General features: G+C 61.6%; 46 protein-coding genes (2 of these 46 running past the window's edge). 24 read left to right on the top strand and 22 right to left on the bottom strand.

All coding sequences use genetic code 11. The features are described from left to right. Together ACP7CJ_RS19410 and ACP7CJ_RS19405 are read right to left on the bottom strand one after the other, a co-directional pair. On the bottom strand, positions 1 to 878 hold the 5' portion of the coding sequence (locus tag ACP7CJ_RS19410; protein ID WP_276197452.1) for a glycoside hydrolase family 68 protein. 373 nt of this gene lie to the left of the window's left edge; 878 of the gene's 1,251 nt are visible here — the first part of the coding sequence; the start codon lies at positions 876 to 878; its stop codon lies off the left edge, out of view. A gap of 250 nt (positions 879 to 1,128) precedes the next feature. After that, on the bottom strand, positions 1,129 to 2,067 hold the full coding sequence (locus ACP7CJ_RS19405) for a pectate lyase (RefSeq protein WP_276197451.1): 939 nt from the start codon (positions 2,065 to 2,067) through the stop codon (positions 1,129 to 1,131). A gap of 620 nt (positions 2,068 to 2,687) precedes the next feature. Here ACP7CJ_RS19405 and ACP7CJ_RS19400 point away from each other — a divergent pair. From ACP7CJ_RS19400 to ACP7CJ_RS19390, 3 genes are read left to right on the top strand one after another with little or no spacing between them, the layout of a single operon-like run. Then, on the top strand, positions 2,688 to 3,704 hold the full coding sequence (locus tag ACP7CJ_RS19400) for an iron ABC transporter substrate-binding protein (protein WP_276197450.1): 1,017 nt from the start codon (positions 2,688 to 2,690) through the stop codon (positions 3,702 to 3,704). 3 nt (positions 3,705 to 3,707) lie between these two features. Beyond that, on the top strand, positions 3,708 to 5,297 hold the full coding sequence (locus ACP7CJ_RS19395; protein WP_426101211.1) for an ABC transporter permease: 1,590 nt from the start codon (positions 3,708 to 3,710) through the stop codon (positions 5,295 to 5,297). Next, positions 5,294 to 6,361 carry an ABC transporter ATP-binding protein gene (locus tag ACP7CJ_RS19390; protein WP_426101131.1) on the top strand — a complete coding sequence of 356 codons (1,068 nt, stop codon included), beginning with the start codon at positions 5,294 to 5,296 and terminating at the stop codon, positions 6,359 to 6,361. Before ACP7CJ_RS19395 ends, ACP7CJ_RS19390 begins: the two co-directional genes overlap by 4 nt. A gap of 146 nt (positions 6,362 to 6,507) precedes the next feature. Here ACP7CJ_RS19390 and ACP7CJ_RS19385 read toward each other — a convergent pair whose 3' ends face one another. Beyond that, positions 6,508 to 8,007 (bottom strand): CoA-acylating methylmalonate-semialdehyde dehydrogenase, encoded by a 1,500-nt coding sequence (locus ACP7CJ_RS19385; RefSeq protein WP_426101129.1) that lies wholly within the window; start codon positions 8,005 to 8,007, stop codon positions 6,508 to 6,510. 110 nt (positions 8,008 to 8,117) lie between these two features. Between ACP7CJ_RS19385 and ACP7CJ_RS19380 the strand changes: the two genes are divergently transcribed. Then, positions 8,118 to 9,056, top strand: coding sequence for a LysR family transcriptional regulator (locus tag ACP7CJ_RS19380; RefSeq protein WP_426101127.1), 939 nt, complete (start codon positions 8,118 to 8,120; stop codon positions 9,054 to 9,056). A gap of 19 nt (positions 9,057 to 9,075) precedes the next feature. Here the strand turns inward: ACP7CJ_RS19380 and ACP7CJ_RS19375 are convergent, their stop codons facing one another. Continuing rightward, positions 9,076 to 10,587 carry a trypsin-like serine peptidase gene (locus ACP7CJ_RS19375; RefSeq protein ID WP_426101125.1) on the bottom strand — a complete coding sequence of 504 codons (1,512 nt, stop codon included), beginning with the start codon at positions 10,585 to 10,587 and terminating at the stop codon, positions 9,076 to 9,078. A gap of 259 nt (positions 10,588 to 10,846) precedes the next feature. On the opposite strand from ACP7CJ_RS19375, the gene ACP7CJ_RS19370 reads away from it, so the two are divergent. From ACP7CJ_RS19370 to ACP7CJ_RS19360, 3 genes are all read left to right on the top strand, one after another. Then, positions 10,847 to 13,246, top strand: coding sequence for a DUF3772 domain-containing protein (locus ACP7CJ_RS19370; RefSeq protein ID WP_426101123.1), 2,400 nt, complete (start codon positions 10,847 to 10,849; stop codon positions 13,244 to 13,246). Between the two features lie 320 nt (positions 13,247 to 13,566). Further along, the gene (locus ACP7CJ_RS19365) at positions 13,567 to 14,628 is read left to right on the top strand and encodes a Rieske 2Fe-2S domain-containing protein (RefSeq protein ID WP_426101121.1); all 1,062 of its coding nucleotides are present in this window, start codon (positions 13,567 to 13,569) and stop codon (positions 14,626 to 14,628) included. Positions 14,629 to 14,657: 29 nt separating this feature from the next. Next, on the top strand, positions 14,658 to 15,608 hold the full coding sequence (locus ACP7CJ_RS19360; RefSeq protein WP_426101119.1) for a PDR/VanB family oxidoreductase: 951 nt from the start codon (positions 14,658 to 14,660) through the stop codon (positions 15,606 to 15,608). A gap of 6 nt (positions 15,609 to 15,614) precedes the next feature. On the opposite strand, the gene ACP7CJ_RS19355 is transcribed toward ACP7CJ_RS19360, so the two are convergent. Continuing rightward, positions 15,615 to 16,328, bottom strand: a complete 714-nt coding sequence (locus ACP7CJ_RS19355; RefSeq protein WP_247406362.1) for a GntR family transcriptional regulator — start codon at positions 16,326 to 16,328, stop codon at positions 15,615 to 15,617. Positions 16,329 to 16,466: 138 nt separating this feature from the next. Between ACP7CJ_RS19355 and ACP7CJ_RS19350 the strand changes: the two genes are divergently transcribed. From ACP7CJ_RS19350 to ACP7CJ_RS19335, 4 genes are all read left to right on the top strand, one after another. Then, positions 16,467 to 17,126: a helix-turn-helix transcriptional regulator gene (locus tag ACP7CJ_RS19350; RefSeq protein ID WP_276197442.1), complete on the top strand. Its 660-nt coding sequence runs from the start codon at positions 16,467 to 16,469 to the stop codon at positions 17,124 to 17,126. Between the two features lie 80 nt (positions 17,127 to 17,206). Beyond that, the gene (locus tag ACP7CJ_RS19345) at positions 17,207 to 18,028 is read left to right on the top strand and encodes a molybdenum cofactor biosynthesis F family protein (protein ID WP_426101117.1); all 822 of its coding nucleotides are present in this window, start codon (positions 17,207 to 17,209) and stop codon (positions 18,026 to 18,028) included. Then, positions 18,021 to 18,821, top strand: coding sequence for an SDR family NAD(P)-dependent oxidoreductase (locus ACP7CJ_RS19340; protein ID WP_276197440.1), 801 nt, complete (start codon positions 18,021 to 18,023; stop codon positions 18,819 to 18,821). The genes ACP7CJ_RS19345 and ACP7CJ_RS19340 overlap by 8 nt, the downstream gene beginning before the upstream one ends. Then, a complete protein-coding gene (locus tag ACP7CJ_RS19335; RefSeq protein WP_276197439.1) occupies positions 18,814 to 19,581 on the top strand; it encodes an SDR family oxidoreductase in 768 nt (255 codons plus the stop codon). The genes ACP7CJ_RS19340 and ACP7CJ_RS19335 overlap by 8 nt, the downstream gene beginning before the upstream one ends. Positions 19,582 to 19,638: 57 nt before the next feature. On the opposite strand, the gene ACP7CJ_RS19330 is transcribed toward ACP7CJ_RS19335, so the two are convergent. The 10 genes from ACP7CJ_RS19330 to ACP7CJ_RS19285 all read right to left on the bottom strand — a co-directional run bounded on the left by ACP7CJ_RS19330 (position 19,639) and on the right by ACP7CJ_RS19285 (position 33,076). Further along, positions 19,639 to 20,547 (bottom strand): methyl-accepting chemotaxis protein, encoded by a 909-nt coding sequence (locus ACP7CJ_RS19330; RefSeq protein ID WP_426101115.1) that lies wholly within the window; start codon positions 20,545 to 20,547, stop codon positions 19,639 to 19,641. A 158-nt stretch (positions 20,548 to 20,705) separates the two neighbouring features. Continuing rightward, entirely contained in the window at positions 20,706 to 22,178 is a 1,473-nt protein-coding gene (locus tag ACP7CJ_RS19325) for an amidase (protein WP_426101113.1), read from the bottom strand. A gap of 18 nt (positions 22,179 to 22,196) precedes the next feature. Continuing rightward, on the bottom strand, positions 22,197 to 23,441 hold the full coding sequence (locus ACP7CJ_RS19320; RefSeq protein WP_276197436.1) for an MFS transporter: 1,245 nt from the start codon (positions 23,439 to 23,441) through the stop codon (positions 22,197 to 22,199). 9 nt (positions 23,442 to 23,450) lie between these two features. Further along, positions 23,451 to 24,383, bottom strand: coding sequence for a SphA family protein (locus ACP7CJ_RS19315; protein WP_426101111.1), 933 nt, complete (start codon positions 24,381 to 24,383; stop codon positions 23,451 to 23,453). 70 nt (positions 24,384 to 24,453) lie between these two features. Further along, positions 24,454 to 25,437 (bottom strand): helix-turn-helix domain-containing protein, encoded by a 984-nt coding sequence (locus ACP7CJ_RS19310; protein ID WP_276197434.1) that lies wholly within the window; start codon positions 25,435 to 25,437, stop codon positions 24,454 to 24,456. 204 nt (positions 25,438 to 25,641) lie between these two features. Further along, positions 25,642 to 27,396, bottom strand: coding sequence for an acyl-CoA dehydrogenase family protein (locus ACP7CJ_RS19305; protein ID WP_426101109.1), 1,755 nt, complete (start codon positions 27,394 to 27,396; stop codon positions 25,642 to 25,644). A 42-nt stretch (positions 27,397 to 27,438) separates the two neighbouring features. Then, positions 27,439 to 28,680, bottom strand: a complete 1,242-nt coding sequence (locus ACP7CJ_RS19300; RefSeq protein ID WP_426101107.1) for a thiolase family protein — start codon at positions 28,678 to 28,680, stop codon at positions 27,439 to 27,441. Further along, entirely contained in the window at positions 28,677 to 30,560 is a 1,884-nt protein-coding gene (locus tag ACP7CJ_RS19295; protein WP_426101105.1) for a feruloyl-CoA synthase, read from the bottom strand. Before ACP7CJ_RS19295 ends, ACP7CJ_RS19300 begins: the two co-directional genes overlap by 4 nt. 127 nt (positions 30,561 to 30,687) lie before the next feature. Continuing rightward, positions 30,688 to 32,136, bottom strand: coding sequence for an aldehyde dehydrogenase (locus tag ACP7CJ_RS19290; protein ID WP_426101103.1), 1,449 nt, complete (start codon positions 32,134 to 32,136; stop codon positions 30,688 to 30,690). 109 nt (positions 32,137 to 32,245) lie between these two features. Continuing rightward, entirely contained in the window at positions 32,246 to 33,076 is an 831-nt protein-coding gene (locus tag ACP7CJ_RS19285; RefSeq protein ID WP_046483783.1) for a p-hydroxycinnamoyl CoA hydratase/lyase, read from the bottom strand. Between the two features lie 213 nt (positions 33,077 to 33,289). On the opposite strand from ACP7CJ_RS19285, the gene ACP7CJ_RS19280 reads away from it, so the two are divergent. Then, the gene (locus ACP7CJ_RS19280) at positions 33,290 to 33,778 is read left to right on the top strand and encodes a MarR family winged helix-turn-helix transcriptional regulator (RefSeq protein ID WP_426101101.1); all 489 of its coding nucleotides are present in this window, start codon (positions 33,290 to 33,292) and stop codon (positions 33,776 to 33,778) included. A 5-nt stretch (positions 33,779 to 33,783) separates the two neighbouring features. On the opposite strand, the gene ACP7CJ_RS19275 is transcribed toward ACP7CJ_RS19280, so the two are convergent. Then, the gene (locus ACP7CJ_RS19275) at positions 33,784 to 35,109 is read right to left on the bottom strand and encodes an OprD family porin (RefSeq protein WP_426101099.1); all 1,326 of its coding nucleotides are present in this window, start codon (positions 35,107 to 35,109) and stop codon (positions 33,784 to 33,786) included. 310 nt (positions 35,110 to 35,419) lie between these two features. Between ACP7CJ_RS19275 and mhpT the strand changes: the two genes are divergently transcribed. Next, positions 35,420 to 36,649, top strand: coding sequence for a 3-(3-hydroxy-phenyl)propionate transporter MhpT (gene mhpT, locus ACP7CJ_RS19270; RefSeq protein ID WP_426101097.1), 1,230 nt, complete (start codon positions 35,420 to 35,422; stop codon positions 36,647 to 36,649). On the opposite strand, the gene ACP7CJ_RS19265 is transcribed toward mhpT, so the two are convergent. The 3 genes from ACP7CJ_RS19265 to ACP7CJ_RS19255 form a co-directional block, all read right to left on the bottom strand. Beyond that, complete coding sequence (locus ACP7CJ_RS19265) at positions 36,646 to 37,593, bottom strand: SphA family protein (protein ID WP_426101095.1); 948 nt, start codon at positions 37,591 to 37,593, stop codon at positions 36,646 to 36,648. The two genes, mhpT and ACP7CJ_RS19265, sit on opposite strands and share 4 nt — an antisense overlap. 81 nt (positions 37,594 to 37,674) lie before the next feature. Next, positions 37,675 to 38,442 carry a coniferyl-alcohol dehydrogenase gene (locus ACP7CJ_RS19260; RefSeq protein WP_426101093.1) on the bottom strand — a complete coding sequence of 256 codons (768 nt, stop codon included), beginning with the start codon at positions 38,440 to 38,442 and terminating at the stop codon, positions 37,675 to 37,677. Between the two features lie 57 nt (positions 38,443 to 38,499). Then, positions 38,500 to 39,975 carry a benzaldehyde dehydrogenase gene (locus ACP7CJ_RS19255; protein WP_426101091.1) on the bottom strand — a complete coding sequence of 492 codons (1,476 nt, stop codon included), beginning with the start codon at positions 39,973 to 39,975 and terminating at the stop codon, positions 38,500 to 38,502. Between the two features lie 271 nt (positions 39,976 to 40,246). Between ACP7CJ_RS19255 and ACP7CJ_RS19250 the strand changes: the two genes are divergently transcribed. Both ACP7CJ_RS19250 and ACP7CJ_RS19245 read left to right on the top strand, forming a co-directional pair. After that, positions 40,247 to 42,019, top strand: coding sequence for a sigma 54-interacting transcriptional regulator (locus tag ACP7CJ_RS19250; RefSeq protein WP_426101089.1), 1,773 nt, complete (start codon positions 40,247 to 40,249; stop codon positions 42,017 to 42,019). Between the two features lie 95 nt (positions 42,020 to 42,114). Next, the gene (locus ACP7CJ_RS19245; protein ID WP_426101087.1) at positions 42,115 to 42,726 is read left to right on the top strand and encodes a TetR/AcrR family transcriptional regulator; all 612 of its coding nucleotides are present in this window, start codon (positions 42,115 to 42,117) and stop codon (positions 42,724 to 42,726) included. Between the two features lie 46 nt (positions 42,727 to 42,772). On the opposite strand, the gene ACP7CJ_RS19240 is transcribed toward ACP7CJ_RS19245, so the two are convergent. The 3 genes from ACP7CJ_RS19240 to ACP7CJ_RS19230 all read right to left on the bottom strand — a co-directional run bounded on the left by ACP7CJ_RS19240 (position 42,773) and on the right by ACP7CJ_RS19230 (position 46,633). After that, a complete protein-coding gene (locus ACP7CJ_RS19240) occupies positions 42,773 to 43,876 on the bottom strand; it encodes a polyamine ABC transporter substrate-binding protein (protein WP_426101085.1) in 1,104 nt (367 codons plus the stop codon). Positions 43,877 to 43,916: 40 nt separating this feature from the next. Next, a complete protein-coding gene (locus ACP7CJ_RS19235; protein ID WP_426101083.1) occupies positions 43,917 to 45,254 on the bottom strand; it encodes an alginate export family protein in 1,338 nt (445 codons plus the stop codon). 116 nt (positions 45,255 to 45,370) lie between these two features. Next, complete coding sequence (locus tag ACP7CJ_RS19230) at positions 45,371 to 46,633, bottom strand: serine hydrolase domain-containing protein (protein ID WP_426101081.1); 1,263 nt, start codon at positions 46,631 to 46,633, stop codon at positions 45,371 to 45,373. 325 nt (positions 46,634 to 46,958) lie between these two features. Between ACP7CJ_RS19230 and ACP7CJ_RS19225 the strand changes: the two genes are divergently transcribed. The 9 genes from ACP7CJ_RS19225 to ACP7CJ_RS19185 form a co-directional block, all read left to right on the top strand. After that, a complete protein-coding gene (locus ACP7CJ_RS19225; RefSeq protein WP_276197426.1) occupies positions 46,959 to 47,951 on the top strand; it encodes a SphA family protein in 993 nt (330 codons plus the stop codon). A 15-nt stretch (positions 47,952 to 47,966) separates the two neighbouring features. Beyond that, positions 47,967 to 49,148: an MFS transporter gene (locus ACP7CJ_RS19220; protein ID WP_426101079.1), complete on the top strand. Its 1,182-nt coding sequence runs from the start codon at positions 47,967 to 47,969 to the stop codon at positions 49,146 to 49,148. 45 nt (positions 49,149 to 49,193) lie between these two features. Continuing rightward, entirely contained in the window at positions 49,194 to 50,639 is a 1,446-nt protein-coding gene (locus ACP7CJ_RS19215; RefSeq protein WP_426101077.1) for a carotenoid oxygenase family protein, read from the top strand. A gap of 229 nt (positions 50,640 to 50,868) precedes the next feature. Further along, positions 50,869 to 51,720: a fumarylacetoacetate hydrolase family protein gene (locus tag ACP7CJ_RS19210; RefSeq protein WP_426101075.1), complete on the top strand. Its 852-nt coding sequence runs from the start codon at positions 50,869 to 50,871 to the stop codon at positions 51,718 to 51,720. 3 nt (positions 51,721 to 51,723) lie between these two features. After that, positions 51,724 to 52,536 carry an IclR family transcriptional regulator gene (locus ACP7CJ_RS19205; RefSeq protein ID WP_426101073.1) on the top strand — a complete coding sequence of 271 codons (813 nt, stop codon included), beginning with the start codon at positions 51,724 to 51,726 and terminating at the stop codon, positions 52,534 to 52,536. Between the two features lie 30 nt (positions 52,537 to 52,566). Beyond that, entirely contained in the window at positions 52,567 to 54,213 is a 1,647-nt protein-coding gene (locus tag ACP7CJ_RS19200) for a bifunctional 3-(3-hydroxy-phenyl)propionate/3-hydroxycinnamic acid hydroxylase (RefSeq protein WP_426101071.1), read from the top strand. A gap of 22 nt (positions 54,214 to 54,235) precedes the next feature. Then, the gene (locus tag ACP7CJ_RS19195) at positions 54,236 to 55,084 is read left to right on the top strand and encodes a VOC family protein (protein ID WP_276197421.1); all 849 of its coding nucleotides are present in this window, start codon (positions 54,236 to 54,238) and stop codon (positions 55,082 to 55,084) included. 72 nt (positions 55,085 to 55,156) lie between these two features. Next, the gene (locus tag ACP7CJ_RS19190; RefSeq protein ID WP_426101069.1) at positions 55,157 to 56,635 is read left to right on the top strand and encodes an aldehyde dehydrogenase family protein; all 1,479 of its coding nucleotides are present in this window, start codon (positions 55,157 to 55,159) and stop codon (positions 56,633 to 56,635) included. A 71-nt stretch (positions 56,636 to 56,706) separates the two neighbouring features. Continuing rightward, positions 56,707 to 57,671 carry the 5' portion of a helix-turn-helix domain-containing protein gene (locus ACP7CJ_RS19185; protein WP_247396543.1) on the top strand. The gene runs 34 nt beyond the window's last position, so only the first 965 of its 999 coding nucleotides appear in the window; its start codon is at positions 56,707 to 56,709; its stop codon lies off the right edge, out of view.

The raw sequence follows: 57,671 nt of genomic DNA, 5'->3' as shown, positions 1-57,671 counted from the left end.
AACACATAGTGCGGACGCTCGGTTTGATCGTTCACGCCCACGGCAGTGACCAGCGGCGGCAGGATTTCCCACTCGTCACCATTGAGGTCCTTGGCGACTGCTATGCCGATACACCCCACCTGGTAGCGGGCCCCGCCCACATCCTCATGCCCCGGTGGCACCAGGCCCGTCTCGTTCGGGCCCACTTCGTGAGTCCCGCGCTCGCCGGCCACGTTGCCTTCGAACACCATGTACAATTTGCCATCTACCGGATCAATAAAGGGGCTGGGATCGCGAAAGTTCCAAGTCGCATTCTGTGCTTCCGTTTGGTAATAGGTGCCGTCGGCATCAAACAACGATTTGACCTGATCAAAGCCCTGCAGGGTGACACCGGTATCCGACGTGATGACCTGGCCTCTGACTTTGGCAATCGTGGCGCCCGGCGTGACACAGGTGTAGTACAGGTCAATATCACCGTTGTTATTCAACAGGATCGGCGTGCCCGCCCATTCACGCGTGGTCGGCGAAACCCCTTCGGCCATGACGCGGCCGCCGAAGATCCAGTCCTTGCCGGTGCGCGAATACCAGTAGCAGATACGCGCATGGCCATGGCGGTCTTCCCAATCGCGCTTGATGTCGTAACGGCCATCGGCATTGATGAATTGTGGATCATGGGGGCGACGATCGGCGGTCAGTGTGAAAATCACTGACCAGCCATTGACCGATACCACCGTGCCATCCAGTTCACGCAATGGCATGGTGTCCCAAATAAAGATCGTGTCACTCATGACAGGAAAGTCAGAACTCACTAACGGCTGTGTGGTCGTCGGGTCATTCTCATTAACTTTCAGCGCATCGGCCCGTGTCCAACGAGTGGGTGTGTAATTCGTATGTTTCATGATGATGTCCTTTTGCTGGCGCTTATGTGACAAGCGAAGATTAAATAGCACATGACAGCCAGCAAATAAATTGCGACTGAAAGAGCAAGCGGTAGTTGGCTCTGATAGTGCGAAACAAGGTTTAACATGGAAGTCTGCTTATCGCAACATGAAGAATCATTTAGACTACAAAGGCCATCACTGTATTTATATCCTTGATATAATTACAGTGGCACTTGCAACAAATGAGACTCGGTAGGAAGCTAACTAATCAACTACCAAACACCAGCACCCCGGCCTGGGCCCCGGCATTTTTCTGCGCGAACTCCTTGGCTTGTGCCGCGGTTTTCAAGGTATAGCCATAGTTGGACAGTGCCGTCCATTGCGCTTTCGGCGACTTCTGATTGGTGATAGGGGGCACACTGTTTGTATCAGTGAAGGTCCCAGTTCCTTTGTCATCCAACATGCCTTTGTTTTGGCTGCCTTCGCCAAAGTAATTACTTTCAGAAAGAATATTTGCGTTCTGCGCCAGGGTAAAACCGAGGTGGAAGTTGTTGATGTAGTTGTTATAGACATGAAAGTAGCCGTAACGCATCAGGCCGGGCGCACGCACTTCCAGACTGTCGAAACGGTTATGGCACAGCGTCAGGCGTGGGTAACCATTGAATGCCTTGTCATTGTCATCCGCTGGATGACCAAAGATCAAACCGTACTTGTGGTTGCCAAAAAAGCAGTTGCTGATAGTGGCGTAATCGGCCTTTTCGCCGATATATAGAAGTTTGTCGGCACTGCCGTCGGAGGTTGACCAGCTATGGCCGACGAAAGAGCAGTGATCGATCCAGTACTGGCTGCCGTAATTCAGGTAGACCTGAATATCGTCGTTCTGCTTAATATTCGCCGAATGTTTGAAGACAATATTCTGCAGAATAATATTCTGCGACTGCGCTGTTGCACGCAGGTGAATATTCTCCAGGGTTCGGTTCTGGAACGAGCCGATCAGGGTCTTGTTGGCGCCCATGTTCACTTTGGTCAGGCTCGACGCCGAGATATTACTGTTGATCACCAATACCCGAGGGGTGGTGTCGCCAATATTAGCCTTGAGTTGATCCAGGGTCGTGATACTGACCACGGGGCCGGTCCATCCGCCGGTGACTTTTGCCGCTAGGGCAAAACCGGTCAAACCGGTGAGTTTGCTTTCTGGATACGACATGAGTTCCCTCTCTATAAATAAAAACGGCTCGGTATGACGAGCCTGTGCATCAAGTTAATCCGTTAACTTGCACACAGTGTTTGGCATGGCTGAAGTTGCCGAGTGTTGGTCGATCAGCGCTTAAACACTGTGTTTATGTACAGTATTCGGTATAAATGAATCCGTCAACCATCAAGTGACAAATAACAAAAGTGGGAGGGGCGGTGTGGGTGGATGTGAGTACCCGGGCAGGTCGGCGGTGAGCCCCGTTCTCACTGACACCGCATAACCCCTGTGGGAGGGGGCTTGCCCCCGATGGCAGCGGGTCAGCCAAGTCGTTGTCGACTGATACTCCGCCATCGGGGGCAAGTCGAACCGTCGCACCGCCCCTGCCACATTGACCGTATTTCATTGTTTGAGCGGCGGTGAGCCCCGCTCTCACGGATACCCCCCCACAGTGGATAGGCGTTGCGTTAAAGGCCGTCGCCCCACGACATTTATCACGTTTATTTGACGTTTTTTTCTCATTCCCACCTCTACATTCGCCGCGCCCAAACATGCAAATGATTCCTATTGATCTAATCTAAATCGACCTCAAACAGATTTCCCGTGCAGCCATAAAAACCCGGAGCGTTCACCGCATGACCACCCGCCTTCCTTCGTTCGTCAAAAAAGCCCTGCTCGCCACCGCCCTGGTCAGCGCCGGGCATGTTTATGCCGCCAGCGAGCCGGTCGGCATCGTGGTCTACAACGCCCAGCACGAAAGCCTCACCAAGGCGTGGGTCGAAGGGTTCACCCAGGAAACCGGGATCCCGGTGACCATCCGCAATGGCGACGACACCGAGATGGGTAACCAGCTCGTGCAGGAAGGCGCCGCCTCTGCGGCTGACGTGTTCCTCACCGAAAACTCCCCGGCCATGGTGCTGGTGGACAACGCAGGCTTGTTCGCGCCGGTCGCGCCGAGCACCCTGGAACAGGTGGATGCCGCCTACCGCCCGGCCCACGGCAAATGGGTGGGCATCGCCGCGCGCTCCACGGTGTTTGTGTACAACCCGAGCACATTGAAACAAGGCGACCTGCCCAAATCCCTGCTGGACCTGGCTTCGCCAAGCTGGAAAGGCCGTTGGGCAGCCTCGCCGGCCGGTGCCGACTTCCAGGCAATCGTGGCCGCCGTGCTGGAGCTCAAGGGCGAGGCCGCTACCCTCGACTGGCTCAAGGCAATGAAGGCCAACGCGAGCATCTACCGTGGCAACAGCGCCGTGCTCAAAGCCGTCAACGCCGGCCAGGTCGACAGCGGCGTGATTTATCACTACTACAGCTTCGTCGACCAATCCAAGACCGGCGAAAACAGCAAGAACACTCAACTGCACTACTTCAAGCACCAGGACCCGGGCGCGTTTGTGAGCATTTCCGGGGCGGGTGTGTTGGCTTCCAGCAAGCACAAGGAACAGGCCCAGGCCTTCCTGAAGTGGATCACCGGCAAAGACGGCCAAGCGGTCCTCAAGGACGGCAATTCGTTCGAATACGCGGTCGGCCAGAACGCCCAATCCAACCCCAAGCTGACCCCACTGGCGCAATTGGACGCACCTAAGGTCGACGCGTCGACGCTCAACAGCAAAAAGGCTGTCGAGCTGATGACCCAGGCCGGACTGCTCTGATTGCTGCCTGAATCGTCGATACCCGGCATCGCCCACGCGCAGCCACGCAAACGCCCCCACGGACGGTTCAACAACCGTGGGGGCACGTGGGTCACCAGTTTATCGGTACTGGTTTCGTTGTTGGCGCTGCTGCCGATTGCGTTTGTGATCGGCGTGTCCTGGCAAATCGGCTGGGCACAGATCGAAGCGTTGGTGTGGCGCCCGCGCGTCGGTGAGTTGCTGGTCAACACCGTGTTGCTGGTCCTGTTCACCCTGCCGTTGTGCGTGGCGCTGGGCATTGCACTGGCGTGGTTGACCGAGCGCAGCAATCTGCCGGGGCGCCGCGCTTGGTCGTTGTTGGCGGTCGCGCCGCTGGCGGTGCCGGCGTTTGTGCACAGTTACGCGTGGGTCAGCCTGGTGCCGTCGATCCACGGCTTGCCGGCCGGAGTGCTGGTGTCGGTGATTGCCTATTTCCCCTTTCTGTACCTGCCGGTGGCGGCGACTCTGCGCCGGCTTGATCCTGCGATTGAAGACGTGGCCGAATCCCTGGGTCTCAAGCCCTGGGCGGTGTTCTGGCGGGTGGTGTTACCCCAGTTGCGCCTGGCGATCTGCGGCGGCGCGCTGCTGGTCGGCCTGCATCTGCTGGCCGAATACGGCCTGTACGCGATGATCCGCTTCGACACCTTCACCACGGCGATTTTCGATCAGTTCAAATCCACCTTTAATGGCCCGGCGGCGAATATGCTGGCGGCTGTGTTAGCCCTGTGTTGCCTGGCGATGCTCACCGCTGAGGCCTCGGCACGTGGGCATGCACGCTATGCGCGGGTCGGTTCCGGCAGCGCCCGCGAGCAGCGCATCGTCAGGCTGAGCCCCATCACCACCCTGCTCGCCCTCGGTTTGCAAGCCGTGACCTGTGCGTTGGCCCTGGGTGTGCCGCTGTTCACCCTGGGCAAATGGTTGATCGCCGGTGGCCGCGAGGTCTGGCAGTTCAGCGAATTGCTGCCGGCGCTGGAGCAAACCGTCCTGCTGGGCGTTGCCGGTGCCGTGCTGACCACCTGCGCGGCGGTGCCGATCGCCTGGCTGTCGATTCGCGCACCGGGGCGCCTGCAGCGCATCCTGGAAAGCTGCAACTACATCACCAGCTCATTGCCCGGCATTGTCGTGGCACTGGCGCTGGTCACGGTGACCATCCACTTTGCCCGGCCGATCTACCAGACCACGATCACCGTGCTGCTCGCCTACCTGCTGATGTTCCTGCCACGGGCGCTGGTCAGCCTGCGGGCGGGTATCGCCCAGGCCCCGGTGGAGCTGGAAAACATGGCGCGCAGCCTTGGCCGCTCGCCGGGCCGGGCACTGTGGCTGATCACCATGCGCCTGGCGGCGCCCGCCGCGGCGGCGGGAGCGGCGCTGGTGTTCCTCGCGATCACCAACGAACTGACCGCCACCCTGTTGCTCGCGCCGAACGGCACGCGCACCCTGGCCACCGGGTTCTGGGCGATGACCAGCGAAATCGACTACGCCGCAGCGGCGCCTTACGCGTTGATCATGATTCTGCTCTCACTGCCGTTGACCGGCCTCCTCTACCACCAATCCAAACGCACGGCCGGCCGATGAACGCCCTCGAACTCACTGCACTCTGCAAAACCTTCGGCACCCAACCGGCCTTGGCCGACGTCAGTCTGGCGGTGCCCAACGGCAGCCGCATGGTGATCGTCGGGCCTTCTGGCTCCGGCAAGACCACCTTGCTGCGGATGATTGCCGGCTTCGAATTTCCCGACAGCGGCAGCCTGACCCTGAACGGCCAGGTGCTGGTTGACGCCACCCACGCCGTGCCGGCGCACCAACGCCAGATCGGCTATGTGCCGCAGGACGGCGCGCTGTTCCCGCACATGACCGTGGCCGACAACATCGGCTTCGGGCTGGCGGCCAAACATGCCTCGCGACACGCACGCATCGCCGAACTGATGGACAGCGTGGCCCTCGACGCCAACATGGCCCGACGCTGGCCCCACGAGCTGTCCGGCGGCCAGCAGCAACGGGTAGCGCTGGCGCGGGCGTTGGCGCAACAGCCCCGGTTGATGCTGCTGGATGAGCCGTTTTCCGCGCTGGACACCGGCCTGCGCTCGGCCATGCGCAAGATGGTGGCGCGGTTGCTGAGCGACGCGGGCATCACCACGATCCTGGTCACCCACGATCAAAGCGAGGCGCTGTCGTTCGCCGACCAGTTGGCGGTGATGCGCCAGGGGCGCCTGGTGCAATCGGGCCGTCCAATGGACCTGTACCAGTACCCCGTCGATGAGCAGACCGCGTTGTTTCTCGGTGAAGCCGTGGTATTGCCCGCCAGGATCGAGGCCGGTTGGGCCCACTGTGCACTGGGTCGCGTGCCGGTCGACAGCCAAGCCAACCAAGGTACGACACGGATCATGTTGCGCCCGGAGCAACTGCTGCTGAGTACCACCGACGGTTCCGGCTGCCGTGGCGTGGTCACCGAACGCGAATTCGGCGGCAATACCTGCACCCTGACCGTGGCGTTGCAAACGGATGAAGGCTTGCCCGGCCAAGCCATCCTGGTGCGCAGCTCAGGCCTGCAAGCCCCAAACATCGGCAGCGTGGTACACCTCACCACGATGGGCACGGCCCATGTGCTGAAAAAACCAGCGGCGCTCAACCCCAGCTAAGTTTCGGCGCCTACCGTGGGCGAAACCGGCGCAGATTACCTCGCCACCGGCTGCTCCAAACCCGCCGATAAGCCCAAGGACAGCGCCGGCTCAGCGACCAGCCAACACCCGACAACCCCTCGGGCGAGTGGTTGTCGGGGGAGTGCTTACTTCGACACCGGCATCGCAAACTCCGCGCCCTGCTCGATGCTCTCCGACCAGCGCTGCATGATCGACTTCTGCTTGGTGTAGAAGCGCACCCCCTCAGTGCCGTAGGCATGCATGTCGCCGAACAGGCTTTTCTTCCAGCCACCAAAGCCGTGCCAGGCCATCGGCACCGGGATCGGTACGTTGATGCCGACCATGCCCACTTCGATACGCCGCGCGAATTCGCGGGCGATGTTGCCATCGCGGGTGAAGCAACTGACGCCGTTGCCGAACTCGTGGTCGTTGACCAGCTTTACGGCCTCGGCAAAGTCATTTACCCGGACACAGGCCAGCACCGGGCCGAAGATTTCTTCGCGGTAGATGCTCATCTCTTGAGTCACATGGTCGAACAAGGTCGCGCCGAGCCAGAAGCCGTTTTCCAGGCCCGGTTCGGTCGGCACGTAATCGCGCCCGTCGAGCAGCAACTGCGCGCCGGCCTGGACGCCTTGTTCGATGTAGCCGCTGATACGTTCCAGCGCGGCGCGCGAGACGATCGGGCCCATTTCGGCCTTGAGGTCGCGGCCGTCGGTGATGCGCAATGTCTTGGCCCGCTCGGTCAGGGCGGCGATGACTTTGTCACCGACATCGCCCACCAGCACCGCCACCGAGATCGCCATGCAGCGTTCGCCGGCACTGCCGTAGGCCGCGCCCATCAGCGCGTCGACGGTGCGTTCGATGTCTGCGTCGGGCATCACCACCATGTGGTTTTTCGCGCCGCCCAGGCCTTGGACGCGCTTGCCGTGGCGTGCGCCGGTTTCGTAGATGTATTGGGCAATCGGCGTCGAGCCGACAAAACTCACGGCCTTGACGTCCGGGTGTTCGATCAGCGCGTCCACCGCTTCCTTGTCGCCCTGCACCACGTTGAACACGCCTTTGGGCAGGCCGGCTTCACGCAGCAACTCGGCCATGAACAGCGCGGCGCTCGGGTCGGTCGGGCTGGGCTTGAGGATGAAGGTGTTGCCCGCCGCGATGGCGATCGGGTACATCCACATCGGCACCATCACCGGGAAGTTGAACGGCGTGACGCCGGCGACCACGCCCAGGGGCTGGCGCATGGTCCAGTTGTCCATGCCACGCGAGACCTGGTCGGAATGTTCGCCCTTGAGCAGGTTGGGAATGCCACACGCGAATTCGAGGATGTCGATGCCACGGTCGACTTCGCCCTGGGCATCGGTAAAGACCTTGCCGTGTTCGGCGACGATGATGCGCGCCAGGTCGTCCTTGCGTTCGCGCAGCAGGTGCAGGTATTGGAACAAGACGCGGGCGCGGCGGATCGGCGGGGTGTCGGCCCAGTCGGCAAAGGCGGCTTGCGCGGCGGCGACGGCTTCGCCGACGGTCTGGCGGCTGGCCAGGGCGACGCGCGCGGTCACGGCGCCGGTGGCCGGGTTGTATACGTCCTGATAGCGATCATCGCGGCTCACGCGTTGGTCGTTGATGTAGTGCTCGAGGGTTGTGGTCATGGCAGTCGATCCCTGGTGGGTAGCGTTGGGACACACGATAGGCTTTCGGTTTGTTCCAAACCAGAGCAGAATCCAGAACTGATTGTCCTCACAAGCGAACAATAAACCCCATGGAAAAGTCTGAGATCGAAGGGCTGTGGACCCACATCCACTGGCTCTCGGTGCTGGAAGAACACGGCACCTACACCGCCGCCGCCGCGCGCCTGGGGGTGAGCAAGTCGGCGGTCAGCCAGCGCATCAGCGACCTGGAAAAAGCCACCGGCACGCGCCTGGTCACCCGCACCACCCGTAGCGTGCGCCTGACCGACGCCGGGCAGTCACTGACGCGGGACGTGCGCAGCGCCTACGCACAGATCGCCCGCAGCTTTTCCTCGGTACGCGACGCCGCCGGGGAAATCCGCGGCCTGGTGCGCCTGACCGCACCGGTCGCGTTCGCCCGGCAGCAACTGGTGCCGCACCTGTCGGAATTCCTGCAGCTGTACCCGCAGGTACGTATCCAGCTGGAGGTGTCGGATGCCTTGAGTTCGCTGGCTGCCGAAGGCTACGACCTGGCGGTGCGCCACGGTTTTCAGGTGCCGGAAACCCACGTGGCGTGGAAGCTGTGCAACACCACCTCGGTGCTGGTCGCCACCCGCGACTACCTGCAACGCCACGGCGAACCGCGCACGCCTGGCGACCTCGGCGCGCATAACTGCCTCTACTATCCGCGCGGCACCGATCAGCCCGCCTGGACCTTCGAGCGCGGCAGCAAAAAGCTCGAGCGGGTCACCGTGCCGATCGCCGGGAGCTTTTCCACCAACAACAGCGAAGCCTTGCGCGACTCGGCGCTCAATCACCTGGGCATCGCCCTGCTCCCGGACTTCAGCGCCCACGCGGCGCTGGCCGGCGGCACGCTGGTGCAGGTGCTCAAGGGCTGGACGCTCAAGGGCGCGTTTGCCGATGAGATTTACTTGATTCGGCCCTACTCGCCCCATGTGCCCAAATCCGTGAGTGCGTTGGTGGGCTATTTGAAGGAAAAACTCTCCGGCGGATTTCGTTTCGAGGGTTAACCGCGTACATCACGCGGCCTCATCGCGCAGAGGCTGCCGGCTGGTTCGTTTGGATGGGCGGCAGATAGGCGGAGCGCTCGATGACATCCGTGCGTACCGCCGAAGGTTGCCCCGCCGGGTTACGGGCAAAGCTGCACAGGGTGACCGGGAGCTGCGATACCGGGTAGCTCGCACCGCCATTGGCCAGGCGATAGCGGACGTCGTCGTTGTCACGGCAGGCGGCTTCAGCCGAAGTGTCCACATAGAAGTAATGATGGGTGAAAGCGGTTTGCGGGTCGTCCCAGTAAACGCTGTAGTTCAGGCCGATGCGCGGCACGGGCGCTGGGTCGGTCAAGAAAACCGAGTGGGTGAACGCATTGTGCAGCAAGGCCGGCGTCAACGCCTCGGCGAGGGTTTGGACGCCGATGATGCACAGCACATAAGCGCCCAGCGCTGGGCCGATGGCTTGGTTGATGTAACCCTCGGCTGACGCGGTAGCACTTTGATAACCACTGGGCACCCTGCACTCATTGACGTTGCGCACGGCCTTGAAGCGATAGAACGGGTCCTGGATCGAGAACCTGATGTTCCACGTGGGCGGCACACTCTGCCCAAGTTCGCCCAGTTGCATATGGACATAGGGGTTCAGCGTCCAGGGTTCCTCAAGGAGGATATCGACGGCGTTGAGCTGGCAATCAGGCGTATTGTTCAAGAATTGGCCCTCGACAAAACAGCGGTGCAGGTCGTTGGCCGGATAGCTGTAGTTGAACTTGGCCGCGTCACACGCCGAGACGTTCTGGCAGTTGTTGAGGATGTCCTTTTTGATGACTGCAGCGACTTTGCTGACAATGCCAGTGACTTCGTTGCTATGCCGGTCCAGCATCGGGCTGCCGGAACTGCCGTATTGCAGGTCGTTGCAGCGGTTTTTCAGCGCCCCGGGAAACACCCCGGGATGCTCGACAAAGCTGTTGGTCGGCGTTTCCTTGCAGGCGCTCATGCGCAAACCCTTCTGCCGAAAGCCACTCGGGGCACCGACATTGACGACCTCACGCTCCCCCGTACTTTGATGGGTGGCGAGCTTGAGCGGCATGATGCCGTCGGTGATCAGGTGGGCGAGTGACGTATCCAGTTCGAGCACCGCCAGATCAGTGCCGACCATACTGGTCCAATGCGCCGTTTTAATGCGAAACCTGCGCTGTTGCGCCAGCGTATCGTGGAAATAGTTGAACGTGATGCTCGCCTCTATGGCTTGGTTGATATGGGCCGTGCCGAAGCTGAAGTACACGCAATGCCCACTGGTCAAAACATACGCCGGGCCGACGGCCTTGCCCTGGCGGTTGCGGGTATCCAGCAGCACCGCGGTGCAGGTTTGGCCGATCGCGTTTTTCAACAAACCGATACCGGACCACAACGCGTAACGCTGGTCGCGGTTCTGCAGCGCGATAGAGGCGCTGCCCTCGCTCAGGCCTTGGGCCAGGTCTCGGGCTTGGGTGTGGCCGACAAGGCACGGCAACAGCAGTAACAAAAGCGGAAAGATGCAGCGGGTCAGCATGATCGAGTGTCCGTATGGCAACAGGGGTGGTGCCGAACGTACTGGAGGATTGGCGAAGGGGTGACCTATATAGATAGGGGGAGACCGTGGCGGATGCCGACGTGCTCCTCGTCGGCTCGCCCGCCATGGGCCAGGCCAGCGCGGCATGGGTGCGCGATTACCAGGCTGGCTTCCCCAAAAATTTCGCACGAATGGCTTGCCTTCGCCTCATAGAGTGGTAACGCTTAGCCATTTTGGGCAACGGTCAAAGGGCAAACGCATGCACAGAGTCACCACGAGCCGTTTTTTCACCGGGCTGTTCGCCCTGCTGATGCTGTGCGCTACGTTGCCCGCCCTCGCGCAGGCTGCGCCCTCCCCAACCAGCGACCCGCGCAGTGTGCCGCTGCTGGCTGAAGACGCCAGTGTGCAAGACCTCAACGAGCAACTCGACCTGATCCGCCAGAAAGTCTCGGGCAGCGCCAATGACGACCTGCTCTCGACCTTGCGCCAGGCCGCCTTGCAGGTGCAAAAAAAGGCCGACACCCTGGCCGCCAAACAAGCCATCGATCTTGAACACCTGGATGACCAGCTCAACGTGCTCGGCCCGCTACAGGCCGATGCGCCCCCGAGCCTCACCCAGCAACGCACCGCACTGACCCGGCAGAAGAACGCCCTGCTCGCCGAGCAGCGCCAGGCCAGCACCCTGAGCCAATCAGCCAGCGACCTCGCCGCGCAGACCTTCAGCCTGCGCCGCAGCCTCTTCGACTCACAGATCAGCACCCGCTCGGCGAGCCCGATCAGCGTGGTGTTCTGGTCCAACATCATCCGCCCGACCGACGACGACCTCAGCCGTTTACGCAACCTGTACGTCGATGTACGCAGCGTGACGGACACCGCCGTGGCGCCGGGAAACCGCTGGTTTTTCGTGAGCATGCTGTTAAGTGCGCTGCTGGTCTGGGTGGCGGGAAGACGGGTGTTGGAGCACGCGCTGGTGCGGCTGACAGTGCGTTGGCTGCCCGAAGGCCGCCTGCGGCGCAGCGCGCTGGCGCTGGCGGTGGGGTTGGCCAGCGTGCTGACCATCAGCGTGGCTGCCTCACTGCTGCGCTGGGGCCTGACACGCGACACCGTGCCCAGCGCCGACATGCTCACGTTGCTCGACCAATTGCAGACCCTGGTGGTGTTCTGTGCCTTCATTGTCGGCCTCGGCCGCGCCCTGTTGATGCGCGCACATCCGTCCTGGCGCCTGCCCCAGATCCCCGACCAAATCGCCGTCGCCTTGGGCCCGTTCCCTGTGCTGTTGGGGCTGGCCCTAATGGTGATCGGCACCCAGGAACGCATCAACAGCGTCATCGACAGTAGCCTGGCACTGACTGTGGCGGTAAACGGCCTGACCGCGCTGACCGTCGCGCTGGTGTTCTTCTTTGCCCTGCTGCGTTACCACCGCACCCGCCGCCGATACACGCTTGAACGCATGAGCGGCGTCGCCGGGCTGATTCCGTTTGTCGTCGGGGCCTGGATCGGGATCAGCCTGCTGGCGCTATTGGGTGGCTACCTGACCCTGGCTTACTTCCTTACCGTCAAACTGCTGTGGATGAGCGTGGTTGCGGCGACGGCTTACCTGCTGATCGCCTGCTTCGGCGACTTCTGCGAGACCCTGCTCTCGCCGAAACAACCTGGCGGCCTGGCGCTCGGCTCAGCCCTGGGGCTGTCCGAGCGCCACCAGGCACAGGCCAGCACGCTACTGGCGGGCGTGGGCCGCACCCTGTTGATGTTCACTGCGGTCCTGTTGGCGTTCCTGCCCTCCGGCTCCAGCCCGGGCGAGCTGCTGGCGGGCCTGACGCAACTCGACCTGGGCAGCAAGCCGCTGGGCAACCTGACCATCGCCCCCGGCGATATTCTGCTGGCCCTTGCCCTGCTCGTGATCGGCCTGTTCGGCGTGCGCGTGCTCAAAGACTGGCTCGGCGAACGGCTGCTGCCGGAAACCAATATGGACGCCGGCATGCGCGCCTCGCTCGTGACCCTGGTGGGTTACATCGGCTTCGTGCTGGTCGCCGTGGTGGTGATGTCCACGCTGAATATCAGCCTGACCAACTTGACCTGGGTGGTCAGCGCCCTGTCGGTGGGGATCGGTTTCGGCCTGCAGGCAATCGTGCAGAACTTCATCTCGGGCCTGATCCTGCTCACCGAGCGCCCGGTCAAGGTCGGGGATTGGGTCAGCCTCGCGGGTGTCGAAGGCGATATCCGCCGCATCAACGTGCGCGCCACGGAAATCCAGATGTCCGATCGTTCAACGGTGATCGTGCCCAACTCGCAGTTCATCACCCAGAACGTGCGCAACGTGACCATGGGCAATGCGCTGGGCGTCGTCGGCATTACGCTGACCCTGCCGCTGGAAACGGACGTGCTGCAGATCCGCGAGCTGCTGTTGAGCGCGTTCACGGAACACGAAGACGTGCTGGACACGCCGGCGCCTTCGGTGACGTTCAAGGACCTGACCGTCAACGGACTGGTCATCGCCGTCAGCGGTTACGTCAACAGCCCGCGCTCGGTGGGGACAGCCCGCAGCGACCTGCTGTTCACCGTCCTGGGGCGCCTGCGCGAGCTCGGCGTGGCGCTGTCTTCGCCGCAGAGTATGGTGCTGATCAATGAGGCGGCGGAAAAAGCGCCGCCGGCAGATTAGAGTCCCCCAAAGCCAAGCGCCAACACTACGCCAGTCGATTACACCTGGAAGCTATGGTGAGTGACCACCCAGTGATTCACCTGGGCTGGGCGGATCGTTCAAATGTGTCCGTCGGATAGGCCTTCTGGACCCACAAAAAACCGGCCTCGGGCCGGGTTAACCATCCCGCCAAGACGCAGACAATGGATCCACAAACACAGAAGTGATCGATAATCGCCCAAATAAATCTCGATAAAACTACACCACATGTTGACTCAAAGTGATGCACTTCATTTAATGGATCCATTAAATAAGAATAATCACTCGCCCGGAGAGTTGCCATGTACCCCAAGAACACCTGGTATGTCGCCTGCACCCCCGATGAAATCGCGCAAAAGCCGCTGGGTCGACAGATCTGCGGTGAAAAAATGGTGTTTTATCGCGGGCTCGAAGGCGCCGTCGTGGCTGTCGAGGACTTCTGTCCGCATCGCGGCGCGCCGCTTTCGTTGGGCTATGTCGAAAACGGCAAGCTGGTCTGCGGCTACCACGGCCTGGTCATGGGTGGCGACGGCAAGACCGTCGAAATGCCCGGGCAGCGGGTGCGCGGTTTTCCCTGCAACAAGACCTTCGCCGCAGTGGAACGCTACGGTTTCATCTGGGTGTGGCCCGGCGATCAGGCGCTGGCCGACCCCGCGCTGATCCACCACTTGGAATGGGCCGAGAGTGACCAGTGGGCCTATGGCGGCGGCCTGTTTGACATCCAGTGCGACTACCGCCTGATGATCGACAACCTGATGGACCTGACCCACGAAACCTACGTCCACGCCTCCAGCATCGGCCAGAAGGAAATCGACGAAGCGCCCCCCGTGACCACAGTCGAAGGCGATGAAGTCGTCACCGCCCGCCACATGGAAAACATCATGGCCCCGCCGTTCTGGCGCATGGCCCTGCGTGGCAATAACCTCGCCGATGACGTGCCGGTGGACCGCTGGCAGATCTGCCGCTTCACCCCGCCCAGCCACGTACTGATCGAAGTCGGCGTGGCCCACGCTGGCAAGGGCGGCTACCACGCCGCGCCCGAGCACAAGGCCGCGAGTATCGTGGTGGACTTCATCACCCCGCAAACCGAGACGTCGATCTGGTACTTCTGGGGCATGGCGCGCAGCTTCAATCCTCATGACCCGGCACTGACCGCGAGCATTCGCGAAGGCCAGGGCAAGATTTTCAGCGAAGACCTGGAGATGCTTGAACGCCAGCAACAAAACCTGCTGGCCCACCCGACGCGCAATCTGCTCAAGCTCAATATCGATGCCGGCGGCGTGCAGTCACGCAAGATCCTCGAGCGGCTGATCGCCAAGGAACGCGCCCTCGCAGCGCAACTGATCGCCACCACCAGCGCCTGAACAGCGCGATAACTCTACGAGGACTGAACATGATCGATGTGGTGGTGGTATCGCGAAACAACGAAGCCCAGGACATTTGCAGCTTTGAATTGGCCAGCGTCGATGGCCAAGCGCTGCCGGCCTTCAGCGCCGGCGCACATATCGACGTGCATCTGCCGGACGGGCTGATCCGCCAATACTCCCTGTGCAATCACCCTGAAGAACAGCATCGCTACCTGATCGGCGTGCTCAAGGACCCAGCCTCTCGTGGCGGCTCCCGCTGCCTGCACGAACACATACAGCCGGGCGCCCGCCTGCAGATCAGCGCACCGCGCAACCTGTTCCCGCTGGCACACGACGCCCGACGCAGCCTGCTGTTCGCCGGCGGCATCGGCATCACCCCGATCCTGTGCATGGCCGAACGCCTGGCCCATATCGGCGCCGACTTCGAACTGCATTATTGTGCCCGCGCCAGTGAACGCGCAGCCTTTGTGCAACGCCTCAAGGACGCATCGTTCGCCGAGCGCGTGTTCCTGCATTTCGACGAGCAGCCCCCTACGGCAATGAACACCGCCCAGGTGCTGGCGGCGCCCGACGCCAACGTCCACCTGTATGTCTGCGGCCCCGGCGGTTTCATGCAGCATGTGCTCGACAGCGCTCGGGCCCAGGGCTGGCAGGAGGCATGCCTGCATCGCGAATACTTCGCGGCGGCGCCAGTGGATAGCCGCCTCGACGGGGGGTTTTCGGTGAAGCTCGCCAGCAGCGGCCAGGTCTTCGACATACCGGCCGACCGGAGCGTGGTCCAGGTCCTGGAAAGCCACGGTATCGAGATTGCCGTGTCGTGCGAACAAGGAATTTGCGGAACCTGCCTGACCCGCGTGCTGGAAGGCATCCCGGAGCATCGCGACCTGTTCCTCACCGAGCAGGAGCAAACGCAGAACGACCAGTTCACCCCCTGCTGCTCCCGCGCAAAAACCCCGCTGCTGGTGCTCGATCTCTGAAAGGCGTCACGCCGTGGGCAAAATGACCTTCATCCGCGCGTTGGCGGTCGCGGAACCGAAGATCTCGGCATAACGCAAGGTCGCGTTGGCGTGCTCGCGCATGATCGCTTCGGCCCGCGCGCCCTGGCGATTGACCAGGGCATCGAAGACCGAGTGATGTTGCATGTGGGCATAGTTGAAACGCCGGTATTCGCGGACCATGTCCTCGCGATCCACCGCCAGCGCGGTGACCGACGCGAACGGCAGGTGATCATTGCGTGCCAGCGCGTCGGCGATCGCCGGGTTGTGGCTGCCTTCAACGATGACGTGGTGAAAGCGCATGTTCAGGTCGTGATAGACCTCAAGGTCGTCCTCGGTCACGTAGCCCTTGTCGAACAGTTGATCGCCTTCCACCAGGCAGCGCTCAAGCGTCGCACGCGCCGCGTCGGACAAACCGCGCTCGGCGGTTTGACGCGCAGCCAGGCCCTCAAGCACGCCACGCACTTCGACGGCGCCGGCAATGTCGTCCGGGCTGACCGAACGCACCTGATACCCGCGCCCGCCAAACGGCACCAGCAGCCCTTCCTGCTCGAGGGTACGGAACGCCATGCGCACGGGCATGCGTGACACACCGAACAACTGCGCCGTAGGAATCTCCATCAGCCGCTCGCCCGCCGCCAACTCGCCGCTGGCGATCATCTTGCGCAGTGCAACCAGCACCAATTGACCGGGTTTACTCATCCAGGCAACTTCCAGAAAACGTGGGCCGTCATAGTACCGTAAGCCTCGCTCCCCTCGGCAACCATCGCGGGTAATCTATCCATTCGCAGAACAAGCCACTATAGTCAACAACAGTCTTTTTGCCGGTGGTGGTCACTTATGAACGCTATACCTGCCCAGGAAGTCGCCGACCATTGCCTGCAGGCTTTCACTCAGCTTGTTCATGTCAGTCAGGCCGCGTTTTACTGCGTCGATCGACAACTGCAAGCTCGTGATTTTCGATTGCACGGCATGAGCGGCGAGATGCATCGCGACTATTTAGACAACTACCAGCAGTTCGATCCGCTGCAACCGAGTAACTGCGCATCCAGCGGGTTGAACGTGGTGCCACTGGGCTTTGCCATGGCCAGGCAGCCTCAAAGGGACAATCACCGTTATCAGGATTTCCTGTTGCGCTACGGGGTTGTCGATGTCGTCGAAATCCTCGCCCATCGCGCCGGCCAGCCTCAAGCGGCGATCTCTCTGTTACGCACCGCCGAACAAGGCGCCTTCACCCCTGATCAGCTAAGCCAGCTCAACGCCTTGCAGTCCCTGCTGCAACTGGCCGTCGCGAACATACAACCCGATGAAGACCCGCTGATCGACCTGACGCCCAGAGAGCGGCAGATCGCCTTATTGTTGCGCCAGGGCGCGAGCAACAAACAGCTGGCACAGGAACTGAACGTCGGCTTGCCGACCATCAAGACCCACCTGATCAACCTATTCCGCAAGACCCACGCAAGTAGCCGCACCGAGTTGGTGGGGATACTGTTTCTCTAGCTCAACCATCCGGTTGATAGGCGAGACCTTCTGCGAACTGCATGCTCCAGCGTGTTAATTCACGTAACCGGAGTATTGCAATGACAACTTCTTCTGACTGGATTACCGTCGGCGCACTGGCCGACGGTTTCGCCCCTGAAGCCTTCATCCTGCCTAATCTGGCCGACCTGAGCGACAAAGCCTTCACCCTGAACTTCGCCGATGGCAGGCAGATCGAACATCGTTTCAACACCGAAACGCTGTCATGGTCTGCAGCCGATGGTCATTCCAGCGGCACGGCGCCCTACCGGGCCACGTCGATCCGCCCTGGTTTGTACCTGGTGGATTTCATCAAGCATCAGAACGGCTTGAGCTGGTCCATCAGCCTGGTCCTGGACACTCACAGCGCTTCGTTCACCGCAGTCATCGGCCGTATGCCGACTCAAGTAAACAACGCTGAAGGCCTCTACAGCCGAGCCCTGGCCGGCAAACCCCTGACATCCGTTGAGGTGGACTTCGTCCACGGCAGCCTCGACCGACCCTGGCTGGCAGGCCAGTGCCCGCACGTTCACACCAACGAGCTGACCGGCCTGCGCAACCTGTATCGCTACAGCCCCAGCGAGGTCTACGAGCACATCTACCTCAACGATCAGTTCTATGCCTGGCAATGCCTTGAAGGTGTTGAAAAAGGCTTGTGTGATACCGATCGCTGCCATTACTACAAAATCGCCGATCAACTCTACCTGTTCGTCTGGCGCGAAAAGATCATCCCGACCCTCGGCCTGGTACTGATCGATATGCAACAACACCGCAGTGACGGCAAGATTTTCGGTTACGCCTCAGCGTCCTTCGATGAGTTGTCGAACTTCCCGGTCAGCTCTTACTGCCAGGTACTTAACCGCACGGAGTATCCTGATGCGTGAACCTCGTACCGTCGTTATCACCGGCGCCGGCACCGGCATCGGGGCCGCCTGCGCCCGACTGTACGCCACCGAAGGGGCCAACCTGGTGCTGATCGGCCGTCGTCGCGAACCGTTGGAGCAGGTAGCTGAAGAAACCGGTGGCTGGGTGCTCGTGGGCGATGCCGCCTGCCCAGCGACCTGGGAAGCGTTTGTCGCGCAGATCAGCCAGCGCTATGGTCGGCTTGATGTGTTGCTGGCCTGTGCCGGCGGCCACGGCTTGGGCAGCGCCACGCAAACCAGCCCACAGACGTGGGAAGCGGCTCTGCGCAGCAACCTTGACAGCGCCTTTTATAGCGCACGAGCCTGCCTGCCGCTGCTGCTGGAGAGCGCAGGCAACATCGTACTGATTGGTTCAATCGCCTCCCTGGCTGCCGGGCCCGAGGTCTGCGGCTACACCACCGCCAAGCATGCACTGCTCGGTCTTAATCGCTCGCTGGCCCGGGATTACGGCCCTCGCGGCGTGCGGGTAAATGCGGTATGCCCGGGCTGGGTGCGCACGCCGATGGCCGATCAGGAGATGGAACCCCTGATGGAATTTTATGGCGAGACGCTGCAGCAAGCCTATGACCGGGTCTGCGCCGACGTGCCGCTACGCCGGCCGGCCAGCGCCGAGGAAATTGCCAGGGTCTGTCGCTTCCTGGCGTCCAGTGAGGCATCGATTATCACCGGCGCGACACTGGTGGCCGACGGCGGTTCGACCATCGTCGATGTGCCGACCCTGGCTTATGCCCACATGGAGCCTTCTCATGATTAAAGATCTGGATTTCAGCGGCCGCACCATACTGGTAACCGGCGGCGCTCAGGGTATTGGTCGCGCCATTGTCGAAGCCTTCGCCTTGCGCGGCGCTCGTGTGGTAATCGCCGATCTGCAATTGCCCGCGGCCCAGGAACTGGCCAACGAGCTGTCAGGTCGCGCTTGCCAGGTTGAAGCGGTGAGTGTCGATCTGGCGGAATCTACGGCCGTGTTCAACCTGGTTCAAACGTTGGAAGAACGTATGGGGCGGCTGGATATTTTGGTGCATAACGCCGGATATTTTCCGCTGACGCCATTCGCCGAGATTACACCCGCAATTCTTGAACGCACCCTGGCGGTCAACCTCTCGGCGTTGTTCTGGCTGACCCAGGCAGCGTTACCCATGTTCCGCCGTCAGGGTCGCGGCTGCGTGCTGGTGACCTCGTCGGTCACCGGCCCGCGTGTGGCCTATCCGGGGCTTAGTCACTACGCCGCATCAAAGGCCGGGGTCAACGGATTCATCCGCAACGCGGCGCTGGAGCTGGCGGGGGTGAATGTGCGGGTCAACGGCGTGGAGCCCGGAATGATCGCAACGCCTGCCATGGGGAATTTGGGGGATGATCAGCTGAACGACACAATCACCAGCCGGGTCCCCTTGGGCCGACTGGGCAAGCCAGCCGATATCGCTGGGGCCATGTTGTTTCTGGCGTCAGACCTGGCGACTTACATTACCGGGCAGACGCTGGTGGTCGACGGTGGATCCACCTTGCCGGAAGTTTGAAACCAGGCGACTGAGCGTGGAGAAGGGGCTGCACAAGCCCCTTCTCCCCTTCCGTCACTATGAGTGTTTGTGCTCGTGCAGCATCGTCTGAATCTGCTGCGTAGCCTGACGGGTATTCTCCGCCAGCTTGCGCACCTCATCGGCCACCACCGAAAACCCGCGCCCGGCATCACCCGCCCGAGCCGCTTCAATGGCCGCGTTCAACGCCAATAGATTGGTCTGGTCGGCAATGCCTTTGATCACGCCCACCACCGTTGCAATCTGGCTATAGGTCGCCTCATTTTGCTCAAGCATTTGCTGGTGGGTCGCCTTGGCCGAACGCTCATCACTGATGTCCCGTACCGCGCCGATCACACGGGTCAAACGTCCCGACTCATCACGCACTGCACGCCCTCGTTCACGACACCAGATGTAGTCGCGAGTTTTGTGGCGCATCCGGTATTCGAAGACGTACTCGGCGCTACCGTGAGAGCTGAGGATTTCCCGGTCGAAGATCGCCATGATTTTCGGCAAATCCTGCGGATGCGTGATACCGACCTGCGCATCCCAGCCATCGGGTAACTCATGGGGCGCATAGCCCATCAGCAGGCGAAACTGATTGGAAAAGCGCATGCAACTCGCCGGGTGCTGAATATCACCGTTGACCACGCAGATGTCCCAGCAGCCTTCAGTTAGCGTCGATTGCAACAACTCCCAGATTTGCGCCTCATGTTGATGTTGCAGGGTCCGTTGAATGTGCTGGCTCAACTCGACCTGAAGATTTTTTTCGCGATGCCGAGCCTGCTCGAGCTCCTCACGAAGCGTTTCCAACGCTTGCCCGCTGAGCTCCAGCCGGACGGCCTGATCCGTCGCCAACTCCGCAGCCAACAGTTGCTGCTGCGCGAACCGGGCCCTTTCACACGTGAACTGTTCCAGTTGCAAGGCCTCATCAAGTGCCTGCTGCTGTTTATGCGTTTTGAAGAACATCAGCCTGTCCTTTGTTGATCGAGTCGATCCACTGAATCTGATCGCAAACCAAGCATGATTGCTTGCACCAGGTTGCGGCCCTGCTTGTTCCAGCCTGCCATAAGGAAAACGGCGCCCTCAGGCGCCGTAAACAATCGATAGTTATCAGCAATGACTGATCACAGTCGTGCAGACGACCGCTGACAAGCATTGAATGGCGGCACCTGACCACGCCAGGGTTGAGCACGCTCAAGCTGTGCGGCGAGTGCCAATAACGTACTTTCCTCGCCAAAGCGCCCCGCAAAATGCGCGCCCATCGGCAGTCCACCGGCGCTCCAATACAACGGCACCGACATCGCCGGCTGACCACTGGCGTTGAACAGCGCAGTGAACGGCGAGTAACTGTGGAAACGTTCGATCAGTTCTTCAAGGCTGATGCTGTCGTCTTGCAAATCAAGTTCGCCAATGAGTACCGGCTCACGTGTCAGGGTCGGCGTCAGGATCACATCGTAGTTCCGCATGAACACCGCCAACTGCCGGCCCAAGGCATGAATCCACTCCACCGCGCCTGCATATTGCGCGCCGCTGACGTCGCCCTTGCTACGCAAGATAATCCGCGTCCGGGCTTCCAATTCTTCAGGCTGCACGGCAAACCCGCGCATCTGGCCCAATACATCGACATAGTGACGAGTACTCGCACCAATGATGGTAAAGACCTGATCCAGAAACTCCGGCAACGCCACCGGCAAGCTGACCGGTTCAACACGGTGGCCGAGGGACTGGCACAATCTGGCGGCCCGGCGCACCGCTTCCAGGCTCTCAGTCGAGGTCGGCCAGGGCCCTAACTGCTCAACCAGCCCGATACGCAGTGGACGCGGATCACGCTGCACTGCCGCGAAGTACGGTAGCGTCTGCACCGGCGCAGCGTAAGGCGCACCCAGATCAATCCCCGCTGTCGCATCAAGCAACGCCGCGCTGTCACGCACCGATAAGGTGACAGCATGCGGTGTACCCATTCCGGCCCAGCCCTCTCCGACCATCGGCCCCGAAGGCAGCAGCCCGCGACTTGGCTTGAGCCCGAAGACCCCACAGCAGGAGGCTGGAACCCGCAATGATCCGCCGCCATCATTGCCATGGGCGAAAGGTACTACGCGTGCGGCAACCAGCGCGGCTGCCCCGCCGCTGGAACCACCCGCACTGTGCGCGAGGTTCCAGGGGTTGCGCGTGGCGCCAAAACGGTTTGATTCGGTGGAGTAAGAGGTACCGAACTCAGGGGAGGTGCTGGTCCCGACAATCAAGCAACCCGCACCTCGCAAACGGGTCACGATTTCAGATTCAAAATCTGCCCGAAAACCTCCCAGCGACTGCGAGCCATTGGTCATCGCAGCCCCATTGACTGGAGAGAAAAGGTCTTTGATCAGCGTCGGTACGCCGCTGAAAACACCCTCCAAGGACCTCGACTCGCGTGCCGCCTGACGCGCCGAGTCGTAAAGCCGTTCGGCCACCGCGTTAAGCTGCGGCTCAACCAGTTCAATACGATCAATGACCGCTTCAAGTAGCTCGCCGGGCTGCACTTCACCGCGCTTAACCCACTCGGCCAGACCTGTGGCGTCTTCACTGTCCAGCAAGTTCTGGATGTCTTGCATACCCATGCTCCTAGTACCTATAAATTACGAATGACTTGATCCGCCAACAGTGACAATGGTTTTACGTCGCGCCTGCGCGCCGGCCAGTGCCCAAAACAATGCTGAGGCAAAGCTGGCGACCGCCAACCACTGGATCGAATGACGCAGGTCACCCGCAAAAGCACTGATCAGTGCCACCACCAGCGGGCTGACAAATTGGCCAAAATACAGAAAGGCAGTGAACCCACCCAACCCGCGCCCGCGGGTTTTGGCAGTCAGGGCATTCATCACGGGGGCCATCGCATTGGGCACCAAAAGCCCGGCACCCAGACCGTGGATGAGCACTGCCACCAACACCTCGTTGTAGCTTTGCGCGCGCATCAGCAGCCATAGCCCGAGCCCCAGCATTGCCAGCAACAACGCATTGCAACCAGCGACACCGATACGTCGGCGCAACAGCGGCCACATCAACGACCCGCCCAACGTTGCCAGCAGGCTCAATCCTGCCGACAGCCCGATCAACGTGCTCGAGGTGACGCCCAGACTGACCAACAGAACAGGGGCCTGAATCGGTACGATAAAACTCAACACCATCCCGCTGAGGATCAGCATGTATCCGATGATCAATGGCACCACAGCGACCTTTCCTGTATCGGGCTCCTCGAACTGTTGTTTACCAGTCGCAGGTTCCCACAACACGTTCATCATCACCGGCACCAACAGCAGCGGCAGCAAGTAGAGCAAGAACGGGAGCCGCCAGGAGTGCTCGCCCAACGCCCCGCCGACGACAAAAAACAGCGAACCCACCAGGCCAATGGTCACCACTTGGCGATTGACATAGCGCAGCCGTTCCTCGCCCTGCCAATAGTCTGCAATCAACGTGGCGCAACAGGTCATCACCGCCGCTTCGGCGCAGCCAAACAGCAGGCGTACACCCACAATGGCCGACAAGTTATCCAGGACTGCCGGCACCGCACCCAGCAAGGCATACAGCAGGGTTGCGATCACAAGTAACGCCTTGCGTCCGACCCGATCGGCTAACCAGCCAGCCAAGGGGGCGCACAAAGCGATGGCCAATGCCGGTCCAGTGATCGCCAGCGGCACCAGTAAACCCGCCTGGGGGTTAAGGGGGCCAAACTCGGCGCCGAGCTTGGGCAGGATCGGCGCAACCATCACCGACCCCATGATGGTCAGGCTGCTGCCAAGCATCAGTACCAGCCCCTCACGTCGCCCAGTGGCTTGACGCGGCGAAGACAGGGGCGCGGGTGAAACAGCGTGTGATTGATTCATAGCACCTCCTCAAAAACTTTGAGAAACACGCAACGCCACGGTATAGCCCTGGGCACGGTTTTGCGCGTCGAACTCTTTGTAGGCGTGGAGCCAGACAGGTGGCAGCCCGGGCTTGAAGTAACTGACGGCAGGGCCCACAGCCAGCACACGCGCGCGATTTCCCGTTTCCAGGCCGGGTGCATTGTCATCAGTGAACTGGCGGTAGTAGTAGCCACCCAGCCCCACCGTCCATGGCCCTACGTGCTGGCCCACCGCAAATTCGTGCCGGTACTCAATACCGTTTTTGTAATCGGTGGCGTTGTTACGTGTATTGATGTCGGCTTCAAAGCTTGAAGACACTTCGAAGCCGCTGTCGCTGATATAGGTGGCGTTAACTATTGGCGAGAAGGTCCAGTGATTCAGGCCCGGGGACACCAAACGGTTCTTGTCGTAGTCACCGGTAGGCGCCTGAATTTGGAACTGCGTATTGATGAACAGGTTCGGCGACACGTTCCATTGCAGGATCAATGGCAGAAACTGCACATCGGCCAAACGGAACGGGTCGGCTTCCAGACTCAGCGGCCCTGCAGGCGTGGGCACTTTGATCGAAGCGTCCATTTTGAAGAACGGCACGATAACGCCAAACCCATACTTGGCGCCCAGGACAGTGTTATCCGTCATGCGCATATAGGCGACGCCGATGGACAGCACGTCCAAGGAAAAATGGTTATCGACTGAGCGCCCTTCACGGTCCTTCTGAACATTGGTCGAGTAGAACCCGGTTCGCAGACCAAGCGTGCCGAACGGCGTCGCCGGGGGCGACAATCCCGCACCAAAATCATAAACGCCGACGGCGGTGGTCGGAGAGCCGTTTTCAGTGCCATGAGCACTGGTGCACAAACCCACCAGCCCCAAAGTGATCAACGTAAATTGTCTGATGCTTGCGTTGTTTTTATGGTTCATCGAATGCCCTCCCACCCCATTGGTGTAGGAGTCATCCTAGTAAGCGAAACCTTTAACTTGTTATCCGATTTCAGCAGAGTTGAGTGCGGCGCAATGTCTGTGAAGGGTTTTCTCCGAACATAATTCGGTAGTCACTGGAAAACCGGCTCAAGTGCCAGAATCCCCAACGTGCGGCGACTTGCTGGACGCCATGAAGTTGAGTGCTCGTTCGCAGTTCACGACGCACCGCATTGAGGCGCAATGCACGCAGATAGGCCACCGGATTGATCCCCAGGGTTTCCTGGAAACAGTATTGAAGTTTACGGCGACTGGCGCCGATGTGATTACACAGGTCAAGGATCGACAACGGCTCGTCGACATGAGACAGCGCATACTCACGCGCCCGGTCGACCATCCGTTTGCGCGCCGTGGGGTTAAGTGGCGGCGCGTGATCCGGTGCAACCAGCTCAAGCACATGCAGCATGACTACATCACGAATACCCCGGCGGATAGAGTCATAGCCGAGCAGCACATCATGCGCCTGATCACTGCTCGTAAGCTCCTCGAACAACATAGCAAGTTCTGTTCGAACAGTTGAGTTGCCCAAGCGGTAACACTTGGGAAGATCGGTAATTCGAAAGTGACTACCCTGGCGCTCAAGCACCTGCTCAAGCGTGCGCTCATCAATCGCCACGCCCAGCAAGTCCAGATGCTGCGGCGTGCTCAATTCAGGAAGATTGTCACCGTGGGCGACCAACATGCTGGGCTCGTGAATCGGATGCCCAGAGCAAAAAACCGGGCCATGAGCACTCAACGGTATGCTGAAGGTAATAGCGCCTTTCCAGGCCACGCCGCTTTTGGTCATGGCCTGATTAGAGCGGTCTCGCACCAGTTGCATCCAGTCTGCACGAAACTCAATCAGCTCACCCTCGAAGCGCCCGGGGGTCAGTTGATCGTAGCGAACTTGCCACCCCGCCATGTTCTGCGCGTGCTCATCAATGTCACTCGCGATAAAACGATGGATGGGTAATACAGGCATTGAGGGCGCCGAAATCAGCAAATTATTATTGTTCATGACCCAACCCTTACCAGTTCAGGAGCTTGCATCCCTACCCTATGCAAGCGCCATTCCGAACGGTCCTGTGAACCTTCACTTGTGCCAAAATGGGATAGTCCACGCTGCTCGGCTTAACGTGCACAGGGTATTTTGTATCGGGTATTACCGCTGATACGCTGACTGGCGGTGGAATGCGCCACCGGGAACGTGGCGCAGCTCCCTTCATACAAACGGTAGCGCTTCGCAGGCGTTCTCTATCGCCACCCGATACTGGGCTACCCGAGACGGCAGATAGTTGAAAAAGAACCCGGCGCTTTGCAGCTTGGCGGCGCGCAACGGATCGTCTTCGGGCAATGCCCTGGAAACCCGTGCGGCCCGCGCCCATGCCAGGGCCAGCAGGGCCACGCCACATAACTGGAGAAAGTCCGGCGCGGCCCGATAGGGGTACTCGCTGTCCTCCCGCGACCGTTCACGGATGGCCTCGACCACACTGGCCAGCGCGTCACACAGGGTGTCCAGCGCCTGGGCGAAACCTGCACACGCGGCGCATTGGCCGCCCTGCCCGGCCTCGTCGCGCAGCACTGCCAGCAGCAGGCCGAAGGCACGTCCCTCATCCCCCAGCACCTTGCGCAGCAGCAGGTCATTGGCCTGGATCTCGTTGCTGCCCTCATAGATCATCGCGATGCGACTGTCGCGCAGCGTTTGCTCGATGGCGAACTCGGCGACATAGCCGTAACCGCCGAAGACCTGCAACGCATTGCTCGCCTGACGAAACCCCTGTTCGGTGAAAAACGCCTTGATGATCGGCGTCAGCAACTGCGCCAATTGGCCGGCGCGCTCCCGCGCCTGCGGGTTGGGATCATGCTCGGCCTGATCGAGCAAATGCGCGGCCCAATAGCCGATGGCGCGCATCCCCTCGCTGGCTGTGCGCAACTCCAGCAACACGCGGCGCATGGCCGGGTGATAAAGGATGGGGTCAGCCGCTTGCGCAGGCACCCCTTGCGGCCTTGCTGGCGCGCGCATTTGCACGCGCTCGGCGGCGTATTGGCGGGCGTTCTGCCAAGCCGCCTCGACATGCCCCAGGCCTTGCAGGCCGACATGCAGGCGCGCCGAATTCATCATCACGAACATCGCCGCCAAGCCACGGTTGGCGTCGCCGATCAGCCAGCCTTGGGCGGCGTCGAACACCAGGGAGCACGTGGCGCTGCCCTTGATGCCCATCTTGTGTTCAATACCGTCGCAATGCACACCGTTGGCCTGGCCATCGTCCAGCAGCTTGGGCACCAGGAACAGTGAAATGCCACGACTGCCCGGCGGCGCATCGGGCAGGCGCGCCAGCACCAGGTGCAGGATATTGGCCGTGAGGTCGTGCTCGCCGCCGGAGATAAACAGTTTGTTGCCCTGCAGGCGATAACGGCCGTCGCCCTCGGGGGTCGCGCGACAGCGCAGCAGCCCGACATCGCTGCCGGCCTGGGGCTCGGTCAGGCACATGGTGGGTAAGGCATGCCCACTGACGATCTCGGGCAAGTAGCGCGCCTGCAACCAGGGCGCGGCATGGGTCTTGAGGCAGAGGTAGGCGCCGTGGGCGATCCCGGTGTACATGGCCCACGCATGATTGCTGGCGTAGAGCATCTCTTGCAGCGCCGCGTCGAGCAGTTGCGGCAACCCTTGGCCGCCCTGCTCTTCGGCGCACGCCAAGGCAGGCCAGCCACCGTCGACATAGGCGCGATAGGCCTCGGCGAAACCGTCTGGCGTGCTGACCTGGCCGGCGTTCCAGCGGCAGCCTTGACGATCGCCGCTGCCGTTCAGGGGCGCCAGCACCCGCTGACTGAAGCGTGCCGCTTCCTCCAACACCTGAACGACGAGTGACATGTCCAACGTCTCGAACGCCGAACATTGGCTCCACGCCTCGGGGGCTTGCAGCCAAAGTTCAAGCACAAATTGCATATCGCGCAGCGGCGCCTGATAGCTCCACATGGCAAACCTCATCGAATAAAAAGGAGTTACACCGTTGAACGCTCAACCGCGATAGGCCGGGTTCTCGATCAACAACGCCATGCCTTGCCCACCGCCGACACACGCAGCGGCAATCCCGTAGCGCAGGTTGTGCCGGCGTAATTGCCGGGCCAGCGTCATGACCAAGCGCAGGCCGGTGGCGGCCAGTGGATGCCCCACCGCCAGCGAACCGCCCTGGACGTTGAGCCGAGCGCTGTCGAGCTGCAGCTCCTGGGCCACTGCCAATACCTGGGCCGACTGCGCTTCGTTGATCTCGAAACGGCCGATCTCATCCAGGCTCAACCCGCTGCGCTGCAGCAGCAGACGGATCGCCGGTGCCGGGCCGATGCCCATGAACTCCGGCGCCACGCCGACCACCGCGCTGGCCAGCAGTTGGGCCAGGGCCGGACGCGTGCAGGCCGAAGCGCGCCCGACCAGAGCCGCCGCCGCGCCATCAACCACCGCGCAGCTGTTGCCGGCGGTTTGCACCCCATTGGCATGCACGGCGCGCAAGCGCGACAGCGCCGCCAGGTCGGTGGGCCGTGGGTGGCTGTCCTGGGTGACGGCAGCGGCCCGGCGCGCCAGGCTGATGCCTCGCGGCTGGTACCCCTCAAGCTCGAACACTTGGTTATCGACCGTCACGATCTCTTCAGCCCAAGCGCCGTCACGCTGCGCCTGCAATGCGCGTTGATGGCTCTCGCAGGCGTAACGGTCCACGGCCTCGCGGCTCAGGCCATAGCGGCGCGCCAGGTGGTCGGCGGTGGCGATCATGTCCAGTCCCGGGGCCGGGTCGTAAAGGGCTTCCCAGAGAAAATCCTTGAATTGCACCTCGCCACCCAGACGAAACCCATCCCGGTGGGTGTAGGCCGCAATCGGGTTGCGTGACATGGACTCACTGGCCACGCACAAGGCCAGTTGCACCTCGTCGCGCAGTTGCTCAGCGGCCTGGCGCAACAGCTCGAAGCCGGTGGCGCAGATGCGCTGCACCCCCAGCGCCGGAACCGATTGCGCGACGCCGCTGTACAAGCCGACATGTCGCGGCAGCAAATACGCATCGAAGCTGGCCTGGGCCATGGACCCAGCCAGTACGCTGTCCACCGCCAGCGGGTCGACACCGGCACGGGCCAGGACTTCACGGCCGACCTTGATCCCCAGGTCGATGGGCGACACCTGGGCCAGAGCTCCACCGAGGTCGACCCACGGCGTGCGTACCGCCGCGTAAATCGCCACGTCGGCAAACGCCGAATACTGCCCGACGCCGCTCAAGGCCTGGGCTCGGCGCGCAGGATCGCAACATCTTCACCGCGATACAGCGCCTCGACCTTGGCCGCACGCCATTGCAGTACCGCACGCTGGTTGATCGAGCCCTTGTCGGTAATTTCCCCACGATCGATAGACGCCGGCTCGTCGAGCAAGGCAATCCATTCCAAACGGCTGGCATTGCCGGTGGCGTCGCAATTGAGGCGCTGCAACCAGTCGCCGAACCACTGGCGCACCGGCGCGCTGGCGAGTACTTCGGCGTCGCTCGCGTCGGGGTTCAAGCCCGCCAGCCGGCGGCATTCGTAGAGCCTGGGGAAGACCAGGGCGCCCAGGCATTCGCGGTCCGGCGCGGTAATCACCAGGTCCTGCACATAGGGCGAGCCTTCCAGCACCGCACGATTGCGCAACGGACCGACGCTGACAAACACCCCGGAGGACAGTTTGAAATCCTCGGCAATGCGCCCGTCGAACATCAGCCCCAGTTGCGGCTGATTCGGATCGGCGAGTTTGATTGCGTCCCCCGAACAGTAAAACCCCTGCTCATCGAACACCTCGGCGGTTTGCTCGGGTGCCCGCCAGTACCCCGGCATGATGTGCGGCCCGCGAAAGCGCCCTTCGAACTTGCCGTCCACCGGCACCAGGCGCACCTCGCAGCCCGGCGCGGGCAAACCGATATACCCGGCCATGGACAGCGGCCCGGTGGTGAAGGTGCAGGACGGCGCGGCTTCGGTCATGCCCAGCCCGGCCATCATGCGGATGCGTTCTGCGCAGTGCTGCTCGGCCACGCGGTCGAGGCGGTCCCAGACACTTTGTGAAAGGCCGGCGGCGGCGAAGAAAAACAATTTCATCCGCGCAAAAAAGCACTCGCGCAACTCGGCGTCCTGCTCCAGGGCGCTGACCAATTCTTCCCAGCCCTTGGGCACCGTCAGATAGGCCGTGGGCGACACCTCCTTGAGGTTGCGCAGGGTCTCGGCAAACCCCTGGGCCGTGGGCTTGCCAGCGTCGAGGTAAAAGGTGCCACCGTTGTAGAGCACGATGCCGACGTTGTGGCTGCCACCGAAGGTGTGATTCCACGGCAACCAGTCCACCAACACCGGCGGCTCTTCACCGAACACCGGAAACGTCTGCAACAGCATTTGCTGGTTGGCGCAGAGCATGCGTTGCGTGGTAATCACCGCCTTGGGCAACTTGGTCGAGCCCGAGGTGAACAGAAACTTGGCGATGCTGTCGGGGCCGGTGGCATTGAACGCCTGATCGGCCGCACTGCCGCCTGGGGTTTGCAGCAGGCTCGCGAAGCTGACCTGGGCGCGTCCGGGCACGTGGCCACGCACGCTGATCAGCGGCGTCTCGGCCGGCAATACCGCGTCGATCGCACGCTGGTAGGCCGCTGCATCGCTGACGAACACCAGCCCTGGTTGCAGCAGGTCGCAGACATGCCGCAGCTTGGCGAAGTCCTGGGACAACAACGAATACGCCGGCGACACCGGGCAATAAGGGATACCGGCGTACATGGCGCCGAGGGCCACCTGTAAATGCTCGATGTCGTTGCCCGACAGCAACGCCAGCGGCTTGTCTGCCGACAGGCCGTAACTCAGCAGGCCCTGGGCAATCGCCCGCACACTCTCGAGCATCTGCGCGTAGCTGACGCGACGCCAGTCACCATCGGCCTGCCGCGCGGCAATAAAGGTCTGCTCGGGACGTACCCGAGCCCAATGCACCAGACGATCGAGCAAGCGCGCCGGCAACTCGGCCAATGGCTCCAGGGAACGCATATGCAACACGCCGTGTTCTTCAGTGACCTCCACCGGCGCATGGCCGATGGACACCGCGCGGTAGCGCGGCGCACGCGGCTCGGACTGGGGTTGCGGTCTGAATTCGGAACTCACAGGGTTCTCCTCCATCAAGGCACGTCTACGGGCACCCGGTTGGGGGCGGCTCGTGGCGCGGCTGGGCAGCCTGAGGCTGCCGCCTTGTTATTGTTAGGTATGGCCAACGCGAAGCGGCGCCGCCGACTCAGATCGGGTAATGCCGCGGCCCGTTCTGCAAGGTCACCCAGCGCAATTGCGTGAAGTGTTCAATCGACGCCTTGCCGCCAAAGCTGCCGTAACCGCTGGACTTGACCCCGCCAAAGGGCATCTGCGCCTCGTCATGCACGGTCGGACCGTTGATGTGGCAAATGCCCGATTCCACCCGCTGCGCCAACGCCAGCGCACGCCCGGTGTTGCGACTGAAGATCGCCGCCGACAGGCCGAACTCGGAGTCGTTGGCCAGGCGCAGCAGTGCTTCATCACCGTCACCGCGCAGCAACACCGCCACCGGGCCGAAGGATTCTTCGCGGTACAAGCGCATGTGCTCGGTGACGCCATCGATCAGGGTCGGCTGCAGGATGCTGCCCTCCAACTGGCCGCCCGCGACCAGCCGTGCGCCCTTGTCCAGCGCATCGTCGATCAGGGCCTTGATGCGTGTACCGGCGCTGGCATCCACCAGCGAACCCAAGACCGAATCCGCCGCCGCGGGGTCGCCGGCGCGCAGGCTGGCGACCTTGGCGGTCAGCTTGGCGATAAACGCATCGGCGACCTTGGCATCGACAATCAGGCGTTCGGTGGACATGCAAATCTGCCCCTGGTTGAAGTAGGCACCAAACGCCGCCGCGGCAACCGCCGCATCCAGGTCGGCATCGTCGAGTACCAGCAGCGGCGCCTTGCCGCCCAGTTCGAGCAAGGCCGGCTTGAGGTGACGCGCCGAGAGTTCGCCGACAATCCGCCCAACATGCGTCGAACCGGTGAAGTTGACCCGGCGCACCGCCGGGTTGGCGATCAGCCGCTCGACAATCGCGGCGGCATCGGCCGGGGCATTGCTGATGACGTTGACCACGCCGTCGCCCAGGCCGGCATCCTGCAATACCTGGCCAATCAGGCGATGCACCGCCGGGCTCAGCTCCGAGGCCTTGAGCACCACGGTATTACCGCAGGCCAGCGGCATGGCGATGGCGCGTGTGGCGAGGATGACCGGGGCATTCCACGGCGCGATACCCAGCACCACACCGCAAGGCTGACGCAGGGCCATGGCGAAACTGCCGGGGACATCGGAGGGGATCACTTCACCGGTGATCTGGGTGGTCATCGACGCCGCTTCACGCAGCATGTTGGCCGCCAGGCGCACGTTGAAGCCATACCAGTTGGCCATGGCGCCGGTTTCGCCGGCGGCGGCGATGAATTCGGCGCTGCGCGCCTGCAATTGCTCGGCAGCGTTGAGCAAGCGGGTACGGCGTTCATTGGGCGCCAGTGCGGCCCAGCCGGGGAAAGCCGCCTGGGCCGCCGCCACGGCGGCGTCGGCATCTTCCAGGGTCGCGGCGGCAACCCGCGAAACCACTTCACCGGTCACCGGGTTGCGACGCTCAAAGGTTCGACCGTCACGGGCGGGGCACGACTGGCCGCCGATCAACAGGGGCACGTCCAGCATGGTGATTCCTCTTTATTGTCTTTATGGGGAATGCATTCAAGCGATGTCACAGTAGCGCCAGCGTGAGGCCGCGAACAGCGGGATGCGGCCCGCTATTCGCCGGCAAGCCTCAGCGCTTGTACGTCTGCAGGCCGGGTTTGATGCTCTTGTCGTCGAGGAACTGCTTCATGCCCTGCTCGCGGCCGCCTTCGGTGTCGAGCAAACGCGACTGATCGAGCTTGGCGTAGAGGTAATCCTCGTTCTGCTCCCAGGTCAGTTCGCGGCAACGCTTGAAGCCATGCTTGGCCGCCCGTAGCACCACCGGGTTTTTCTCCAGCAGGTTGCGCGCCAATTCAATCGTCACTTCGCGCAGTTGGGCCAGCGGCACGCTTTCGTTGACCAGGCCCATCTCGGCAGCCTTCTGCCCGCCGAAGGTCTTGCCGGTCATGATGTAATACAGCGATTGGCGATGGCCCACGGTGTCGGCCATGGCCTTGCTCACCAGGTTGCCCGGTGGGATGCCCCAGTTGATTTCCGAGAGACCGAAGGTCGCTTCGTCGGCACAGATCGCCAGGTCGCAAGCCACCAAGGGGCTGAAGCCGCCGCCGAAGCACCAGCCATTGACCATGGCGATGGTCGGCTTGGCGTACATGCGCAGCAGTTTCCATTGCCATTGCGAGGCTTCGCGGCGGATTTTCTCCTGGAGGATTTCCGGGCCGGCATCCACCTCGCGAAAGTATTCCTTGAGGTCCATGCCGGCGGTCCAGGCTTCGCCGGCACCGGTCAAGACCAGCACGCCAGCGGCAGGGTCCTGCTCCAGGGTTTCCAGAACGTCGATCATTTCGCGGTTCAGGGTCGGGCTCATGGCGTTGCGTTTTTCCGGGCGATTGAGAATGACCCAGGCAATGCCTTCCTCGATTTCAACCTTGACGGTGGTCCAACGGCCTTCGTAATTACTCATGACGGTACGCTCTTGTTCTGGGTGGGAAGATGATTCGAAATTAAACCGCAAATATAGTTATGTCAATTAACTATTAATCTTGATAACCAATGTTTTTCCCCTGTAAACCCTAAGCTGCTCGGGTGTTATGAAAAGCCGGCATAGCCATGGCTCGCCAACCTCGGCAAACTAGATAGCTTTCTTAACCTCCACCTTCTGAGGATTGCACTGTCAATGGCCAAGCCTTCCAACCTCGCCGACGCCAACCTGGCCCTGCCCGACACCACCGAGGGGCGCGCGCCGCTGGATTCGGCCCTGGACGACCTGATCGGTTACGCCATGCGTCGCGCCCAGCTCAAGCTGTTCCAGAACCTGATCGGTCGGCTTGCCGAGCACGACCTGCGCCCGGCTCAGTTCTCGGCGCTGGCGATCATCGAGCAGAACCCCGGCCTGATGCAGGCCGACCTGGCCCGCGCCCTGGCGATTGAGCCACCCCAGGTGGTGCCGCTGCTGAACAAGCTGGAAAGCCGCGCCCTCGCCGTGCGTGTGCGCTGCAAGCCGGACAAGCGCTCCTATGGGATCTTCCTCAGCAAGACCGGCGAAACCCTGCTCAAGACGCTCAAAGAGATCGCCGCACAGAGTGACCTTGACGCCACCGCAGCCCTGGACGGTCAAGAACGTGCAGAGCTGCTGCGCTTGCTGAAGAAGGTGTATCAGGACTGACAGGCCTACCAGAGCGCCACGGTGTAGAGCACCAGGAAACGGGTCTGGTTTTCATCGCGAAACGCCGCGCCGCTCGGGAAGTCATTGCGATAGATCGACTTGCGCGCCATCAGCCCGACGTTCTTCAGCGGGCCGCTCTGGATCACGTAGCCCAGTTCCATCTGGAACTCGCGCTCCTTGCGATCCTCGGCATTGAACGCCGCCAGCTCGATGTTATCGCCGCGCACATAACGCAGCCGGCCCTTCAGGCCCGGTAAACCGGATGCCGCGAAGTCATAGTCGTAGATCGCCTGCCAGGTGCGTTCCTTGGCATTGAGAAAGTCCGAACTCATGGTCAGTTCGCTCATGCCCATCAGCTCAGTCCCCGAGATATAGGGCGTGGCCGTCTCGCCACTGGAATGCATGTAGCCCAGGCTGAATTTGTGACCGCCCAGGCGGTAGCCAAACAACGCCGAGAGATTGCGGTTATCCACGTTCCCCGCCTTGGCACTGCCGTCCTCGCGACTGAAGAAACTGCGCAGGTCGCTGGTAAGCACGCCACCGCCCACGGGCAGATTGTGCAGCAACGCCAGGGTGTCCTGCTGGTAGAGGTCGGCGATCTGCGAGTGATAGGCGCGCAGGCTGAGGTCTTTGTTGACCTGGTAATCACCGCCGACGTAAGCCAGGTGCGAGGTGGTGGCGGTGGCGTTGAAACGCCGGTTGGGCGAGGCGATGGTCATGGCCTGGTAGTCGGTGGAGTCGCGCTTGTTGATGCGGTCGATGTAGCCGGTATTAAGGGTCAGGCCGTCGATATCCTTGGAGCTCAAGGTGGTGCCGCGAAAGGTTTGCGGCAGCAGGCGCGACGGGCTGGCAAAGGCGAACGGCAGGAAGATCGACACGTCACCGGTCTTCACGGTGGTTTGTGCAAACCGCAGCTTGGCGGTCGGCGCCAGGCGCGAGTATTCATCGGCGGCACGCTTGTCGCTGGCCGACACCGGCAACAACTCGGTGCCGCTGCGGTCCGGCGAAGAGTCGAGCTTGACCCCCATCAGCCCGCGCACATCCAGGCCAAAGCCCACCGGCCCTGGGGTGTATCCCGATTCCAGGTTGAGGATGAACGCCTGAGCCCATTCCCGCGCAGCGGTCTTCGCACCGTCGTCCTTGTAGTCGCGGTCCAGGTAGTAATTGCGCAGGGTCAGGGTGCCGTGGCTGTCGTCGACAAACCCTGCCGCCCACAGCTGGGTGGGCAGCACGCTCAAGGCCAGCAACGCCATGACCAGGCTCGGCTTGGGGTTCGACACACAGGAGACGGACGCCACAGCAACGGCGTCCTTCATAGGGAGTTTTGGCATGTTCATTGTCCATTTGTTGTTGTTGTTTTTGGGGTGACACACGCTCGGCCCAGTCGGCTTCGCGAACAGAGAATGGAAACAGCCGACGGTGCTCGTCAACCGCAAATGACCGATAATCGAACATTAATAAAGCTATCTACTTTTCAGATCAGAACAGATACATATCTCAACACTATGAATTTAAAGTACTTATTTATCGATTTTTGCATTTTTAATACGCCATTCATTTTTTAGTTATCTTTGTTATCTTAATCGCAGCAGCCACTTGCGCTTGCCACCACAACAAAAACAACAACAATGAGGTTTGCCCATGGACAGTCCATCGCGTCGTTCGACGCTGACTATCGCGTTGTGCTTTATCGTTGCGCTGATCGAGGGGTTCGATCTGCAAGCCGCCGGAACCACCGCCGCAGGGTTGCGTCAGAGTTTTGCCCTGGACCCGAAGATGCTCGGCTGGGTATTCAGCATCGGGATCATTGGCCTGCTGCCGGGGGCGTTCTTCGGCGGCTGGGTCGCCGACCGAATCGGGCGCAAGAAAATCCTGGTGATCGCCGTGCTGCTGTTCGGGCTGTTCTCCCTTTGCACCGCGTTTGTCGAAAGCTACTCGAGCCTGCTGTTGGTGCGTTTTTTGACCGGCCTGGGGCTGGGCGCCGCGCTGCCCAACCTGATCGCCCTGTGCGCCGAAGCGGCCAGCGAACGCAACCGTGGCACCGCCATCAGTGTCATGTACTGCGGCGTGCCATTGGGCGGCGCATTGGCGGCGGTGGTGGCGATGTTTTCCAGTGAACACTGGCAGACCACCTTTATCATCGGCGGCCTGGCGCCCTTGCTGGCCGTGCCACTGATGATCCTGCTGCTGCCCGAGTCCAACGCCTTTCGCCAACAGCTCGACAAGACCCTCAGTGCTCGCCCCTCCACCCGCCAGGCGCTGTTCGGCGAAGGCCGCGCACGCACCACGCTGGCGTTGTGGCTCAGCTACTTCTTCACCCTGACTGTGATGTACATGCTGCTGAACTGGCTGCCGTCGTTGTTGCTCGAACAAGGTTTCAGCAAACCCCAGGCGGGCATGGTGCAGATGCTGTTCAACATTGGCGGCGCCCTTGGCTCACTGCTCGGCGGTGTCCTGCTGGACCGCTGCAATCCCTTCAAAGTGGTGCTGTTCGTGTATGCCGGGTTGCTCGCCGCCTTGGCCGGGGTCGGGCTGTCGGTGGGCATCGTGCCCATGGCCATCGCGGGTTTCGCCGCAGGCTTGTTCGTGATGGCCGCGCAGTTGGTGCTCTATGCGTCGGCACCGCCTTCCTATCCAACGGCGGTGCGCGCCACCGGCGTCGGTGCAGCCGTGGCCATCGGCCGGCTGGGCTCGGTGGCCGGACCGCTGGCGGCGGGACAACTGCTCGCCGCAGGTGCGGGCACCACGGGAGTCCTGCTGGCGACCTCCCCCGGGGTGGCGATCGCGGCGCTGGCCATCATCACCGTCATGGTGCGTAAGGCGCCACTGAACCTGCCCACCCCGGAAGCGGCCGGGCGCACCCAAGCCTAGAACTTGTGCAGCCAATTGAGCACCAGTTTATTGCCTTCGGTGCGGTTCTCAGCCTGCTGTTCAAAGTAGGCGTTCACCGACAGCACATTCTCCTTGTTGAAGGCGTATAGCAGGCCTGGGCCCATGGCCCAGACCTTCTCCCGACGCCCGCTCACGGCGTGCCCATCGACCTGGGTGTCGGTGATCTGCTTCAACCAGTAGCCGTTCAACCCCACGCTCAATTGCTGGCTCAAGGCATATTGCAGCGTCAGGTTGGCATGCAACGCCTGGCCGGCCTGGGTCTCGGAAACATCACCAAAGCCTGCCTGCGGATCATCATTCTTGCCATTCCACAGGTACATGAAACGCCCGCTCGCCGACCACTTCGGGCTGAACCAGTACGTCGCCGCGTAATACGGGTTGAATGACCAGAAGTTGCTGCCCGGGTTGATCGAGCGCTTGCGGTCATAGGCCCCCACCGGCACCGAGACATCGGCTTCGACTCGTTGGGTCAACAACGGGCTGCCATCGGCGCGGCTCAGGGTCGGCAGTTGCAGGAAGGCACCAAGCGTCACATCACCCAAACCGGCGCGGGAACTCAGCGCCGTATTGTTCAAACCGTCGTCGACATCCGCGTGGACCAGGGAGGTGTTGAGCAGGGTGAATCCCGGCATTGCGCCATTGGCCAGGGGTTGGCCGACGTAGATGATCTGCGTGGTAGGCGCCACCACCTCCAGGTCCTGCTTGGGCAACGCCAGCTTGTTGCCGTTGGCATCATTGAAACGGCTGGCCCGGGAGTACGTCAGGTATTCCTCCAGGTACCAGCCAGGGCCGGCTGGGGCCGGTGAGCCGTCGTAGAAACTGGTGCTGCCGAGGTTGAGTCCGGGCAGGTCGTAAGCGTGTGCAGTCGATGACAGTGCGACCAAAGTCATGGCCGCAACCGTCCGCAAGATAGGCTTGAGCATCTTGTATGTCCTGTATTTTTGTTGTTATTCAAGACCCCCGACGCGGAGGATTCGCGCCGGGGTTTACCACTGTTGCAACCCCTACACGTAGGTCGCCGCCAACCCACCGTCCACCGGTAGATTGACCCCGTTGACCCAGCGCGCGGCGTCTGAGCAGAGGAAGGCAATCACCGCCGCCACCTCATCGGCCAGGGCCGGACGGGTCATGCGCTGGCTGTCCTCGGCCACCCGCTCCGGCCCGAGCATGCTGACGAAATCGCCGAGAATCGGGGTAAACACCGGCCCCGGCGCGACGCAGTTGATGCGCACCGAGTGATCGCGAAACCAGCCCTGGGATTGCTGGAAGCTCCACACGATCAGCGCTTCCTTGAAGTACTGATAACAGCTGTCCTGCTCCACCGGATTGGCCGCCAGCCACTGCTGTCCTGCTGCGAAGCTTTGCGTCGCGGCCAGGGCCTTGTGCAGCTCCAGCCGTTGCGGCCATTGCGCGCCGAGGACCGAAGCAACATTGACGATGCTGCCGCCCGCCGGCATGCGTGGCAGCAGCGATTGAGTCAGGTGCCGCAGCCCCAGGTAATTGACCGTGGCCACCGCTTGCACGGGCGCCGTACCGGGCACGCCGGCAATGTTGCACAGCCCATCGACCCGCGCCGGCAGGCGCGCCACCAGCGCATCGATGCTGGCAGGGTCGCCCAGGTCAGCCTGGAAGAAGCCATCCAAGGTCAGTTGCGGTTCATGGCGATCAACGCCGATCACCGTGGCACCCTGGAAACGCGCGAGTCGCGCCAGCTCGGCACCAATGCCGGAAGCGACGCCAGTGACGATCAAGGTTTTGTTCTGCAGGTTCATGTTCAAGCCCTCTTATTTTTGTATAGGCATGGGTGGATCAAACCGATGAGCCGTCGCTCAGAACGGATAGGCGGGCGGGGTATTTTTCACTGTGACCCACTGCCACTGGCTGTACTCGTCCCAGTCGGCCGGCCCGCCCACGCTGCCGCCATTACCGGAGGCACCGCGCCCGCCGAACGGGTTAATGCATTCGTCGGCCACTGTCTGGTCGTTGATGTGCAGCAGGCCGCAGTCAAGCCGTTCGCCGATGGCCATGGCGCGCCCGACCGACGGCGAGATGATGGCCGCCGACAGGCCGTACTCGGTGCGGTTGGCCAGTTCGATGGCCTCCTCGTCCGTGGTAAAGCTGACCACCGTGGCCACCGGGCCGAAGATTTCATCCTCAAACGCGCGCATACCCGGACGCACGCCACTGAGCACGGTGGGCTGGTAGAACAACCGGTCATATTCGCCGCCTGCCTCCAACCGCGCGCCCGCTTGCAGGCTGTCGCTGACGATCTCGTGCACGCGCTGCAATTGCCGTTGATTGATCAATGGGCCGAGCGCGGCCTCACCCCGGGCGGCATTGCCCACCGTCAACGCCCGGGCCTTGTCCACCAACTTGCGCGTGAGGCGTTCGGCGATGGATTCATGGGCGAGAATCAAGCCGGTCGCCATGCAGATTTGCCCCTGGTGCAGCCAGGCGCCCCAGGCGGCATTGCTCGCGGCCAGGTCGAGGTCGGCGTCTTCGAGAATGATCAGCGGGTTTTTACCGCCCAGCTCCAGCGCGACTTTTTTCAGGTGTCGCCCCGCCACTTCGGCGACTTTGCGCCCCGCCGCCGTGGATCCGGTGAACGCAATCATCCGCACATTCGGATCGCGGCACAGCGCCTCCCCCGCCGGCGCGGCGCCGGGCAACACCTGCAGCAGGCCCTTGGGCAAGCCCGCCTCCTCGAACAGCCGGGCGATGAGAAAACCACCGCTGACCGGCGTCTGCGGGTCGGGCTTGAGCACCACCGCATTGCCCGCCGCCAGCGCCGGCGCCACCGAGCGCAGCGACAGCACCAGCGGAAAATTGAACGGTGAAATCACTCCGACCACGCCATGGGGCTGACGCCGTGCATAGGACAGCCGCCCTGCTGCACTGGGCAGCACCACCCCGTGAGGTTGGGACAACAGCCCCGCTGCCTGATGCAGCAGCACTATCGCTTCGCGCACTTCGTGTTCACCCTTGAACAACGCGCCGCCGGTTTCCCGGGCGACATACAGCGCCAGTTCCGCAAAGGACTGCTGAGCCAGGTCCGCCGCCTTGCGAAACACCTCGGCGCGCTCCCGTGGGCCGAATGCAGCCCATGCCGGCTGCGCCAGGGCCGCGCTGCGGCAGGCAATGGCGATGTCGGCCGGGTTGGCCATGGCGCAGCGCATCAAGGGTTCGCCGGTGGCGGGTTCGATCACTGGGATCACGGACCCGGAGGCGGGTATCCAATCGCCGTTGAACAGGCATTCGGACTCAATGGCCCGCTGTAGAAAGTGGGTGGTTTCAGACACTGGCATGGTAACTCCCGGTTTTTTGTAATTGTCTTCGTCTGCACACGCTGCAAACGCCGCATCAAGCCTTGAGCAAAGGCTGTGCCGCTTGCACGCAACGACGCCGATATAAAGCGTCGAGGGCTCTGGGTCGAGGCCTGTGACGCTGCGCTCACACACCCTGCGCCGGTTGTTTGAAAAAACCAGAGGCCTGCGACTTGTTCAATTGATAAGGTTATGTTTAATAACTATCTGAGCAGTTACTCATATCGATCACTCGCTTTGCAGGGGCATAACAATGACTAATCCCCACAGCGCGCTGCCCGACGACCGGGTGGCCACCGCGCCCTATCATCCGCGCGGCGACAGCCGTCAACTCAGTGACAGCAGCTCGCCCACGCCGGCGGAACTGACCGACTGCCTGTTTTTTTCTCCCGAAGACGGGCGTATCTGGCTCAACGATCAACGCATGTTGTTGCTGCACAGTTCGTCGTTCGGCGCCCTGCGCGGGGAGGTCATCGCGCGCCTGGGCCTGGAGCAGGCTCGCGGCCTGTTCACCCGCACCGGTTATGCCTCCGGCGCGCGGGATGCACGGTTGATACGCGAGCGCTGGCCACAGGCCGATGCCGCCGCCGTATTTCGCGCCGGGACACACCTGCACACCCTGGAAGGCATGACCAAGGTCGAACCGCTGCACTTCAAGTTCGATGCCGATTCGGGGTTCTATGAAGGTGAGTTCCTCTGGCACCACTCCTGCGAGGCGGATGAGCATGTGGGCGCCTACGGCATCGGCCAGGACCCGGTGTGCTGGACTGAAACCGGCTATGCCATCGGTTTCGTCAGTGGCCTCTTCGGGCAGATGGTGATTTTCCGCGAAGTGGAATGCCGTGGCATGGGCCACCGCAGCTGTCGGGTGATCGGCAAGACGGCCGAGCAATGGGGTGACGTCGAGCAGGACCTGCGCTACCTGAATGTGTCCCAGGCCGTCACCAGCGCCACTGTCGCGCCCACGCCCGAGCACCCGGTGAGCCACAGCGCCAGGGCCAACCCGCCGCAAACGCTGGTGGGTGCCAGCGCGGCCTTCAACGCCGCGACACAAGCCCTGCAACGCGTCGCGCTGACCCCGGCAACGGTGTTGATCAGCGGAGAGTCCGGGGTGGGCAAGGAGATGTTTGCGCGCCAGTTGCACCAGCTCAGTCGCCGCCATGACAGCCCGTTCGTGGCGCTCAATTGCGCGGCCATTCCGGATAACCTGATCGAGGCCGAACTCTTCGGTGTCGAACGCGGCGCCTATACCGGCGCGACGCACTCGCGCCCCGGACGTTTCGAACGGGCCCAGGGCGGCACACTGTTTCTGGATGAAATCACCAGCCTCAGCCTGGGCGGGCAGAGCAAGTTGCTGCGGGCCTTGCAGGAACGGGAAATCGAACGGGTCGGCGGGGTGCGCGGTATCAAGGTGGATGTGCGCGTGGTGGCCGCCACCAATATCGACCTGCGTAAAGCCGTGGCTGACGGTACTTTTCGTGAAGACCTGTTCTACCGGTTGAATGTCTACCCCATCGCCCTGCCACCGCTACGCGAACGCAGGGACGACATTCCGCTGCTGATCAACGCATTCCTCACGCGCTTCTGCCAGGAATACGCGCGAACGCCGGTGGGCCTGACCATGCGCGCCCTGAAGGTTTTGCTGCGCTATGACTTCGCGGGCAATGTGCGCGAGCTGCAAAACCTGATCGAACGCGGCCTGATCGCCAGTGACGAAGGCCAAGCGATTGACCTGGTGCACCTGTTTCGCAACGAGCCGATGCCCACCGACCCCTATGGCCTGGACGACCACGGCAGCCTGTCAAATACCGCGCCGCAGGTGACTACAACCGCGCCCCGCCCTGCACTGCTGGACACCCTTGGCCAACTGGACCAAGGGTTTTCCATCGAAGGCCTTGAATCGCGCCTGATCAATGAAGCGCTGCAACACAACGCAGGCAACCTGGCCGCCGCCGCCAGGCTCGTGGGGCTCAGCCGCGCTCAATTTGCTTACCGGTTGAAGAAGCATCAGCGGCAAATCCCTTGAATGGCAATTAGTGCTTTAAAATCTTTACCCAACTAAGTATTTTGCAGGGGTAACGGGCGACATACGCCTCTTTTTCATCGCGACAAGGATCTCCCGTGAGCGGACTGCGTGAACGTCAGAAAGCCGAACGCCGGCAAGCCATCAGTAAGGCGGCAATCGAACTGTTTGAACGCCAGGGTTTCCAGAACACCACCATCGAGCAGATCGCCAACCAGGCCGGCGTGTCGGCGCCGACGGTGTTCAAGTACTTCGGCAACAAGCAGGAGATCATCCTGGAAATCCTGCACCACGCCGATCAACGCGCCATCACCGACGTCCGCAGCCTGATCCTGGAAATAGCGGACCCGGTCGAAGCGCTCTGCCACTTGGAACGGCTGCTCACCGGTTATGCCCTGGAAGTCATGCACCCCAGCCTTTGGCGCGAACTGCTGCCGTTGATCCTGTTCGGTGGCAACAATGAACTGCCCGCAGGCTATCGGGCCATGAACGATGCGCTCAGGGCCGAAATCAGCCAACTGCTCAGGGAACTGCAACTGGCCGGCAAGCTGCGCCCGCAACTCGATGTGGAGTTGGCCGCGTTTCTGTTGAACGACTATTCACACTTGCAGCTGTTCCGGCTGGTGAACCAGGAACACCCGGATGTCGACGCACATTCCGCGCAGGTCAGGCGTATCACCGAGTTGCTGTTTTACGGCATGCAGGCCTGAGTTGCACCCTGGCCGAGCCCGGCGCGCTCGTACCGGGCCACACCGATCAGCGGTTGGTCTTGATGTTGGTCCAGGTGCGGGTACGGATCCGCTCCACGGCGGCCGGAACCGGCTCCAAGGCGAACAGTGTCTTACGCGCTTCGGCCGGCACATACATATTAGAGTTGTTGCGGATGCTGGCGTCCACCAGCGCGGTGGCGTCCTTGTTCGGGTTGGGGTAGCCGATCTTATTGCTGATGCGGGCAATCACGTCCGGGCGCAGGATGTAATTGATGAACGCATGGGCCTGCGCAAGATCGGGCGCATTGGCCGGTATCATCATCACGTCCGACCACATGGGCGCCCCTTCCTTGGGCAGTGCCATCTCGACCTTGACCCCCTTGCCGGCGGCATCCGCCAATTGTTTGGCCAGCGCGATACCGCCGGACCAACCCACGGCGACACAGACATCCCCGTTGGCCAGGTCCATGCCGTAACGCGACGAGTTGAAGTAGGTGATGTAAGGGCGGATCTTCATCATCGCGGCCTGGGCCTGCGGATAGTCCTCGCGCGTCTGGCTATTGGGGTCGAGGCCCTTGTAGTGCAAGGCAATCGGCAGGATCTCGTTGCCGGCGTCGAGGAAACCCACGCCACAACTGGCGAGCTTGGCGAGGTTTTCTTCCTTGAAGATGATGTCCCAACTGTTCATCTGCACGTCGGGGCCCAAGGCTTTGCGCACCTTGTCGACGTTGTAGCCGATCAATGTGGTGCCCCATAGGTAAGGCACGGCATAACGATTGCCGGTGTCACCCACCGCTTCCAGGGATTTCATGAACTCGGGGTCCAGGTGCTGCCAGTTCGGCAACTGCGCGCGGTCCAACGGCTGGACGGCACCGGCGGTGATCAGGTGCCCCAGGTTGGCGGTGCCCGGGAATACCACGTCATACCCGGAGTTTCCCGTCAGCAGCTTGGACTCCATGGTTTCGGAGCTGTCGAACACATCGTAGATCGGGCGGATCCCGGTCTCTTCCTGGAAGCTCTTGAGCACTTCCGGCGGCAGGTATTCGATCCAGTTGTAGATCCTTACGGTTCGTTCTTCGGCCAGGCAAAAACCGCTGATCAACAACGAAGCGACAGTGCCCAACACGGTATTACGCAAAAAACTGTTCATGATAAAAACACTCCAGCGCGGCCGCAAAGGCTCGCGGCACTTAATAGCGATAGGTGAAATACAGTTCCAACGCACTGAAGGTCTGGTCGTCACCAAATACCTGCTTGGCAGCGGCCAGTGGTTTGACCCAGTTATAGGACAGCGACGTATAAAACGACGGCGTTGGCGTCCAGTCGAGGAATATCACGCTCTCATCGGCAAAGCGCCGATCACGGACCGCTGCGCCCATGTAGTTCTTCTCATCGAGCCAGAACTGGTAGTGAATCGCGCCGAGGGTCAGGGTCTCGTTGAGGTGGGTCTTGAGCGAGAACTGTTGGACATTTTCGTTGCTGTTGAACAGCAGGTAGTTGCCGACCACGTCGCCGACGAGCCACGTGCCCCAGTCGACGAAGCCCTTGCTCAGCGGGTCCCAGGCTTTCTGGCGGTTATCGGAGAGGTTGTCATCACCGGAAAAGCTCGCGTAGCGATAACCGATCACGGGCGTCAACGGCAGCGTGCTGAAGGTATAGTCGGCCTGGCCGTACCATGCGTTGGCGTCGTAATCGACCCCCTCGCCGCTACCGCGCTCCAACGCGTACTCCGCATTCAGGGTCAGCGCCTGTACCCCGGGCACCTTGGCATTGAGCGCCCTGAGGTTGTACACCTGCATCCCGTCGCGACGCCTGGGGAGCGTACTGCCTTTGGGCCCCAGGGCGTTGACCCGCATGGCCATGGCACCCAGTGTCACTTGGTCGTCGAGGTTGTAATCGAGGTTGACGCCGGTCATGCGGAAATCACCCAGGTCATCGTCGGTGCGCAGGGTGAATGCCTGAGACTTCAAGGCGCCATGATCCCAGGCCAGGATCGCCGAATCCTTGAAGGCGGTTCGAGGACCTAGCCAGTAGGCGCCGTCTTTGAGCTGGTCCAGGTTACCGTCCATGACGATGAAACCCGTACCGACCATATAGTTCTGACGGCCAGCCGTGAACTTCCACTCACCGGCGCGGAACCCGCCGTACAGTTCTTCAGCGGCAACCTTGCCGTCGGAACTGCGGGTGTTGCCGCCCGCATCGCCATCGCCGAACGTGCTCGCCGCTACCAGCGAACCGCCAGCTAGCAGGCTGAAATCGGGTTGCAACGCATACTCGAGTTTGACACCAGGCTTTACGTAGAACTCTTGCCAGTCGATCTTGGTGCCGCCATTTTTACCGTTGCGCGCATCGACACGTCCGCTGCCGAAGTTGACGCCACGGGTTGATAGCGTCGCCCCCCCTACTGTGAGGTTGACTTCGCCTTTGAGATCGCCGTCCTCAAAGGTGTAGCCCGCCAACGCGACGTGGGTGGTCAAGGGTAAGCCGACCGCTAAGAGCGCTCGAGAGAAACGCTTGATATAAACCATAAGAAGCTCCTGTGTAATTATTGTTGTTACAGGGCAGTCAATGGCGACGCAAAGGGCCGCCAACACCTGGCAAAGCCAGGTGAATAAAACGCAAGACTCTTATTTTTCGGGGTGTATCAGTGACTCAGGTGAGCGCCGATAGCGCGCAGCATGCGCACGCTATCGGCATCGAACGGGCCGACGGCATCGGTCAGCGACGATTGCTTGACGATCACCACGCCGGAGGGCTTGTCGATGAACAGGTACTGACCGTGGATACCGCCGGCCATCAGGGCCTGGCTGTGATCGTTGAACACGTACCACTGGCTTCGATAGGAGGCACCCGGTGTCCAGCTGGAGAACTCGGCATTTTGCGCGTAGATCGCCGGGTCCCCCCCGGCGGCGATACGTGCCACGGTCTCGGGCGACAGCAGCTGCCGCCCTTCATGGCAGCCATCGTTGGCCAGCAGACGGCCGAAACGCGCTATGTCTCTTAAGGTGGCACTGAAACCCGCCCCGGCGACGTTACGCCCCCAGGGATCAGCCATGAAATAGCCGTCGCGATCACAGCCCAACCGGCCCCAGATTTCCGCCAACAACTGACTGCAGGCCTTGCCCGAGGCGCGCTCCATGACCCAAGCCAAGGCTTCAGTGGTCGCGGTCACATAATGGAAAAAACCACCGTGGCTAGCGCGCTTTTTGAGGGACGGCAGGTACTGGTACAACGACTCGAATTGGACGTATTGCGCCGGCGCCGGTTGAAACCCGCAGGCGTAACCGTACTGCGAGCTCTCCGAGCTGGGATCGTCGTACACCTCGCTGTAGTCGATGCCCACCGCCATATCGAACAACTGGCGCACCGTCGCATCACCAAACGCGCAGCCCACCAACTCGGGCACGTAGTACGCGGCGGGTAACCCGGGCTTGAGCACGCCACTGCAAACCAGTTGTTCGCCAAGGGTGCCGATCAGCGACTTGGTCACCGAAAACATGATGTGTCGGTCGCAAGCCTGCTGACCGTTGAAGTAGCGCTCGAACAAGACCGTGTCGCCCTGCATCACCAAAAAGGCGTCGGTCTGGCTGGCGTTGAGGTGATCGATAACACTGATGCTCAGCCCACACTCACTGTCGAAACACAGCTGGTCCAGCGCTTTGGGAGCCTGCTTGAGCGTATCGACAGGTCCTGGACCCGCCGGTACGTCAATGGTGGGGCGCAGTCGCGCCAGGTTGCGAAACCCCCACTGGCTGAAGGGAGGACGCATCCAGTTGTCCCACGTTACCCGGTGTTTCGGCTCGGCGGGAAAGCCATGCATCAGCAAAGGTGCCACGCAAGTGGCCGATGACGATTCAGTTGCCTCGGCGTAAAGCGTCTCAAGAAAAGACGGGGGTTGATGACTCATCGGGAGATAACCCTGGAGATGACTCTGCATGAGAGCAGATGCACAGAAATAATTACCCGATATTTATTTTTAGTCAATAAAACTTTTTACTAAGTATCACTTTCTCCACGGTCTCGGAAATCAACCGTGGCCGACAACCGCAAGGTGCGTGCAGACCCCGGTGAAAATGCGCTGTATGACGCTACCGTGCCAGCGCGTTTGCCGCCGGTGGCACGCTCAGTCAAATCTGGCCGTTGCACTCAAGCATTGCGTGTGTCCGGGCACTACAGTCGAAGTGCCAGGGGTGTTAACCCCCGCTCACAATTCCAATAATAGAGCCATCGCAATGAACTTGACTCGATCCCTGCCGGCTTGCCTGGCACTCAGCCTCATCGCCTTTACCGTGCACGCCGCCGATGGCCCACCACCGCCCACGGTCAGCCAACCCAGCGGCATCAACCTAGGCGGCACCAGCTTCTACGACGGGTTCGCCGGACCACCCGGGCTGACGCATCAGACCTATCTGAAGTTCAGTACGGCCAGCAGCATTCGTGACAATGGCGGCAAGGACAACCGCAACTTCGATAACCCGAAGATCAATGTCATTACCTTGATCAACCAGTTCAGCTATTACTCACCCGACACCATCGGCGGCGGCGCGCACTTGGGCTGGAGCCTGTTGGTACCGGTGGTCTCCCTGGACGGCAACTTTGGCGACAACGGCGTCAAGCTCAAGGACAACGGCGTCGGCCTGGGTGACGTCACCGTCGGCCCGCAGATCCAGTTCGATCCGATCGTCAACGCCGAAGGCCGGCCGGTGTTTGTGCAGCGCGTGGCGTTCGATACGATCCTGCCCACCGGCAAGTACGACAAACACAAGGACTTGAATCCCGGCTCCAATTACTTCTCCTTCAACCCCTACTGGGCCGCGACCTTGATGCCGGCACCGCGCTGGGAAGTGAGTTGGCGCCTGAATTACTTGTACAACTTCAAGAACAACGACCCGGCAAGCAGTTCGACGCAGGTTTTTGAAGGACGGCCGGTGCGCGACACCCAATCAGGGCAATCGGCCTGGGCCAACTTTACGGCTTCATATGAGGTGTTCCCGAAGGTTTCAGTCGGGATCAACGGCTATTACTTCAGGCAGATTTCGGATGACCAGGTCAACGGCGACCGCCTGAGTAATTCTCGCGAAAAAGTCCTCGGCATTGGCCCTGGCCTGTTCTGGAAAATGACCGAAGACAAGGCCTTCTGGCTCAATACCTATAAAGAGACCGGTGTGGAAAACCGCAGCAAAACGGATTACGCCGTGCAAGTCCGCTATGTTCACAAGTTCTGACTGAGGTGATGTGTGATGAATGCGCTCGACTCCATCGACAGCAAGAAATCACTGGGCGCTATTTGCCTGATGATGGTCATTTCCCTGGGAACGCTGCAGATCCAGCCGATCCTGGGCGGCGCGCTGATTGATCAACTGGGGCTGCCGCTCAATGCCATCGGCGCGATCTTCGCCGCCGAGCTGATAGCGATGGCCATGGCTTGCGGCGTCTGTGCGCTGTTTATGGCACGGGTCGACCGCCGCCGCTTTGCGCTGGTTGCCTTGCTGATCCTGGCCGCCGGCAACCTGGCAAGCACGCAACTGCACAGCCAGGCTTGGCTGGTGGTGTTCAGGATCATCTGCGGCGCCAGCTGTGGCGCGGTCATGGCGGTGGTGTATGCGACCGCTGCGCTGCGCAGGTCGAAAGACGCGACGTTTGCCGTGATCAATATCGGTAACCTGCTCTGGGGCATGCTGCTGGTGACGTCCATGCCCACGCTCTTGCAGGCGTTTGGTGTGCAGGGCGCGTTTTGCTTGCTGGCCATCACCAGCCTGCTCGCGGCGCTGGGTTGCTGGAAAATCCCCAGGCACTACCCCGATGCCCATCGCATCGCCCATGGTGCGGCTCAGCCGTTCGGGCTGACCGCCGTGCTGCTGATCATGCTGTTTGCACTGTTGTTTTTCGGGCACTCCGCGCTGTGGGTGTATCAGGAACGCATTGGCAAAAGCATTGGCCTGGAACCCCAGCAAATCGGCGCCATCCTCGGCGGCAGCATCCTTGCCGGTGCTCTGGGCGCCGGGCTCTCCGGGCTGTTGGGGCGCCGTCTGGGTCTGTTGTTTCCGCAACTGCTGAGCTTTGGTACTGCGTTGCTGGCGACCCTGGTCATGGTCTACGGCGACAGTACCGTCGCGTTTGCCGCCACGGCGTGCCTGATCCATATGGTGTGGTTTTTCAGCCTGCCCTACCTGCTGTCGATGGCGGCCGAACTGGACCCTTCCGGTCGATTGGCCGGCCTGGGCAATGCGGCGATTTTTGTCGGTCAAGGGCTGGGCCCGTTTGGCGCCGCGCTGGTGGTCGGCGAAGGGCATTTTCGGGCGGTGGGATGGCTGGCAGCCTCGGCGTATGTCGTGGCCTTGATCATTTCGTGCCTGGTGGTGGCGCGCTTTCGTCGAGGCGTCAAACCGCGCACACCGGCCCTGTCGCCGCAATCTGCCTGAATACCCTGCCCTGACGTGAACCCACTGGATCAATGAGATGACGCAATGAATATTCCATTTCCCCAAACCCCCGAGTTTTCCGGCGCGCTGTACGCCCCCAGCCGCGTAGAGGGCGAGGTGTTCGACCTGGAGATCGAAGGCGTTGTGCCTGAAGCGATCTGCGGTACCTTTTATCAAGTCTCGCCGGACCCGCAATACCCGCCCATGCTGGGCACCGATATCTTCTTCAACGGCGACGCCATGGTCAGCGGCTTCTATTTTGCCGATGGCCGGGTCTCGCTGCGTCGGCGCTATGTGCTCACCGATCGGTTGGTCGCCCAGCGCCGTGAAGGGCGTTCGCTCAACGGCGTCTATCGCAATGCCTACACCAATGACCCGCTGGCGGCAAAAAACAACACCACGGCAAACACCTCCGTGATCCCGCACAACAACGTCCTGCTGGCACTCAAGGAAGATGCCATGCCGTGGGCGCTGGACCCACAGACGCTGGAAACCCTCGGCGAGTGGAATTTCGACGGGCAGATCGACTCAGCCACCTTCACCGCCCATCCCAAGCTCGACCCGCTGACCGGAAACCTGCTGGCCTTCAGCTACGAAGCCAAAGGCGACGGCACACCGGACATGGCGTATTTCGAAATTTCACCGCAGGGCAAACTGCTGCACGAGATCTGGTTCCAGGCGCCCTACGCCGCTATGGTCCACGACTTCGCGGTCACCGAGCACTATGTGGTGTTCCCGCTGATCCCCCTGACGGTGGACGTCGAGCGCATGAAAAAAGGCGGCCCGCATTTCCAGTGGCAGCCCGAGTTGCCCCAACTGTTTGCCGTGGTGCCGCGCCACGGCGACGCACGCGACGTGCGGTGGTTCAAAGGGCCCAAGGACGGCTTCCAGGGCCATACCCTGAATGCGTTCGACGAAGACGGTAAGGTCTATCTGGACATGCCGGTCACCGGTGGCAACGTCTTCTACTTCTTCCCCCAGGCGGACGGTTTCGTACCGCCGCCGGAAACCCTGGCGGCCAGCCTGATGCGCTGGGTCTTTGACCTGAGCAGCGCACAGGACGAACTGCAACCGCAGGCGCTGACGGACTATCCCTGTGAGTTTCCCCGTTGCGATGACCGTTACATAGGTCGCAAGTATGAACACGGATTCCTGCTCGCCTTTGATCCGCAGCGCCCCTATAACTCGGCGAATGGACCGATGCCGTTTCAATTCTTTAACCTGCTGGCGCACATCAACCTGACAACCGGCGTCACCGATGCCTGGTTTCCCGGGGACAGCGGGTGCTTTCAGGAGCCCATTTTCATTCCACGCACAGCTGAGGCAGCGGAAGGCGATGGCTACGTGGTCTGCCTGCTCAACCTCATTGCCGAAGGCCGCAGCGAGCTGGTGGTGCTGGACGCCACTGACATGGCGGCCGGCCCCATCGCCCGTATCAAAGTCCCATTCCGTATGCGCATGTCGCTGCACGGCTGCTGGGCACCGCGCTAAAGCGGCATAGCGTTTCCCCCTCCTCCAATCGCCACGCCCGTAGCCATCCACTTGCTGGAATGGCACGGGCTGTTTGGCGTTTCAGGCCGCGATCCGATCACCGAACAGAAAAAACACATTTATTCCTAAATGCAGGATTTATACAAAAATCCCACTTTACAGGATTAATTCGCAAGACTAGATTAAGTCCATTGCAGCCCCCCCGCCCCCCTTTCCGAGAGGACACTTCATGAAATTCGCGAGTTTTATCGTTCAAGGCCGTACCACCTACGGCGTGGTTGAGGGTACTCAGGTGATTGACCTGGAATCGGTCAAACCCACCTTTGGCACCGACCTCAAGCAGGCCATCGCCATCAATCGCCTGGGTGAACTGACGCCGGCCGTCCTGGCCCCGCTGCCACGCGTAGCCTTGGCGGACGTCACGTTCCTGCCGGTGATCGAGAACCCGGGCAAGGTGCTGTGCATTGGCATCAACTACGCCACCCATGTGCGTGAAACCGGTCGTGAAATGCCGACCTACCCGATGATTTTCACGCGTTTCGCCGACAGCCAGGTTGCGCACCTGCAACCGATCATTCGTCCGAAGGCTTCGCATAAGCTCGATTTCGAAGGCGAACTCGCCGTGGTCATCGGCAAAACCGCGCGCCACGTCAAGGCCGCAGATGCGCTGGAGTATGTGGCCGGTTATGCCTGCTACAACGATGGCAGCGTCCGTGACTGGCAGAAGCACACCATCCAGTTCGTGCCGGGCAAGAATTTCCCGTGCACCGGCGGCTTCGGTCCCTGGTTGGTGACCTGTGATGAGATCGGCGACCCGCAAGACCTGGAATTGACCACGCGCCTGAACGGCCAAGTGATGCAACACACCCGCACCAGCGACATGATTTTCGACGTGCGCCACCTGATCGAATACTGCTCCACCTTCACCGAACTGGCGCCCGGCGATGTGATTGTCAGCGGCACCACCGGTGGCGTCGGCGCATTCCGCGAACCGCCGGTATGGATGAAGCCCGGCGATACCGTCGAGGTCGAGATCTCGGGCATCGGCATCCTGCGCAACAGCATCGCCGATGAGCAGTAGGCCATGAAGCTATTGCCTGAATCAGAGCACCTGCCAGAGCAGGACGCCGATAGCAAAGGCTCAAGCCTGGAACGCATGCTGCGGGTGCTGGATTTATTTACCGAGGCCAGCCCGATCTGGGCGGTCGACGAGATGGGCGCTGCGCTGGGTTACACGCGGTCGACCATCTACCGCTACGTACGCGAGTTGGCCGAGGCGAACCTGTTGTTTCAGGTCGAAGCCGGCCGCTACGCGCTGGGCGCGCGGATTATCACCTGGGACCGCCAACTGCGCCTGAGCGACCCTCTGGTGCGCGCAGCACACGCCCTGGAGCAGGACCTGCCACGCTGGAGCGAGCAACAGGTGTGGTTGATCTGCCGACTGTTCAAAGACCAGGTGGTGTGTATCCACCAGCATGGCGACTTGTTCAGCGAGGTCAGCTACTCCCGTGGTTCACCCCGCCCGCTGTTCCTCGGCGCGACCTCGAAGGCGATCCTCGCCAACATGACGTCGCGCCAGCACAGTCAGCTGTTTCTGGAAAACCCCGATGAAGTGCGCGCCAGCCATCTGGGGCAGACCTGGGAACAGTTCCGCCGCTCACTGCAGCAACTGCGCCGCCAGGGGTACGTCGCCAGCGCGGCTGAAATTGATCGCGGCGTCTACGGCCTCGCGGCACCGATCTTCGACAGCGACGGCAAGGTGGTCGGCAGCATCAGTTGCCTTCGTCCGATTCAGGAGCGCGACAACGCACAGGAAGCGCAACAAGGGGCACACATGCAGGCCCTCGCGCAGGCCCTGTCGCAGCGCATGGCGACACTCACCCATCGCCCCGCGTAGCCAGACTGAAAACTTTGGAAGGGAATAACAATGACAACCCTCAACAGCGTCAGCACCCAAGTCTTGATCATCGGTGCAGGGCCTACCGGACTGACCCTGGCCAACCTCCTCGGCCAGGCCAATGTGGATACCCTGATCATCGACCGCAAACCCGGCACCGTGACCGAACCACGCGCCGTCTCGATCGACGATGAGTCCTTGCGCACCATGCAAGCCATCGGGCTGGATGACGCCGTGTTGCGCGATGTGGTGCCCGGCTATGGCGTGCATTACTTCACCCGCGCGGGCGGGCGTTGCTTCGGCAAGGTCGAGCCCACCGGCAGGTTATATGGGTTTCCCAAGCGTAATGCGTTTCGCCAGCCGCTGTTCGAAAGCACGCTGAAGGTCGGCCTTGAACGTTTCGCGAACCTGACAGCGCGCTTCAATCACGAACTGCTCGAGTTCACTCAAGACCCGCATGGCGTGCGCGCGTTGATCAAGGATGCCGATGGCCAACTGCTCGACGTCAAGGCCAGCTACCTGATCGCCTGCGACGGCGGTCGCAGCCCGGTGCGCAAGCAACTGGGGATCGAGATGGTAGGGTCGAGCTTCTCCTCACGCTGGCTGGTGGTCGATACCGACCAGGATGACGACCCCTTCTGGCAGACCCGCGTGTATTGCGATGCCCGCCGCCCGGTGGTGGAAGTGCCCGGCCCGCACCGTACTCGGCGCTTTGAGTTCCAGCTCAAGCCGGGCGAAACCGATGCGCAGGTGCTCAGCCCCGAATGCCTGCACACGCTGCTGCGTCCGTTCAAGGGCGATGCCCCGGTGTCCATCGTGCGCAAGACGGTCTACACCTTTCATGCCCGCGTCGCCGAGCGTTGGCAGGTCGGCCGCGTATTTCTTGCTGGCGATGCCGCGCACTTGACCCCGCCCTACGCCGGGCAAGGGATGAACAGCGGCGTTCGCGATGCGCACAATCTGGGCTGGAAGCTGATCGCCGTGCTCAAGGGCCAAATGGCCGCGACCGCCCTGCTGTCTTACGAAAGCGAGCGGCGCGACCATGCCTGGGCCTTGATCAAGCTGGCCCTGAACCTTGGCGTGGTCATGGCGCCGGCCACCGTGCTGCGGGCTCGCCTGATCAGCACGGCATTCGCGTTAATCGGCCTGGTGCCGCCGCTGCGCGATTATTTCCTGCACATGCGCTTCAAGCCCAAACCACGGTTTACCAAAGGCCTGGTATTGCCCGAAGGCAAGGCCGGAAAGCTGGCCTGCGGGCAAATGTTTCCTCAGCCATTGCTGACCGATGCCCAAGGCCACACACAACTGCTGGACACGACCATCGGTGCCGGTTTTGCCCTGATCCACTATGGCGACCCGACCCACCAACGCCTTGATGAACTACGGCACGGTCTGTGGGACCACCTGGAGGCCAAACGCATCCTGATCCTGCCCGCGCACGTTCAGACGCTGCCGTCGATCCCCGGCTGCACCGTGCTGCAAGACCGTGAGAGTGCGCTCAAGGACCTGCTCGGCGACAGCCAGAAGTTTCTGCTGCTGCGCCCGGATCGCTATGTCGCCGCCATCTTCGACAGGACCACGCACGATCAGGTCGCCGAATCCTTGCAGGCGTTGTTCGGCATCACGCTGACAAGCCACTGCGCAGCTGAGCCGGGCATGGCGCCCGTCTACCCCTGAACCTTCAGACCCAGAGGTGTTTATGCAAACCTTGCAGACTTCCACCCCCGCCCGCCTGTGCTACCTGCACCTGGCGAGCAAAGATCCACAGCAGCAAGTCGACTTCTATCGGCGCCTGCTGGACATGGACGGCCTGGCGCAGGCTGACGGCAGTTGGCTGCTCCAGGGCCCTCAACGGGCCATGCTGATCTCGCCCGCCGACCATAGCGGCCTGCTCGCGGCGGCGTATGACCTGGGCAGCCAAGCGCACTTGAGCGCACTGCGCACACGCCTGCTCGGCAACGGTTGTAACGTCGAAGCGCTCGACTCGCCGCTGCTGGAAGCGGGCGCCTTTCAAATCCGTGACCCCCAGGGTCGGCAAACCGTATTTGGCGTGTCTCGCGGCGCGTCCACGCTCGACCGCAACGGCATGCCGGGCCGCCTGCAGCACGTGGTGTTCCAGACCACGGAGCTGGAAGCGATGATCGACTTCTACGTCAACACCGTGGGCTTCACCGTCTCGGACAATGTCGTCGACGAGCCAAGCGGCCAGCTCACCACCTGCTTCCTGCGTTCGGACGATGAACACCATTCGCTGGCGTTCTTCCGTGGGTCGAAAAACGAGTGGGATCACCACTGTTACGAAACCAACGAATGGAACGACATTCGCGACTGGGGCGACCGCTTCGCCAAGGAACGGATCACCTTGTTCTTCGGCCCGGGTCGCCATGGCCCAGGCAACAACCTGTTCTTCATGGTGGTCGATGCCGATCGCAACCGCCTGGAGTTCTCGGCCGAGCTGGAGATCACCGAGGCCACGCGCCCGCCTGGCGTCTGGCCGCAGGAGGAATACACCCTCAACTCCTGGGGACGCGCCTGGATCCGAAGCTGAATACGCACAACCTAAAGGGTCTGCCCTCACCCACCCTCAATCGACGCGGCTACCTGCCTCTAAGGTAAGACTATGACAACTCCAATACTCGCGGCCTACGCCATCAACGGCGATCAATACATCAACGGCACCTGGCGTGCAGGTCGCTCTGCACGACGCCTGGACGACCGTAACCCCTTCAACGACGAAGCCTTGCTGGAAATGCCCCTGGCCTCGGTGGCCGACCTGGATGACGCGTACCAGGCTGCCCAGCGCGCGCAAACCGACTGGGCAGCGCTGCACCCGACCCAGCGCAGTGCGCAGCTGGAAAAACTCGCCCAGGTCATCCAGAACCGCAGCGAAGAAATCATCGACTGGCTGATCCGCGAGTCCGGCAGTACCCGCATCAAGGCGGGCATGGAATGGCAGTTCACCCTCAACCTGGTTCGCGAGTGTGCAACGCTGCCGATGCAGGTTGAAGGCCGGATCCTGACCAGCTACAAGCCTGGCGAACAGAGCTTCGTGTTTCGCGAGCCGCTGGGGGTGGTCGGTGTGATCAGCCCATGGAACTTCCCGCTGTACCTGAGCATGCGCTCGGTGGTGCCGGCCCTTGCGCTGGGCAATACCGTGGTGCTCAAGCCCGCCAGTGATACGGCGGTTACCGGCGGCCTGTTGATTGCCCATCTGTTCGAAGAGGCCGGGTTCCCGGCGGGCTCGCTGAACGTGGTGGTCGGCGCGGGTTCGGAGATTGGCGATGCGTTCGTCGAGCACCCGATACCGAGCCTGATCTCCTTCACCGGCTCCACCGATGTGGGACGCAATGTCGGGCGCATCGCCACCGGCGGCAAGCACATCAAGCGCGTGGCCCTGGAGCTGGGCGGTAACGCGCCGCTGGTGGTGCTGGAAGATGCGGACATCGAGATAGCGGCGCATGCCGCAGTCGTCGGACGCTTCCTGCATCAGGGCCAGATCTGCATGAGCGTCAACCGGGTCATTGTCGACCGCTCGCTGTATGCCGACTTCGCGGCCCTGGTGGTGGAGCGTGTACGCAAACTCAAGACCGGTGACCCGGCCAAGGCCGACACGGTGATCGGGCCGGTGGTCAACCAGAGCCAGCTCGACGGTCTGTTGGGGAAGATCGCGGCCGCCGAGCGCGCCGGTCTCAAGCAGTTGTGTGGCGGCCAGGCTCGCGGGTTGGTGCTGCCGGCCCATGTCTTCGGCGAAGTGAGCCCCGACCAGGCTTTGGCCCGCGATGAAACCTTCGGGCCGTTGCTGCCGCTGCTGATCGCCGACAACCAGGCCCATGCCCTGGCGTTGGCCAACGCCAGCGAGTACGGTTTGTCCAGCGCGGTGTTTACCCGTGATATGGCGCGCGGCCTGAGTTTTGCCCGTGGCATCGTGGCGGGCATGACCCATATCAACGACATCACCGTCGACGATCAGCCCAACGCACCGTTTGGCGGCGAAAAGAATTCCGGCCTTGGGCGCTTCAACGGTCACTATGCCCTGGATGAGTTTACCCGGGCCCATTGGGTCACCTGGCAAGCCGGGAGCCATAATTACCCTTTCTGATCGTCTGTCCGGAGCGGGCAAGGCTCACACCTTGCCCCTTCAGCCCAAAACAAAAAACAAAAGGCGAAACAATGAATAATCTAGCCTGCGTGTCCACCGATCAGGTCGTTCGCTCTGATCGGCTGATGAAGTGGAAGGAGTTCATGAGCGATCACCTGGGTCGCACGCCGGAGTATATAAAGCGACTGGAGTCCACCAACATCGACCCGTTGCACAACGGCAACTTCCAGGGCCGCCTGGAATACGGTGACTTGGGCCAGTTGCGTTTCTGCCGCCTGACCGCCAGTGCCCATCGCTATTCACGCCACCTGAGCAAGGCGCTCGATGTCGTCGACACGCCGCGGATGTTGATACTGCAAGTCGCCGGCGTCAGCCACTTCGAGCAAGGTCAGCAAAACAGCAGCGTCGCGCCGGACGAAATGCTCCTGGTCGACTGCGGCAAACCCTTCAGCGTCACCAGTACCCAGGGCTGCGAGCACTTTATCCTGTTATTCCAGGGCCCCGCCGGGCAACTGACGCAGACCGGCGACATGCACTTGAACGGCCGTAACGGGCTGGGGCGCATGTTGATGCACTTGATCAGCGACGCTTACCACCAATACCCCTTGCTCAACAGCCAGTCGGCCGGGCTGATCGGCGACAGTATCGCGGGGCTGCTGAACAATGCGCTGAAGAACAAGCAAGATGAAAAGCAACTCGACCACGACTTCCGCTTCTTCAAACAGAATCGCCTCAAGGCGTATATCGAGCGTCACCTGGCTGACCGCGACTTGAGCATAGAACGCATCGCCAATGCCGAGCAGTGCTCGGTGCGCAGCTTGCATCGGGCATTTCAGGACGAACTGGGGTGCAGTGTCAGCGAGTACATCTGGCAGCGGCGGTTGTCCCGTTGCGCCGAGGACCTGCGCAACCACGACCAGGCCCATCGCTCACTCACCGAGATCGCCTATGCCTGGGGCTATGGCAGCAGCTCTCACTTCAGCCGGCATTTCAAATCGACATTCGGCATGTCGCCCCGGCTGTTTCGTGAAACCGC

It is taken from the genome of Pseudomonas sp. PSPC3-2, assembly GCF_049897085.1.
In the GTDB taxonomy this organism is placed as follows: domain Bacteria; phylum Pseudomonadota; class Gammaproteobacteria; order Pseudomonadales; family Pseudomonadaceae; genus Aquipseudomonas; species Aquipseudomonas paraveronii.
The sequence above is the reverse complement of the archived record's forward strand: the minus strand, read 5'-3'. Positions and strand labels throughout refer to the sequence as shown.

Excerpts from the sequence above, each read along its gene's own strand:
- ACP7CJ_RS19260 (WP_426101093.1), bottom strand. The coding sequence starts at position 38,442 with ATGAACCTGCAGAACAAAACCTTGATCGTCACTGGCGTCGCTTCCGGC.
- ACP7CJ_RS19385 (WP_426101129.1), bottom strand. The coding sequence starts at position 8,007 with ATGACCACAACCCTCGAGCACTACATCAACGACCAACGCGTGAGCCGC.
- ACP7CJ_RS19255 (WP_426101091.1), bottom strand. The coding sequence starts at position 39,975 with ATGCCAGTGTCTGAAACCACCCACTTTCTACAGCGGGCCATTGAGTCC.
- ACP7CJ_RS19280 (WP_426101101.1), top strand. The coding sequence starts at position 33,290 with ATGGCCAAGCCTTCCAACCTCGCCGACGCCAACCTGGCCCTGCCCGAC.
- ACP7CJ_RS19345 (WP_426101117.1), top strand. The coding sequence starts at position 17,207 with ATGACAACTTCTTCTGACTGGATTACCGTCGGCGCACTGGCCGACGGT.
- ACP7CJ_RS19225 (WP_276197426.1), top strand. The coding sequence starts at position 46,959 with ATGAACTTGACTCGATCCCTGCCGGCTTGCCTGGCACTCAGCCTCATC.
- ACP7CJ_RS19210 (WP_426101075.1), top strand. The coding sequence starts at position 50,869 with ATGAAATTCGCGAGTTTTATCGTTCAAGGCCGTACCACCTACGGCGTG.
- mhpT (WP_426101097.1), top strand. The coding sequence starts at position 35,420 with ATGGACAGTCCATCGCGTCGTTCGACGCTGACTATCGCGTTGTGCTTT.
- ACP7CJ_RS19285 (WP_046483783.1), bottom strand. The coding sequence starts at position 33,076 with ATGAGTAATTACGAAGGCCGTTGGACCACCGTCAAGGTTGAAATCGAG.
- ACP7CJ_RS19220 (WP_426101079.1), top strand. The coding sequence starts at position 47,967 with ATGAATGCGCTCGACTCCATCGACAGCAAGAAATCACTGGGCGCTATT.
- ACP7CJ_RS19340 (WP_276197440.1), top strand. The coding sequence starts at position 18,021 with ATGCGTGAACCTCGTACCGTCGTTATCACCGGCGCCGGCACCGGCATC.
- ACP7CJ_RS19250 (WP_426101089.1), top strand. The coding sequence starts at position 40,247 with ATGACTAATCCCCACAGCGCGCTGCCCGACGACCGGGTGGCCACCGCG.
- ACP7CJ_RS19375 (WP_426101125.1), bottom strand. The coding sequence starts at position 10,587 with ATGCTGACCCGCTGCATCTTTCCGCTTTTGTTACTGCTGTTGCCGTGC.
- ACP7CJ_RS19320 (WP_276197436.1), bottom strand. The coding sequence starts at position 23,441 with ATGAATCAATCACACGCTGTTTCACCCGCGCCCCTGTCTTCGCCGCGT.
- ACP7CJ_RS19370 (WP_426101123.1), top strand. The coding sequence starts at position 10,847 with ATGCACAGAGTCACCACGAGCCGTTTTTTCACCGGGCTGTTCGCCCTG.
- ACP7CJ_RS19240 (WP_426101085.1), bottom strand. The coding sequence starts at position 43,876 with ATGAACAGTTTTTTGCGTAATACCGTGTTGGGCACTGTCGCTTCGTTG.
- ACP7CJ_RS19390 (WP_426101131.1), top strand. The coding sequence starts at position 5,294 with ATGAACGCCCTCGAACTCACTGCACTCTGCAAAACCTTCGGCACCCAA.
- ACP7CJ_RS19305 (WP_426101109.1), bottom strand. The coding sequence starts at position 27,396 with ATGTGGAGCTATCAGGCGCCGCTGCGCGATATGCAATTTGTGCTTGAA.
- ACP7CJ_RS19190 (WP_426101069.1), top strand. The coding sequence starts at position 55,157 with ATGACAACTCCAATACTCGCGGCCTACGCCATCAACGGCGATCAATAC.
- ACP7CJ_RS19365 (WP_426101121.1), top strand. The coding sequence starts at position 13,567 with ATGTACCCCAAGAACACCTGGTATGTCGCCTGCACCCCCGATGAAATC.
- ACP7CJ_RS19230 (WP_426101081.1), bottom strand. The coding sequence starts at position 46,633 with ATGAGTCATCAACCCCCGTCTTTTCTTGAGACGCTTTACGCCGAGGCA.
- ACP7CJ_RS19405 (WP_276197451.1), bottom strand. The coding sequence starts at position 2,067 with ATGTCGTATCCAGAAAGCAAACTCACCGGTTTGACCGGTTTTGCCCTA.
- ACP7CJ_RS19400 (WP_276197450.1), top strand. The coding sequence starts at position 2,688 with ATGACCACCCGCCTTCCTTCGTTCGTCAAAAAAGCCCTGCTCGCCACC.
- ACP7CJ_RS19330 (WP_426101115.1), bottom strand. The coding sequence starts at position 20,547 with ATGTTCTTCAAAACGCATAAACAGCAGCAGGCACTTGATGAGGCCTTG.
- ACP7CJ_RS19235 (WP_426101083.1), bottom strand. The coding sequence starts at position 45,254 with ATGGTTTATATCAAGCGTTTCTCTCGAGCGCTCTTAGCGGTCGGCTTA.
- ACP7CJ_RS19310 (WP_276197434.1), bottom strand. The coding sequence starts at position 25,437 with ATGAACAATAATAATTTGCTGATTTCGGCGCCCTCAATGCCTGTATTA.
- ACP7CJ_RS19380 (WP_426101127.1), top strand. The coding sequence starts at position 8,118 with ATGGAAAAGTCTGAGATCGAAGGGCTGTGGACCCACATCCACTGGCTC.
- ACP7CJ_RS19325 (WP_426101113.1), bottom strand. The coding sequence starts at position 22,178 with ATGGGTATGCAAGACATCCAGAACTTGCTGGACAGTGAAGACGCCACA.
- ACP7CJ_RS19335 (WP_276197439.1), top strand. The coding sequence starts at position 18,814 with ATGATTAAAGATCTGGATTTCAGCGGCCGCACCATACTGGTAACCGGC.
- ACP7CJ_RS19215 (WP_426101077.1), top strand. The coding sequence starts at position 49,194 with ATGAATATTCCATTTCCCCAAACCCCCGAGTTTTCCGGCGCGCTGTAC.
- ACP7CJ_RS19355 (WP_247406362.1), bottom strand. The coding sequence starts at position 16,328 with ATGAGTAAACCCGGTCAATTGGTGCTGGTTGCACTGCGCAAGATGATC.
- ACP7CJ_RS19265 (WP_426101095.1), bottom strand. The coding sequence starts at position 37,593 with ATGCTCAAGCCTATCTTGCGGACGGTTGCGGCCATGACTTTGGTCGCA.
- ACP7CJ_RS19315 (WP_426101111.1), bottom strand. The coding sequence starts at position 24,383 with ATGAACCATAAAAACAACGCAAGCATCAGACAATTTACGTTGATCACT.
- ACP7CJ_RS19350 (WP_276197442.1), top strand. The coding sequence starts at position 16,467 with ATGAACGCTATACCTGCCCAGGAAGTCGCCGACCATTGCCTGCAGGCT.
- ACP7CJ_RS19360 (WP_426101119.1), top strand. The coding sequence starts at position 14,658 with ATGATCGATGTGGTGGTGGTATCGCGAAACAACGAAGCCCAGGACATT.
- ACP7CJ_RS19275 (WP_426101099.1), bottom strand. The coding sequence starts at position 35,109 with ATGCCAAAACTCCCTATGAAGGACGCCGTTGCTGTGGCGTCCGTCTCC.
- ACP7CJ_RS19200 (WP_426101071.1), top strand. The coding sequence starts at position 52,567 with ATGACAACCCTCAACAGCGTCAGCACCCAAGTCTTGATCATCGGTGCA.
- ACP7CJ_RS19195 (WP_276197421.1), top strand. The coding sequence starts at position 54,236 with ATGCAAACCTTGCAGACTTCCACCCCCGCCCGCCTGTGCTACCTGCAC.
- ACP7CJ_RS19205 (WP_426101073.1), top strand. The coding sequence starts at position 51,724 with ATGAAGCTATTGCCTGAATCAGAGCACCTGCCAGAGCAGGACGCCGAT.
- ACP7CJ_RS19290 (WP_426101103.1), bottom strand. The coding sequence starts at position 32,136 with ATGCTGGACGTGCCCCTGTTGATCGGCGGCCAGTCGTGCCCCGCCCGT.